Origin of the sequence: Pseudoxanthomonas gei, assembly GCF_010119615.1 — a bacterium.
Classification (GTDB): Bacteria; Pseudomonadota; Gammaproteobacteria; order Xanthomonadales; family Xanthomonadaceae; genus Pseudoxanthomonas_A; species Pseudoxanthomonas_A gei.
Genome location: NZ_QOVG01000003.1, coordinates 281,609 through 338,351, shown reverse-complemented (window position 1 = coordinate 338,351; position 56,743 = coordinate 281,609). Strand labels below are relative to the sequence as shown.

53 protein-coding genes (2 of these 53 cut by a window edge) are annotated in these 56,743 nt (G+C 65.8%); 33 read left to right on the top strand and 20 right to left on the bottom strand.

All coding sequences use genetic code 11. The annotated features are described in order from the left end of the window. A protein-coding gene (locus tag DT603_RS06630; protein WP_162349066.1) for a DUF1993 domain-containing protein crosses the window boundary here: on the top strand, positions 1-435 show its 3' portion. Its footprint begins 81 nt before the window's first position; 435 of the gene's 516 nt are visible here — the last part of the coding sequence; its start codon lies beyond the left edge, outside the window; the stop codon is at positions 433-435. 61 nt (positions 436-496) lie between these two features. Here the strand turns inward: DT603_RS06630 and DT603_RS06625 are convergent, their stop codons facing one another. Then, positions 497-1,030, bottom strand: coding sequence for an adenine phosphoribosyltransferase (locus tag DT603_RS06625; protein ID WP_162349065.1), 534 nt, complete (start codon positions 1,028-1,030; stop codon positions 497-499). Positions 1,031-1,195: 165 nt separating this feature from the next. Here DT603_RS06625 and DT603_RS06620 point away from each other — a divergent pair, with 165 nt between their 5' ends. The 8 genes from DT603_RS06620 (at position 1,196) to DT603_RS06585 (ending at position 8,371) form a co-directional block, all read left to right on the top strand. Continuing rightward, positions 1,196-2,563 carry a PQQ-dependent sugar dehydrogenase gene (locus tag DT603_RS06620; RefSeq protein WP_162349064.1) on the top strand — a complete coding sequence of 456 codons (1,368 nt, stop codon included), beginning with the start codon at positions 1,196-1,198 and terminating at the stop codon, positions 2,561-2,563. Positions 2,564-2,662: 99 nt separating this feature from the next. After that, complete coding sequence (locus DT603_RS06615) at positions 2,663-2,875, top strand: hypothetical protein (protein ID WP_162349063.1); 213 nt, start codon at positions 2,663-2,665, stop codon at positions 2,873-2,875. 99 nt (positions 2,876-2,974) lie between these two features. Further along, positions 2,975-3,187, top strand: coding sequence for a hypothetical protein (locus DT603_RS06610; RefSeq protein ID WP_162349062.1), 213 nt, complete (start codon positions 2,975-2,977; stop codon positions 3,185-3,187). Positions 3,188-3,416: 229 nt separating this feature from the next. Continuing rightward, the gene (gene gnd / locus DT603_RS06605) at positions 3,417-4,325 is read left to right on the top strand and encodes a phosphogluconate dehydrogenase (NAD(+)-dependent, decarboxylating) (RefSeq protein WP_162349061.1); all 909 of its coding nucleotides are present in this window, start codon (positions 3,417-3,419) and stop codon (positions 4,323-4,325) included. 192 nt (positions 4,326-4,517) lie between these two features. Then, a complete protein-coding gene (locus DT603_RS06600; RefSeq protein WP_162349060.1) occupies positions 4,518-5,768 on the top strand; it encodes a cation:proton antiporter in 1,251 nt (416 codons plus the stop codon). A 195-nt stretch (positions 5,769-5,963) separates the two neighbouring features. Next, positions 5,964-7,217, top strand: a complete 1,254-nt coding sequence (locus tag DT603_RS06595; protein WP_162349059.1) for a histidine kinase — start codon at positions 5,964-5,966, stop codon at positions 7,215-7,217. Then, complete coding sequence (locus tag DT603_RS06590) at positions 7,210-7,992, top strand: LytR/AlgR family response regulator transcription factor (RefSeq protein ID WP_162349058.1); 783 nt, start codon at positions 7,210-7,212, stop codon at positions 7,990-7,992. The genes DT603_RS06595 and DT603_RS06590 overlap by 8 nt, the downstream gene beginning before the upstream one ends. A 91-nt stretch (positions 7,993-8,083) precedes the next feature. After that, a complete protein-coding gene (locus tag DT603_RS06585; RefSeq protein WP_162349057.1) occupies positions 8,084-8,371 on the top strand; it encodes a DUF3247 family protein in 288 nt (95 codons plus the stop codon). 34 nt (positions 8,372-8,405) lie between these two features. Here the strand turns inward: DT603_RS06585 and DT603_RS06580 are convergent, their stop codons facing one another. After that, positions 8,406-9,452 carry an oxidoreductase gene (locus DT603_RS06580; RefSeq protein WP_162349056.1) on the bottom strand — a complete coding sequence of 349 codons (1,047 nt, stop codon included), beginning with the start codon at positions 9,450-9,452 and terminating at the stop codon, positions 8,406-8,408. Positions 9,453-9,558: 106 nt separating this feature from the next. Continuing rightward, positions 9,559-10,047, bottom strand: coding sequence for a hypothetical protein (locus tag DT603_RS06575; RefSeq protein WP_162349055.1), 489 nt, complete (start codon positions 10,045-10,047; stop codon positions 9,559-9,561). A gap of 166 nt (positions 10,048-10,213) precedes the next feature. Here DT603_RS06575 and DT603_RS06570 point away from each other — a divergent pair, with 166 nt between their 5' ends. Together DT603_RS06570 and DT603_RS06565 are read left to right on the top strand one after the other, a co-directional pair. After that, positions 10,214-10,831 carry a hypothetical protein gene (locus tag DT603_RS06570; RefSeq protein WP_162349054.1) on the top strand — a complete coding sequence of 206 codons (618 nt, stop codon included), beginning with the start codon at positions 10,214-10,216 and terminating at the stop codon, positions 10,829-10,831. Between the two features lie 106 nt (positions 10,832-10,937). After that, positions 10,938-11,750, top strand: coding sequence for a lytic transglycosylase domain-containing protein (locus DT603_RS06565; protein WP_162349053.1), 813 nt, complete (start codon positions 10,938-10,940; stop codon positions 11,748-11,750). An 81-nt stretch (positions 11,751-11,831) separates the two neighbouring features. Here the strand turns inward: DT603_RS06565 and DT603_RS06560 are convergent, their stop codons facing one another. Next, a complete protein-coding gene (locus DT603_RS06560) occupies positions 11,832-12,992 on the bottom strand; it encodes a PQQ-dependent sugar dehydrogenase (RefSeq protein ID WP_162349052.1) in 1,161 nt (386 codons plus the stop codon). A gap of 145 nt (positions 12,993-13,137) precedes the next feature. On the opposite strand from DT603_RS06560, the gene DT603_RS06555 reads away from it, so the two are divergent. Continuing rightward, complete coding sequence (locus DT603_RS06555; RefSeq protein WP_162349051.1) at positions 13,138-13,665, top strand: CcdC protein domain-containing protein; 528 nt, start codon at positions 13,138-13,140, stop codon at positions 13,663-13,665. A 50-nt stretch (positions 13,666-13,715) separates the two neighbouring features. Here DT603_RS06555 and DT603_RS06550 read toward each other — a convergent pair whose 3' ends face one another. Then, entirely contained in the window at positions 13,716-14,213 is a 498-nt protein-coding gene (locus tag DT603_RS06550; RefSeq protein WP_162349050.1) for a hypothetical protein, read from the bottom strand. A gap of 77 nt (positions 14,214-14,290) precedes the next feature. On the opposite strand from DT603_RS06550, the gene DT603_RS06545 reads away from it, so the two are divergent. Continuing rightward, the gene (locus tag DT603_RS06545; RefSeq protein ID WP_246191613.1) at positions 14,291-14,515 is read left to right on the top strand and encodes a CPXCG motif-containing cysteine-rich protein; all 225 of its coding nucleotides are present in this window, start codon (positions 14,291-14,293) and stop codon (positions 14,513-14,515) included. Positions 14,516-14,621: 106 nt separating this feature from the next. Here the strand turns inward: DT603_RS06545 and DT603_RS06540 are convergent, their stop codons facing one another. Further along, complete coding sequence (locus DT603_RS06540) at positions 14,622-15,272, bottom strand: Rossmann-fold NAD(P)-binding domain-containing protein (RefSeq protein ID WP_162349049.1); 651 nt, start codon at positions 15,270-15,272, stop codon at positions 14,622-14,624. A 157-nt stretch (positions 15,273-15,429) separates the two neighbouring features. Between DT603_RS06540 and DT603_RS06535 the strand changes: the two genes are divergently transcribed. The 4 genes from DT603_RS06535 to DT603_RS06520 all read left to right on the top strand — a co-directional run bounded on the left by DT603_RS06535 (position 15,430) and on the right by DT603_RS06520 (position 17,858). Continuing rightward, on the top strand, positions 15,430-15,804 hold the full coding sequence (locus tag DT603_RS06535) for a hypothetical protein (RefSeq protein ID WP_162349048.1): 375 nt from the start codon (positions 15,430-15,432) through the stop codon (positions 15,802-15,804). 228 nt (positions 15,805-16,032) lie between these two features. Next, the gene (locus DT603_RS06530; RefSeq protein WP_162349047.1) at positions 16,033-16,443 is read left to right on the top strand and encodes an EF-hand domain-containing protein; all 411 of its coding nucleotides are present in this window, start codon (positions 16,033-16,035) and stop codon (positions 16,441-16,443) included. A gap of 132 nt (positions 16,444-16,575) precedes the next feature. Next, on the top strand, positions 16,576-17,301 hold the full coding sequence (locus tag DT603_RS06525) for an HAD family hydrolase (RefSeq protein WP_162349046.1): 726 nt from the start codon (positions 16,576-16,578) through the stop codon (positions 17,299-17,301). Between the two features lie 68 nt (positions 17,302-17,369). Continuing rightward, complete coding sequence (locus tag DT603_RS06520) at positions 17,370-17,858, top strand: hypothetical protein (RefSeq protein WP_162349045.1); 489 nt, start codon at positions 17,370-17,372, stop codon at positions 17,856-17,858. 23 nt (positions 17,859-17,881) lie between these two features. Here DT603_RS06520 and DT603_RS06515 read toward each other — a convergent pair whose 3' ends face one another. The 8 genes from DT603_RS06515 to DT603_RS06480 form a co-directional block, all read right to left on the bottom strand. Further along, a complete protein-coding gene (locus DT603_RS06515; RefSeq protein ID WP_162349044.1) occupies positions 17,882-19,006 on the bottom strand; it encodes a cupin domain-containing protein in 1,125 nt (374 codons plus the stop codon). Positions 19,007-19,071: 65 nt separating this feature from the next. After that, entirely contained in the window at positions 19,072-19,830 is a 759-nt protein-coding gene (gene kduD, locus DT603_RS06510; RefSeq protein ID WP_162349043.1) for a 2-dehydro-3-deoxy-D-gluconate 5-dehydrogenase KduD, read from the bottom strand. Positions 19,831-19,838: 8 nt separating this feature from the next. Continuing rightward, positions 19,839-20,687, bottom strand: a complete 849-nt coding sequence (gene kduI / locus DT603_RS06505) for a 5-dehydro-4-deoxy-D-glucuronate isomerase (protein ID WP_162349042.1) — start codon at positions 20,685-20,687, stop codon at positions 19,839-19,841. A 115-nt stretch (positions 20,688-20,802) separates the two neighbouring features. Then, positions 20,803-21,861, bottom strand: coding sequence for a LacI family DNA-binding transcriptional regulator (locus DT603_RS06500; protein ID WP_162349041.1), 1,059 nt, complete (start codon positions 21,859-21,861; stop codon positions 20,803-20,805). Between the two features lie 96 nt (positions 21,862-21,957). Beyond that, complete coding sequence (locus tag DT603_RS06495) at positions 21,958-23,241, bottom strand: TRAP transporter large permease subunit (RefSeq protein WP_162349040.1); 1,284 nt, start codon at positions 23,239-23,241, stop codon at positions 21,958-21,960. 2 nt (positions 23,242-23,243) lie between these two features. Beyond that, positions 23,244-23,768 carry a TRAP transporter small permease gene (locus DT603_RS06490; protein ID WP_162349039.1) on the bottom strand — a complete coding sequence of 175 codons (525 nt, stop codon included), beginning with the start codon at positions 23,766-23,768 and terminating at the stop codon, positions 23,244-23,246. Between the two features lie 10 nt (positions 23,769-23,778). Beyond that, on the bottom strand, positions 23,779-24,771 hold the full coding sequence (locus DT603_RS06485) for a TRAP transporter substrate-binding protein DctP (protein ID WP_162349038.1): 993 nt from the start codon (positions 24,769-24,771) through the stop codon (positions 23,779-23,781). Beyond that, entirely contained in the window at positions 24,771-25,631 is an 861-nt protein-coding gene (locus DT603_RS06480; protein ID WP_425500940.1) for a 2-keto-4-pentenoate hydratase, read from the bottom strand. The genes DT603_RS06485 and DT603_RS06480 overlap by 1 nt, the downstream gene beginning before the upstream one ends. A 149-nt stretch (positions 25,632-25,780) precedes the next feature. Here DT603_RS06480 and DT603_RS06475 point away from each other — a divergent pair, with 149 nt between their 5' ends. Continuing rightward, entirely contained in the window at positions 25,781-27,133 is a 1,353-nt protein-coding gene (locus DT603_RS06475; RefSeq protein WP_211368310.1) for a pectate lyase family protein, read from the top strand. 24 nt (positions 27,134-27,157) lie between these two features. Beyond that, positions 27,158-28,780: a carboxylesterase/lipase family protein gene (locus DT603_RS06470; protein WP_162349037.1), complete on the top strand. Its 1,623-nt coding sequence runs from the start codon at positions 27,158-27,160 to the stop codon at positions 28,778-28,780. 109 nt (positions 28,781-28,889) lie between these two features. Here DT603_RS06470 and DT603_RS06465 read toward each other — a convergent pair whose 3' ends face one another. Continuing rightward, complete coding sequence (locus DT603_RS06465; protein WP_162349036.1) at positions 28,890-31,682, bottom strand: TonB-dependent receptor; 2,793 nt, start codon at positions 31,680-31,682, stop codon at positions 28,890-28,892. 242 nt (positions 31,683-31,924) lie between these two features. On the opposite strand from DT603_RS06465, the gene DT603_RS06460 reads away from it, so the two are divergent. From DT603_RS06460 to DT603_RS06410, 11 genes are all read left to right on the top strand, one after another. Then, positions 31,925-32,944, top strand: coding sequence for a sugar kinase (locus DT603_RS06460; RefSeq protein ID WP_162349130.1), 1,020 nt, complete (start codon positions 31,925-31,927; stop codon positions 32,942-32,944). Positions 32,945-33,055: 111 nt separating this feature from the next. Continuing rightward, positions 33,056-33,922 carry an HpcH/HpaI aldolase/citrate lyase family protein gene (locus DT603_RS06455; protein WP_162349035.1) on the top strand — a complete coding sequence of 289 codons (867 nt, stop codon included), beginning with the start codon at positions 33,056-33,058 and terminating at the stop codon, positions 33,920-33,922. Beyond that, positions 33,922-36,357 carry a sodium:solute symporter gene (locus tag DT603_RS06450; RefSeq protein ID WP_162349034.1) on the top strand — a complete coding sequence of 812 codons (2,436 nt, stop codon included), beginning with the start codon at positions 33,922-33,924 and terminating at the stop codon, positions 36,355-36,357. Before DT603_RS06455 ends, DT603_RS06450 begins: the two co-directional genes overlap by 1 nt. A 220-nt stretch (positions 36,358-36,577) precedes the next feature. Next, on the top strand, positions 36,578-37,459 hold the full coding sequence (locus DT603_RS06445) for a LysR substrate-binding domain-containing protein (protein WP_162349033.1): 882 nt from the start codon (positions 36,578-36,580) through the stop codon (positions 37,457-37,459). 320 nt (positions 37,460-37,779) lie between these two features. Further along, positions 37,780-40,011 carry a TonB-dependent receptor gene (locus DT603_RS06440; protein WP_162349032.1) on the top strand — a complete coding sequence of 744 codons (2,232 nt, stop codon included), beginning with the start codon at positions 37,780-37,782 and terminating at the stop codon, positions 40,009-40,011. 14 nt (positions 40,012-40,025) lie between these two features. Continuing rightward, positions 40,026-41,393, top strand: coding sequence for a serine hydrolase domain-containing protein (locus DT603_RS06435; RefSeq protein ID WP_162349031.1), 1,368 nt, complete (start codon positions 40,026-40,028; stop codon positions 41,391-41,393). Continuing rightward, positions 41,390-42,340: a ribokinase gene (locus DT603_RS06430; RefSeq protein WP_162349030.1), complete on the top strand. Its 951-nt coding sequence runs from the start codon at positions 41,390-41,392 to the stop codon at positions 42,338-42,340. Before DT603_RS06435 ends, DT603_RS06430 begins: the two co-directional genes overlap by 4 nt. Before the next feature lie 46 nt (positions 42,341-42,386). Further along, positions 42,387-44,579 carry a formylglycine-generating enzyme family protein gene (locus tag DT603_RS06425; protein ID WP_162349029.1) on the top strand — a complete coding sequence of 731 codons (2,193 nt, stop codon included), beginning with the start codon at positions 42,387-42,389 and terminating at the stop codon, positions 44,577-44,579. Further along, positions 44,576-46,438, top strand: coding sequence for a glycoside hydrolase family 127 protein (locus DT603_RS06420; protein WP_211368309.1), 1,863 nt, complete (start codon positions 44,576-44,578; stop codon positions 46,436-46,438). Before DT603_RS06425 ends, DT603_RS06420 begins: the two co-directional genes overlap by 4 nt. A gap of 439 nt (positions 46,439-46,877) precedes the next feature. Then, entirely contained in the window at positions 46,878-48,044 is a 1,167-nt protein-coding gene (locus tag DT603_RS06415) for a CaiB/BaiF CoA transferase family protein (protein ID WP_162349028.1), read from the top strand. Positions 48,045-48,411: 367 nt separating this feature from the next. Further along, positions 48,412-48,762 carry a VOC family protein gene (locus DT603_RS06410; RefSeq protein WP_162349027.1) on the top strand — a complete coding sequence of 117 codons (351 nt, stop codon included), beginning with the start codon at positions 48,412-48,414 and terminating at the stop codon, positions 48,760-48,762. A gap of 4 nt (positions 48,763-48,766) precedes the next feature. On the opposite strand, the gene DT603_RS06405 is transcribed toward DT603_RS06410, so the two are convergent. Then, a complete protein-coding gene (locus DT603_RS06405; RefSeq protein ID WP_162349026.1) occupies positions 48,767-48,958 on the bottom strand; it encodes a hypothetical protein in 192 nt (63 codons plus the stop codon). Positions 48,959-49,197: 239 nt separating this feature from the next. On the opposite strand from DT603_RS06405, the gene DT603_RS06400 reads away from it, so the two are divergent. Next, entirely contained in the window at positions 49,198-50,310 is a 1,113-nt protein-coding gene (locus tag DT603_RS06400) for a catalase family protein (protein ID WP_162349025.1), read from the top strand. Between the two features lie 56 nt (positions 50,311-50,366). Here DT603_RS06400 and DT603_RS06395 read toward each other — a convergent pair whose 3' ends face one another. Genes DT603_RS06395 through DT603_RS06385 form a run of 3 tightly spaced genes read right to left on the bottom strand, consistent with a single transcriptional unit; the run spans position 50,367 to position 53,919 of the window. Next, positions 50,367-51,995, bottom strand: a complete 1,629-nt coding sequence (locus DT603_RS06395; RefSeq protein WP_162349024.1) for a diguanylate cyclase domain-containing protein — start codon at positions 51,993-51,995, stop codon at positions 50,367-50,369. A 24-nt stretch (positions 51,996-52,019) separates the two neighbouring features. Next, positions 52,020-53,498, bottom strand: a complete 1,479-nt coding sequence (locus DT603_RS06390) for an ATPase domain-containing protein (RefSeq protein ID WP_162349023.1) — start codon at positions 53,496-53,498, stop codon at positions 52,020-52,022. Continuing rightward, positions 53,488-53,919 carry a hypothetical protein gene (locus tag DT603_RS06385; RefSeq protein ID WP_162349022.1) on the bottom strand — a complete coding sequence of 144 codons (432 nt, stop codon included), beginning with the start codon at positions 53,917-53,919 and terminating at the stop codon, positions 53,488-53,490. Before DT603_RS06385 ends, DT603_RS06390 begins: the two co-directional genes overlap by 11 nt. A gap of 296 nt (positions 53,920-54,215) precedes the next feature. Between DT603_RS06385 and dusA the strand changes: the two genes are divergently transcribed. Continuing rightward, positions 54,216-55,232 carry a tRNA dihydrouridine(20/20a) synthase DusA gene (gene dusA / locus DT603_RS06380; protein ID WP_246191640.1) on the top strand — a complete coding sequence of 339 codons (1,017 nt, stop codon included), beginning with the start codon at positions 54,216-54,218 and terminating at the stop codon, positions 55,230-55,232. Positions 55,233-55,839: 607 nt separating this feature from the next. On the opposite strand, the gene DT603_RS06375 is transcribed toward dusA, so the two are convergent. Continuing rightward, positions 55,840-56,256: a DUF1801 domain-containing protein gene (locus tag DT603_RS06375; protein ID WP_162349021.1), complete on the bottom strand. Its 417-nt coding sequence runs from the start codon at positions 56,254-56,256 to the stop codon at positions 55,840-55,842. A 296-nt stretch (positions 56,257-56,552) separates the two neighbouring features. Between DT603_RS06375 and DT603_RS06370 the strand changes: the two genes are divergently transcribed. Then, positions 56,553-56,743: the start of a nuclear transport factor 2 family protein gene (locus DT603_RS06370; protein WP_162349020.1), read on the top strand. It continues 205 nt past the right edge of the window; the window shows 191 of its 396 coding nt (coding positions 1-191); its start codon is at positions 56,553-56,555; its stop codon lies off the right edge, out of view.

Genomic DNA, 56,743 nt, shown 5'->3' with positions numbered 1-56,743 from the left:
AAAGCCGAGGCCCACGCCCAGGCGCAGTCCTATGAAGCCGGCGTACTGCTGCAGACGCGCCTTTACCCGGACATGCTGCCGCTGCTGCGCCAGGTGCAGATCGCCACCGACACGGCCAAGAATGCGGCAGCGCGGCTGGCCGGCGTGGAGGCACTGCGTTTCGAAGACGAAGAAACCAGCTTCGCGCAGTTGTACGCTCGCCTGGACCGCGCCATCGACTATCTGGATACGTTCACCCCGGAGCAGTTCGCCGGCAGCGAAGGCCGTGCGATTTCGGTGCCGCGCCGCGGCCGTGAGCCGCTGCAGTTCGACGGCCGCGCCTATCTGCTCGGCTTCGCTATTCCCAATTTGTATTTCCATGTCGCCACGACGTACGCGATTCTGCGTAGCGCGGGCGTACCGCTGGGCAAGTCGGATTTCCTGGCTGGGAGCTGATGGTTCCTTTTTTGCAGGAACACGCGTCGCTGCCGCGTTCCGTCACAGCCGCGGGCCGTCGCTAGAACACCGCCGCGGCCAGCAGCGGTGCGGGATCGTCCCAGCGTTCGCGCGCGCCCAGGAAGCCCAGTTCCAGCAGCACCGCCGCGCCCAGCACCTCGGCGCCCTGCTGGCGCACCAGCGCCAGTGCGGCCTTCAGGGTGCCGCCGGTGGCCAGCACGTCGTCGACCACCAGCACGCGCGCGCCCGGTGGCAGCGCGTCGGCATGGATCTGCAGGCGATCGCTGCCGTATTCCAGTGCGTAGTCCAGTGACAGGGTGGCGGCCGGCAGCTTGCCCGGCTTGCGCACCGGCACGAAGCCGGTGTGCAGGGCCAGGGCCAGCGCGGCACCGAGAATGAAGCCGCGCGATTCGATCCCCACCACCGCATCCACGCGCACGTCGCGCCAGGGTGCAGCCATCTCCGCGATCGCTTCAGCGAAGGCCTCGGCGTCGGCCAGCACCGGCGTGATGTCCTTGAACAGGATGCCGGGGCGGGGGAAGTCGGGTACGTCGCGAAGCAATTGCTGCCAATGGGTCATGCAGGAAGTCTCCATGGAGGGGCGGCAATGCTAACCCGTCACCCTGCGATGGTCCGGCAACCCTGCTCCGGAAGAACCTAAAAGCAGTGCCCCAGAAACCGTGATCCGGACACCGTGTCTGCCCCCGTGCTGCCCTTTTCGTTGCAGACTCCCTCATCCCCCGCATGGAACACACCCACGATGCGTCATTTCGCCTACCTGCCCGCATTGATACTTGCCTCGGCCTGCAGCCAGGGTCACACCGAAAATGCACTGGCCCAGGACACCGGTCCGGCGCCGACGCTGGCCCAGCCCACCCATTCGCTGCTGCCCACCGTGGACATTGCGCCGGCGGTGGGCTGGACCGCAGGCAAGACGCCGGTGGCCGCGCCGGGGTTCGCCGTCAGCGCCTTCGCGCGCGGGCTGGAACATCCGCGCACCGTCTACGTGCTGCCCAACGGCGATGTGCTGGTGGCCGAGACCAATGGGCCGCCGCGGCCCCAGGATTCGAAGGGATTCAAAGGCTTCATGGCCAACAAGGTCATGAAGAAGGCCGGGGCCGGCGTGCCCAGCGCCAACCGCATCACCCTGCTGCGTGATGCCGACGGCGACGGCGTGGCCGAAACCCGCAGCGTCTTCGCCCAGGGCCTGAATTCCCCCTTCGGTATGGCGCTGGTGGGCAATGCCTTCTACGTCGCCAACACCGACGCCGTGCTCCGTTTTTCCTACCACCCCGGTGACACCGTGCTGGCCGGAACACCGGTCAGGCTCGCCGATCTTCCGGCCGGCCCGCTCAACCACCACTGGACCAAGAGCCTGGTCGCCAGCGCCGACGGCAGGCACCTGTACGTGGGCGTGGGATCCAACAGCAACGTCGCCGAAAACGGCATCGGGCAGGAGACCGACCGCGCCGCGATCCTTGAGATCGACGTTGCCAGCGGCACGCGCCGCGTCTTCGCCAGCGGTCTGCGCAATCCCACCGCGCTGGCCTGGCAACCTCACGACCAGCGCCTGTGGGCGGTGGTCAACGAACGCGACGAGCTGGGCAACGACCTGGTCCCCGATTACCTGACCTCGGTGCGCGAAGGCGCGTTCTACGGGTTTCCCTACAGCTACTACGGCCAGCACGTGGATACGCGGGTCAAGCCGCAGGCGCCGGCGATGGTGGCCAGGGCCATCGCGCCTGACTATGCGCTGGGTTCGCACGTGGCGCCCCTGGGGTTGGCGTTCTACACCGGCAGCGCGTTGCCGCCGCGTTTCCAGGGCGGCGCGTTCGTCGGCCTGCACGGCTCCTGGAACCGCAAGCCGCTGAGCGGCTACAAGGTGGTGTATGTGCCGTTCGTCGACGGCAATCCCGCCGGGCCGATCGAAACCGTGCTCGACGGCTTCCTCGATGCGAAAGGCCAAGCCCAGGGCCGCCCGGTCGGCGTGGCCCAGGACGCGCGCGGCGCGCTGCTGGTGGCCGATGACGTGGGCAATACGATCTGGCGGCTGGCCGCGACCGCGGCCGGTGCAACGGGCTCGCCTGCGCTGCCCGCGCAGGCCGCAACGGTGGAGCCGCCCCGGTAGGGAACATGGAGGGCGTCGTGCCGACGCCCGACCGGACACGGCGTCGCAACAATCCGCTGGCAGGCTGACCGCCTTGTGGAGCTTCAGGAGGTTGCTGCCGTGGAGCGTGTGCTGTTCACCATCTCGCCCTGCTACAACGGCTGGCAGGTGCGCGACGAACTCAGGAACCGCGACTGGTTCGAGGAACTCGAGCAAGCGGTGGCCTCCGCCAGCACCCTGGCCCAGTTGCGCCATTCGCTGACCGGCCGGGCAACCGGCGTGCTGGTGCAGGTGGGCGAGGACGTAGCGGTGATGCGCGTGCGCCACGGCTGAGAAGACGAAGCCGTTCGAATGGCCTGGTAACGCAACTTTCACGGCGAGTTGAAGGCAGCCGGCGCTAGGGTGGGCGCCCCAACCGAACGGGAGTGCGCAATGAAGACTGGAACGTTCTTTGCCCAGGACCAGGCCGGCAACATGCAGCAGATCCGCATCATCCGTGACGTCAGCGCGCACGACGGCGATTCGGAGGAAACCCGGCACGCGGTCTCCTTCGTGCTGGAGGATGGCAGCCCATTGCGACGGATCGACAACGAGACCTTCCAGGTCATCGATACCGGCGCGTTCATCACGCTGGTGCGTCCATAAGGGCAAGCGGTAACGTTTCCGGCCGAGCTGGCTTTTGTAGGAGCGACGCAAGTCGCGAAGCCCTCAGCCCGTAGGCAATCCGCAATTTCCGGTATCGGCATTGGTGTCGGCTTCGCGACTTGCGTCTCTCCTACATTCTTTGCGCCCTGCGGCGGTTCCGCGTCGGCCTGCACAGCCGCCGAACCTGGCCGTGAGAAGCTGTCGCCTCTCAAGCAAAGCCGGGATGCGCATGGAACTTGGAATGATCGGGTTGGGCCGGATGGGCGCCAACATGGCCGAGCGGCTGGTGCGCGGCGGACATGTAGCTGTGGGATTCGATCCAACGCCCGCTGCGCGTGAGCTGGCTGCCAGCAAGGGCATCCTGCCGGTGTCTTCGCTGGCCGAACTCGTCGACCAGCTGCCGGCACCGCGCGTGCTGTGGTTGATGGTGCCGGCCGGCCAGATCGTCGAAGACACCCTGGCGCAACTGGTACCCCTGCTGTCGCGCGATGACGTGGTCATCGACGGTGGCAATTCCTTCTACAAGGACAGCATGCGGCGCGCCGACATGATGTCGCTGCACGGCATCCACTACATCGACAGCGGCACCAGCGGCGGCGTGTGGGGCCTGGCCGAAGGCTACAGCCTGATGCTCGGCGGCGACGCCGGTGCGGTCGAGCGCCTGCGCCCGATCCTTTCGACCCTGGCCCCGGCCAGCGACCGCGGATGGGGCCGGGTGGGACCCAGCGGCTCGGGCCACTTCACCAAGATGGTCCACAACGGCATCGAATACGGAATGATGCAGGCCTATGCCGAGGGCTTCGCGATCATGCAGGGCAAGCAGGATTTCGCGCTGGACCTGCATCAGGTCGCCGAGATCTGGCGCGAGGGCAGCGTGGTGCGTTCGTGGCTGCTGGACCTGACCTCCAACGCGCTGGGCGGGAATCCCTCGCTTGCCGGCATCGCACCCTACGTAGACGATTCCGGCGAGGGGCGCTGGACCGTGGCCGAGGCGATCGACCTGAATGTCTCCGCACCGGTGATCACACTGTCGCTGCTGGAACGGCTGCGTTCGCGCGAAGACGATTCATTCGCTGACAAGCTGTTGGCAGCGATGCGCAACGAGTTTGGCGGACACAGGACGAAGCAACAGCCCTGAGGGACAGGCGTTGGTGTCCAATCCCAGGGGGTCACCGGGGTGGGTCGACAGCGGCGCGCAGTCCGCGGCGCATGCCGCGGACTGCGCGCCGCTTGGCGACGCCGGTCTGGGCGGCATCGGGGGCAGGCATTGAGGCATCGGGGTTTCGCACCTCTGCCGCCACCGTCACGCCGCTTCCCGCACGCTCGCTTCATGGACACTTACAAACTGGTGCTGGCAATCGTCGGGCTGGCCCTGCTGGGGGCGGCGTGGCTTCCGCATCTGCTCAAGCGCAATCCGCTGACCTTTCCCATCCTCTACGTTGGTTTAGGCATGGCGCTGTACAGCCTGCCGTGGTCGCTGCCGGCGGCCGATCCGGTGCGCTATCCCGACATCGCCGAGCGGCTGACCGAACTGACCGTGCTTCTCGCACTGGTGGGCGCGGGACTGCGCATCGACACCCCTTTCGGCTGGCGACGTTGGCGGCTGACCTGGCGCCTGCTGGCCATCGCCATGCCGCTGACCATCCTGGCCGGGTTCCTGCTCGGGCAGGAGCTGCTCGGGTATGGCCTGGCCGGCGCCATGCTGCTGGGCGCGGTGCTCGCGCCTACCGACCCGGTGCTGGCTTCGGACGTGCAGGTCGCGCCACCCGGCGAGGGCGGCGAGGACGCCGTGCGCTTCGCGCTGACCTCCGAAGCCGGGCTCAACGATGGCCTGGCCTTCCCGTTCGTATGGCTGGCCGTGGCGCTGGCCCTGGCGACCGCAGGGACGCCGATGCACTGGGGGCAGTGGCTGGCAATGGACGTCGCCTGGCGCGTAGGCGGCGGCGTCGCCATCGGCTGGCTGATCGGCTATGGCCTGATGCATGTCATTTTCAGAGGCAAGCGCGAGCAATCACTGTCCGCCACCAGCGATGGGCTGACCGTGCTGGCAATCATGCTGCTGGTGTACGGCATTGCCGAGCTCTGCCATGCCTACGGGTTCCTGGCGGTATTCGTTGCCGCCGTCGTGGTGCGACAGAGCGAACGGCACCACGACTACCACGTCACCCTGAACCTGTTCGCCGAGCAGTGCGAGCGGCTGCTGGCGACCGTGGTGCTGATCCTGTTTGGCGGCGCGCTTGCATCGGGCATCCTGCGTGGCCTGCACTGGCGCGAATGCGTGGCTGCGCTGCTCCTGGTCCTGGTGGTGCGACCGTTGGCAGGGTGGCTGTCGCTGCTGGGCACGGGGGTGCGCCAGCGCGAGCGCTGGGCCATCGCCATCTTCGGTGTGCGCGGCGTGGGCTCCCTCTACTACCTCGCTTTCGCGTTCAATCACGCCGAGTTCCCCGAGCAGCAGGGGCTCTGGCGCATCATCTGCCTGGTGGTGCTGCTCTCGGTCCTGCTGCATGGCCTGAGCGCCAAACATGTGATGGGGTGGCTGGATCGACGGCGCAGTGGTGGTGGTCGTCGGCCCGCCTCCTGAAGGGAAGCTGGCGTCCACTCCGCGCGGGCAGTGGGTGCAAGGCAGTTGCGTGCAGCGCCTTGAAACCGCAGGCATGCAGATCGAGCGCCCGATCCGGTCGTTGGTCGCCGCAATCCGGGTTTCGTCGCTGCACCCGCGCGGCCGGTACTGCGCGTCGATAATCTGCACGCATCCCAGCACTGCCGGAACCCGCCCGTGAAAACCAGCTTCTTCTTCGTCTTCCGTATCGCCGCCGCCTGGAGCCTGGCCTACCTGGCCTTCCTGATCCTGTGGAGCGAGGTCTTCAACGGCAGGACGCCCGAGGGTCTGTTCTTCCTGCTGTTCGTGGTCACCGCGGGTTTCGTCATCGCCAGTGCGGTCTCCCATATCCGCCGCATCCGCCTGATCGCCGGCCATATCGATCCGGGCACCCTGGCCAATCGCCAGCGGCGGCAGATCGAGGTGCCGCTGGAAGCCGGCGAGGCCTTCGACCTGGTCGACGCCACCATCCGCGAACTGCCGCGTTCGGAAGAGCTGGAAAGCGCGCGCGACAGCCTGCAGGTCCGGACCAAGGTCACCCGCATCAATCCCTACAGCAACAAGACGCCGGGCCGTTTCAACCCGCTGTACTGGATCCACATCAAGCGCAACCAGATCCTGGCCACGGTCACGCCGGGCGACGGCACCAGCAGCGTCACCCTGGTCTGCGAGCCGGAGAGCGGTGCGTGGAGCGACTGGTTCATGGTCGACGACGGCACCAACCTGGAGAACGCCGAGGCCATCACCCGCGCCATCACCCGACGGGTCGCCGAGCACCGCCGCAACGAGCAGGCCGCCGCCCAGCAGACGGTCACCGAGAAGGAACTCACCGTCGCCAAGCTGAGCCTGCTGCATGCGCAGGTGGAGCCGCACTTCCTCTACAACACGCTGGCCAGCGCGCAGTACCTGACCCGCAGCGACCCGGCGCGCGCCGACGAGATGCTGGGCAATCTCATCACCTACCTGCGCCACTCGTTGCCGCGCACCGAGGACTCGCTGTCCACCTTGGGCGAGGAACTGGAACGCGCCCGCGCCTACCTGGAAATCCTCAAGATCCGCATGGGCGCGCGCCTGGCCCTGCAGATCGAGGTGCCGGAAGCGCTGAAGTCGATTCCGTTCCCGTCGATGATGCTGCAGACGCTGGTGGAGAACGCCATCAAGCATGGCCTGGAACCCAAGTCCGGCGGCGGCACCGTGTGGATCATCGCGCGGACCATCGACGGCTCGCTGGCGGTCACCGTGGCCGACGACGGCGAGGGATTCAATGCCGGCAGCAGCGGCACCGGCATCGGCCTGAAGAACGTGCGCGAACGCCTGCGCCTGGCCTATGGCGGCGCGGCTTCGTTCGCCATCGTCGCCAACTTCCCCAGCGGCGTGGCCGCCACCATCAACGTGCCGCTGCAGCCGGCCGAGGAGAGCACACATGGCTAACCCAACCACGGTCAGGTGCGTCATCGCCGAAGACGAGGAACTGCTGCGCAACGCGTTGTCGAAATTGCTGGCGCAGGCCTGGCCAGGGCTTGAGATCGTGGCCGAATGCGAGGATGGTGGCGCGGCGCTGGAGGCCATCGCCGAGCACCAGCCCGAGGTCGCCTTCCTTGATATCCGCATGCCCGGCCTGACCGGGCTGGAAGTGGCGACCGCCGCCGCCGAAGCCAGTCCGAAAACCCAGGTCGTGTTCGTCACCGCCTACGACCAGTACGCCATCGACGCTTTCGACAAGGGTGCGGTCGACTACCTGCTCAAGCCGATTTCGCCCGACCGCCTGGCCGCCACCGTTCAGCGGCTGCAGGCGCGCATTGCCCAGGGCAATCCCGATGCCGATGCGCTGGCCGCGCTCATCGCCAGCCTGGGTGCACGCCTGCTGCCGGCGGCCAGCGAACCCCTGGTCTGGATCACCGCCAGCGCCGGCAAGGACACGCGCCTGATCATGGTCGACGACGTGGCCTACTTCCAGGCCGACCACAAGTACACCGTGGTGATGACCGCCGAGGGCGAGTCGCTGCTGCGCAAGCCGATCCGCGAGCTGCTGGAAGTGCTGGATCCTGCGCTGTTCAAGCAGATCCACCGCTCCACCATCGTCAACCTCAAGGCCATCGCCTCGATCGCCCGCGACGACACCGGCAAGGGCATCGTCAAGCTGAAGTCGCGCCCGGAGACGCTGACCGTCAGCCAGCCGTTCATGACCCTGTTCCGCAACATGTAGGCGCCGCGGGCGTACGGTTCGAGGCCTGCGCTTCACGGAGCTTTACGCGCGGCGCTCCTAGCGTGGCGCGACGAGACCAGAGACCAAGCCAATGACCAGGATCGCCGAGCGCATCCACAACGACCAGGCCGAGATCGCGCGCATCGAAGCGCGCATCGTCGAACTGGATGACGAGGCCATCGTCGAGGTCACGCTTGACGATGGCAGTCGCCACCGCGGCACGGTGACCGCGCGGCCCAGCGTGCAGACCTTCCGTGATGCGCAGGGCAGGGAAGGGGTGAATTCGCTGCTGCGGCTGGATGACCTGGCAACACCCGGCACTTCGCATTATCTGTGGCTGGACCGCATCGTCGACGTGCGCCACCTTGGCAGCGCCTGAGCGGTTGTCCGGGTGAATGCAGGTCGGCATCGCTTCAGGGATCGACGCAATCGATCTCGCGACGTTGCGCGGCACTTTCCCGCGCGTTGTCTAGCAGGGCCATGACCTGCAACGCCTGCTGCGCAGTCACCGGTGGCGGTTGGCCCTGCGTGATCGCCGCATGCATGTCCTGGTAGTAGCGCAGGTAATTTCCAGCAATGCCGTCCACGCTGCCCACGGCCAGGCCGTCGCGACCGGCGATGTGCAATTCGCCGGGACGCGGATCCTCGCCCCAGCCGGGCTCGCCGGGGAGCCGGCCAAGGCGCAGCGCGCTTTCCTGCGCATCCATGCCGTGCTTGAGATAGCTGCCGCCGCTGCCATGGACGGCAAAGCGCAGGCCGTGGGCTGGCACCAGCGAGCCGCCATGCAGCATCACCCGTAGCCTGGGGTAGCGCAGCAACACGTTGAAATAGTCGTCGGCCTGGGCGGCCTGGCGCTGCCTGCCGATGTCGGCGAAGAGCGCGTCCGGCATGCCGAAAAGCTGCACGGCCTGGTCCAGCAGGTGCGGGCCGAGGTCGTACCAGAGCCCCGAGCCGGGCTGGTCGTTTTCTCGCCAGCGGTCGGCCACCTGCGGGCGATTGCGGTCGAAGTGCGAATGACATTCGCTGACCTCGCCCAGCGTGCCTGCATCGAGCAACGAACGCAGGGTCAGGAAATCTGCATCCCAGCGCCGGTTCTGGAACACGCTGACGATGCGATCGGCGCGCGCAGCCGCCGCGATGACCTCGCGTGCCTGCGCCAGGTCCAGGGTGAAAGGTTTGTCGACCACCACATGCTTGCCCTGCGCCAGCGCCGCCAGGGCCAGCGGCGCATGCACGGCGTTGGGTGCGGCGATGACCACCAGGTCGATGGCGGGGTCGGCGAAGGCGGCTTGCGCTTCGGCAACGACGCGCACCTGCGCATGGTCCGCAAGCACCTTGCCGGAATCGCCCGACACCACCGTGTGCAGGCGCAGTCCCGGCGTGGCCTGGATCAGCGGTGCATGGAAGATCTTGCCGACGAATCCGTAGCCGACCAGTGCCACGTTGAGTTCGGGTTTCACCGATGCCTCGTGCGTTGTGTGCCCGATGCAGTGTACCCATGCCACCGCGCGCGGCGCGTGGAGGGGGCGCCGCTCCTTCGATCATGCTCGACGCCGGGTCGGGCCTTCAGGTCCTGGCGCCGAGCGCACGCTGGCTGGCGGTGCGGTTGGCCAGGTCCTGTGCCCTGATCTGCGATTCGATCTGCCCCCGCGCCAACTCCGCGTAGTTGGCATGCGCGCCGGCATGGCTGCCGCTGATCTCACCCACGTAGCCGCGCTCATCCCAGACCCGTCCGACCCATTCGGCACCCACGTCGGAGAGGATCAGGGTGACCGTATAACGCAGCGACCGGTTGTCGCTGTTCTCCAGGCCATGCACCAGCGGGAACTGCGCGACGAACGCCGCATCCCGGCAACGCCGTTCCAGGTGCTTGCGCGCCTCGGCGAGCAAATGCGCCCTGTCGCCATCGTGGATCAGCTTCAGTTGCGAACGCACGAATTCGGAGCCGCTGAAAAACGGATCAATGCCGTCTACCGGGTTGTAACCCTGCGAGCGCAGCCACTCGATGAACGCAGCTTCCAGCTCCATGGAACCGGCCTTGAGCTTGACGCTCATCTCGAACCCCCATCGCAATTGAATTCCCCGCGGCGAGCTTAGCAAACCTGTCGCGCGCCGTGAGGGAAAGGCGTGGTGCTGGCCTGGGGGGTTTGCGGCTAACATCCAGGCGCGCCCGCATGGAGTTTTCCATGGGGTTCCGTGGTTACCGTCGCGAGGTCCGGCAATGAAAAAAACAATCCTGGGCTCCACACTGGCGGCATTGCTGGTCTGCGGCTGTGGCAAGCAGGAACCACCGGCCGCACTGCCGCCGGCAGCGGAGATCGCCGCACCGGCTGCCGTCCCCACCCCCGCGATTGCGCCTGCAACCAACGCGCCACCTGCAGCGTCCACCGCGGCCGGGTCGACGCCTGCAGCGGCAGACGCCAGCCTGGTCGAAGACAGCGGGGTCGACGTCAAGCTGGTCAATGCCAGCATCGACAAGGTGCTGGGCGACCACGGCAAGTACCAGGCCGTGATCGAGGCCTACCAGAAGGCCGTGGCCAGTGGCGACAAGGCGGCCGTGGCGGCCCTGGTGCGCTATCCACTCGAGGTGACGATCGAGGGCAGCAGGACAACCGTCCGGGATGCATCCACCTTCGTGCAGCAATACGACAGGATCATCACCCCGGCCATCGCGCGCGCGGTAACCACGCAGAAATACGCGGAGCTGCTGGTCAACCAGAAGGGCGTGATGTTCGGCAATGGCGAAACCTGGATCAATGGCATCTGCAAGCCGGGCAGCGCGGACTGCAGTGACTTCGAAGTGAGGATCATCGCCATCCAGGCGGGTCGCGCGGAGTAAGAAAGCCTTCACGCCACATTGACGCTCGCGCCGCCGGGAGCGTTGGCCGCTGAAATCGGATAGCCGGTTATGCGACGGTTGGCCCGCGAACCTTTACGATCCGCGCATGTTTATTCCCCGCATCCTGCCGCTCACAATATTTGCCGGCCTGTTCGCACTCACCAGTCTGTCCGTCGAGGCGCGCACGGTATACCGCTGCGTGCGCAGCGGCACCGTCAGCCTGTCGACGGCGCCCGAGCCCGGATCCAAGTGCGAGGCGAAGGAGATCAAGGACGATCCTGGCAAGGCGCCCAACCTGTGGGGATCGATGGGCATCTTCAGCGGCACGCTGTACCAGCGCGAACAGGATGGCGTACTGGTCTACGGCACGCGCAAGCTGCCGGGTTCCACCGTCTACCTCAAGTTCACCGTGGCGACACCGCCGGGCGAACCAGCGCATCCGGGGCTGGGCAAGGTCGGCAAACCGCGTCTTGACCGCTTCGCCAAACAGTTCAAGGCCGCCGCCAAGGCGACCGGCGTGGACGATGCCTGGTTGCGATCGATCGCCCATGCCGAAAGTGGCTTCGATGCGCAGGCCCTCTCACCCAAGGGCGCGCAAGGGGTGATGCAGTTGATGCCGGACGTCTCGAAGGAGTATGGCGTGATCGATCCCTACTCGTCGGCAGAGTCGATCAACGCCGGCGCGCGCCATCTGAAGGGTCTGCTGAAGCGCTACAAGAACGACCTGGTGCTGGTCGCGGCCGCCTACAACGCCGGCATCGGCGCGGTCACCCGCTACAAGGGCGTGCCACCGTATGCCGAAACGCAGGCCTACGTGGAAAAGGTGCAGGCCCTGCATCAACGCTACCGCGAGGCAATGGGCACTGGCCCATTGAAGCCTGCCGATTCGACCCAGCAAAAGCCCAGGCCGTCCCTGTAGGAGCGACGCGAGTCGCGAATCCCGGACACTTTCGGCTTCGCGACTCGCATCGCTCCTGCAGGGCCACTCAACGCCCGATCTTCAGCCTGCAGGGCTGAGCTTCAACAGCTTCCCGCCCGAGCCATCCTTCTGGTCCTGCAGCAGCCACAGGTTGCCATCCGGTCCCTGCTCCACTTCGCGGATGCGCTCACCCATGTCATAACGTGCCGCCTCGCGCGCCCGGGTGCCGTCGAACTCGATGCGCACCAGCGATTTCGACGACAACCCGCCGATGAAGGCGTCGCCCTGCCAGTCCGCGAAGGTCTTGCCCGAATAGATCACCAGGCCGGCCGGCGAGATCACCGGATTCCAGCTGGCCTTGGGCGCCTCGAATTCCGGCCGCGTGGAGTGGTCGGGAATATCGCGGCCATCGTAGTGGTCGCCATTGGAGACAACCGGATAACCGTAGTTCCGGCCGCGCTCGATCAGGTTCAGCTCGTCGCCGCCCTTGGGTCCCATTTCGTTTTCCCACAACCGGCCCTGGGCATCGAAGGCAATGCCCAGCGCGTTGCGGTGACCCAGCGACCACACCTGTGCGGCCACGCCGCCGTCCTTGGCGAAGGGATTGTCGGCCGGCACGCTGCCGTCGTCGTTGAGGCGGATGATCTTTCCCAGGTTGGACTGCATGTCCTGGGCCGGGGTGAATTTCTGGCGCTCGCTGGAAGTGATCCACAGCTTGCCGTCGGGGCCGAAGGCGATGCGGTGCCCATAGTGTCCTTCGCCCGATACCTTGGGCACCTGTCGCCAGATCACCGCCAGGTCGCGCAGCGCGCCGCCGCCCTTGTCGTCCAGCACCAGTTTCGCGCGCGCCACCGCGGCACCGCGCAGCCCGTCTTCGCCGGCTTCGGCATAACTGACATAGACCAGGCCATCGCGGGCGAACTGCGGGTGCGGGACCACGTCGCCGAAGCCACCCTGTCCGCCGTACGCCACCACCGGCAAGCCACTGACATCGCCCACCTTGTTGGCGGCCGGCGTGGCGCCAAGGGCTACCAGTTTCAGTGCCCCCTTCTTCTCGCTGACCAGCAGGCGGCCATCGGGCAGGAAGGTCATCGCCCAGGGTTCCTGGAACTGCCCCATTTCGGTGACCACGAACGGCAGCGCTTTCTTGTCCTGTGCACGCTCGTCCTGTGCACGACAGCCGCTGGAGAACACGGCAAGCAGGGCGGTCGCGCAGGCGACGGTGAGCAGATGGGGTTTCATGGGTGATCTCCTTGATGATGGCGATTTATGGCATGGCGTCCGTAAAGACGATGTTTGAGGGCGAGGCAAGGGGCAGCAAGTGACCTCTGGCACCTGAATTGCGCACAGGCAGGCGTAGGCTTTGCACATCCCTCCGAGACCTGCCATGCCCGCTGCCTTCCTGCCCGCATTGACTCCCTACCTGGCCACTGCCGGCATCGGCTGGCTTTACTACCGTCGCATCCGGCGCAGTTTCGGGCGCCAGCCATGGCAACCCCGACGCACGATCGCGCGCCTGGTCCTGGTTTGCCTGGTGGCCCTGGCGCTGGCCAGCGCGGCGATCTTCATGCCGCATACCAGCCTGGGTATCGCGGTCGGTGCAGTGGCGGGCGCCGCGCTGGGTGTGGTCTCGCTGCAACATACGCACGCCCAGGTCATTGCGGACAAGCGCTACTACACGCCCAATCAATGGATCGGAGGCGGCCTGAGCCTGCTGCTGCTCGGACGCCTGGCATGGCGCTGGAACCAAGGCATGTTTTCAAACGGTCCGGGGGAGGCCGCACAACAGACCAGCCCGTTGACGATGGGAATCGCGGCGACGCTGATCGCCTATTCGCTGGTTTACAGCAGCGGCCTGCTGCTGCGCATGCGGGCGCTGGCCATCCCGAACATGGAAGCCGGGCAGGGGCCGTAGTGCATTGCGATGGCATGGCCGGGATACGAGAACCTGCACCAGGGTGCCCCTTACCTCAGGGCAGTGCTCGCCTCATAAGGCAATGCGGTGCCACCGACCGCCTTGATCGCGGCCTCGGCTGCGGGTAGTTGCGGGTCCTCGGCATCCAGCACGACCAGGATGCGGCCGGCATGGATTTCACTCTCGAACTTGCGCCGCACCGGATCCTCGACGGTTGATCCAATCAGCGCCGAGGCCCAGGTGCCCACCGCGGCACCGCCCACGGTCAACAGCGCCGCGCCGGCCAGGGTGATGCCCAGCGGCGGGAATGCGATGGCGACCAGGCCGGCGACCAGGCCGGCCGCACCCCCGGTGGCCGCGCCGCGCAGCGCCGCCGGCATGAAGTCGGTGGATGCCTCCTTGTGCTGGTCGGAGATTGATTCAAGTTCGATATCCGAACGTGCGATCAGTGAGAGGTTGTCGTCGGTCAGGCCGGCTTCGCGGGCGGCGCTGATGGCGGCTTGGGCAGTGGCCAGGTCGGGCACGCTGAATACGTGACGGGTCTTCATGGGGGTGGCCTCCGGTTGCGAGATGCAACATTAACTGGCGCACGGGTTAGCCATGCGTGAGGGGTACACGGTCGCCGATGGGCGACACTGCAGGCACTTCCAGCCTGGACGCGGCGATGCCCTTTCAATCCATCCAATGCCCCTATTGTGGCGAATCCATCGACGTGTTCGTCGATGACTCCGTGGAGCACCAGCAATACGTCGAGGATTGCCAGGTGTGCTGTCGCCCGATCAACCTGACCGTCACGGCGGCCGAAGCGGATGGGGCGCGGGTTACCGCGCGCGCCGAGAACGACGCCTGACCCTTGTGCAGCCCGCGCACCGGGCGACTTGGGCCGCTGGTGACGCCGGACCTGCGTTCGGCTCACCGGTGCTGGTTGCCTGCAGCGCTACTTCGCCGGCCGGATTTCAGCTTGCCGGCGGATCTGCAAGGATCGCTTCTGATTCCACCACGTGCACGCCGGGCCTGGCTGACAGGGCAGCCTCCAGCAAAGTGCGGGCGACCGCGGTGGCGGGTACGACCCGGTAGCGTGCGGGAAGCACTGCATCCAGGGCGCCCAGCACCTGCATGCCGATGTGTTCCATTGGCCGCCGCTGCGCGCGCTCGCCGCCGAGCAACCCGGGCCGCACCAGGGTCAGCGAATCGAAGCCCACCTGCGCCAGCCCCTGCTCCACCTCGCCCTTGGTCCGGGCATAGAACAGGCGAGATGCGGGGTTGGCGCCACTGGCCGAGGTGAGCGCATAGCTGCGCGCGCCATGGCGATGGGCAAGCCGGGCCACCGCCAGCGGGTAGTCGTGGTCCACCTTGCGGAAGGCAGGCTGCGAACCGGCTTCCCTGATCGTCGTGCCCAGCGTGCAGATCACCGCATCCACCTGCCACCACGTCGCGGCCGCTGGCAGGCTCTCGAAATCCACCTGCGGATTGAGCAAATTGGCGTGCGCGGGAAGAGGCCGGCGCGTGGGTGCGATGACGCACTCCACGTCCGGGTGTTGCAGCGCCTGCTGCAGCAGCGCGCCGCCCACCAGTCCACTGGCACCCACCAGCAATATTCGCTTCATCTCTATTCCATTCCGGAACACCTGCGGGAGTGCAGCAGCGCGATTGTGCAGCAAGTGCATGCGCTAGAGTGGCGGCCAGCCGTCGGCCGCTCGCTGGCGAAAAAAGTGACAATCCCGTGCGCCCGCAACCACAACCTCCCTGCGCAGGCATCAGCGCGTGAACCTGCCGCTTCACCTGGGTCTGCTTGGCGCGTTCGAGGCCGGCCTGATCGCGGTACTGGTCGGGCTGATCTGCTACGGCCTGTGGCGTTGGATTCTTCGTTCCGCTACTCACCCGGTACCGCGCACCCTGGGCTGGGCCAGCTTGAGCGCAATGATTGTGGCCGCTGGCATCGATGCCTGGCATCTGTTCTATCTCGCGGTCATGAGGATGGAATCGCCGCTGTATGCGCGCATGGCCTTGCAGGGCATCCACGACGCCGATTCGCTTGCTACGCGCGTGGTGTTCGAGTTCCTGGGTGCTGCCCTTGGCGTGCTGCTGGGTTGGCAATGGTTCAGCGGCGGAATGGGCGGCAGGCAGGGTCCGGCGTAACGAAAAAATATCACTGCGGACCGGAAAGCGCCTATCGCGTCACACACCGAACAAATGAATTACATGCCGCTTACGCGTTGGTAACCAAGCTGCTAACGGCTTTGGAAATGAACGTGGTTAAAGACTCGTTGCATGGCGATTTACCCACGTTTTCCGATTCAGGCGGCCCATTGCATGGTGGCCCGGTGCGACGAGACACGCACTCCCAATCCAACGGAGCCAAGACTTATGAACAACCCCAACCGCAAGCCCCTGATCGCCCTGCTCGCCCTGTCCGCGGCGCTCGCGATGCCCATGGCATTTGCCCAGGACGATACCGAAGCGCAGGCGACCCAGGCCCAGGCCGAGCAGGCAACGCCGACCGACCCGGCCACGGCCACCCAGAGTGCCCAGGGCGCGTCGGTCCAGCAGGCCGAGCAGGCCAGCACCAGCGCTTCCAGCCAGGGCAAGCAGGGCTGGAACGACGTCGACAGCGACAAGGATGGCGCGATCAGCAAGAAGGAGGCGGCCTCCAACGCGGGTCTGTCGCAGGTGTTCGATCAGGCTGATGCCGACACCAACGGCAAGTTGACCGCAGAAGAGTACAAGGCCTTCGTAAGCAAGAACTACGGCGAGCCGAAGGCCCCGAAGACCAAGTAAGCGCAACAGGGTTTGACCGGCAGGAAGGGTGGCGCAAGCCACCCTTCCTTTTTTGTGCCCTGCGAACCCGGCCGGCATGGCCGGGCGACCTGCACTGTTATCCTCATGGCTGGCAGCCAGGAATGACACACCGTGCAGGCAATCAGCTGGGTTGGTTTCGACGGCGACGACACTCTGTGGAAGAGCGAGGATTTCTATCGCAAGGCCGAGCTCGATTTCGAAAGCATCATCGGCCAGTACATCGACCTGACCGACGCGCGGACGCTGGATCACCTGCTGGAAGTGGAGCGTCGCAACCTGCGGGTATTCGGGTATGGCGCCAAGGGCATGACCTTGTCCATGGTCGAATCGGCGGTGCAGCTGACTGGCGAGCGCATCAGTGCGCGCGATATCCACCGCATCATCGATATCGGCCGGGCCACCCTGGAGCATCCGGTGGAGGTGATCGAAGGCGTAGCCGATGCGGTGCGGTCCATCGCCGCCGAATGCGAGATCGTGCTGATCACCAAGGGGGACCTGTTCCACCAGGAGTCCAAGATCGAGAAGTCGGGGCTGTCCGAGCTGTTCCACCGCATCGAGGTCGTATCGGAGAAGGACATGGCCACCTATTCGCGCGTGCTGCGCGAGCTGGACGTGCCGGCCGAACGCTTCGTGATGATCGGCAACTCCATACGCTCGGACATCGAACCGGTGATCGCATTGGGTGGCTGGGGTATCCACGTGCCCTACCACATCACCTGGGCGCACGAGGCCGAGCACGCGCTCAGCCAAGGCGAGCCGCGAATGCTGCAGGTCGAATCTGCCCGGCAACTGCACCGGGCGGTCCTGCAGATCGCCGCAATGGCCGCCGCTGGGTGATGATGCAACCTCGTAGCCCGGCTGGCGTGCCGACAGATGGAACCCAAGCTACCCGTGCAATGGCAAAGATGAAGACTCGTGCGCTGCGTCAACAACTCCCTGCGCCCGCAGCCCGGCTAGCGGCACTGCTGGCCTGCGCGTGGCTGGCCTTCGCTCCCCTGGCATATGCGCAGCAGGCCGAACCGGCCTACCAGCCGCGCACCGGAGATGCCTGGCTGGATCGACACCTCGCCGACATCAACCTCTACGCGGCCCGTTACCCGCAAAGCTTTGCCGACGAGATTTCGCGCTACTACTCGGTGCCGCGCGATTACGTCGAAGCCATGCAACAGCAGCCGTCATGGGAAGCCGGAGACATCTTCATGGCCTGTGCGCTGGCCCAGGCTTTGGCGCAACCCTGCCGCGCCGTGGTGCGCGAGTGGTCCCACGACCATTCCGAAGGCTGGAAGGGCGTGAGCCGGCGCCTGCAATCCGGTCCCGGTCCCGTGCTCCAGCGCAAGTTGCGCAATGATGTGGAGCAGAGTTATTCGCGCTGGGCGAGGCCCCTGAAGAAGTAGGCGAACCCGCGCGGCGGGGCGCGCTATTCGGCGCCCTGCTTGCGGTAGGTGATCAGCAACACGAGGTCTTCATCACCGGCCTGGCGAATGGCGTGGGTGCTGCCAGGACGCGTAAGCATGGCGTTGCCTGGCCCCGCCTCGTGTTCCTTTCCATCCAGCGTATAGATGCCGCGACCGCTGATGACGTAATAGATCTCGTCCTTGTCATGCTGGTGGAAGCCGATGCCCGCGCCCGCGTGCAGCACGCGCTTGCGGAATTCGAACGACATGCCCGGCTCGTCCTTGAAGAACGGATAGGCCGTGCTGTCGCCCTGTCCCCCGTGGGGCCCGGGTTGAGGAGTGGCAATGCCGCGTTCCTGCACGATGCGGGAGGGGTGGGTTTGCGCTGCCAGGTCGGCGAGCGCCGTGCCGCGTGCACCGCAATCGGTATCGCGCACGACGTGCTGCTGCAGCGCCGGGTCAAGCTGCGTCCAGCCCGCCACCACCAGGCAGGCGACGGCAAGCGCGCCGCGCTTTTGCAGGTGGGTGTCGTCCGTCTGCGCCTGTTCCGGGACGTGCATGAAGTAGGCCTTCGACGGCCCATCCCCCAGCGCCCGCAGCCAGTCCATGCTGGCGCGGTTCAAGTCGATCAGGCCGACCTGTTCGCGCGCGGCCAGCGTGCGTACGGCCTGGGTATAGAGGCCATGGGTGTCCAGCAGCTGGCCGTGGTCGAACTTGCGCCGTGCCAGCGGCGTCACCAGTATCGGGGTGGCGCCGCGTTCCCGGGCCAGGCCGACGTAGCGCATCAGCCATTGCGGAAAGGCCTGCGCCGGTTCGTTGTAGCGCGTGGGATCCTCGATCTTCTCGTCGTTGTGACCAAACTGGATCAACAGCACGTCGCCCTTGCGCAGGTCGCGTGCCATCCCGGCAAACCAGCCTTCCTCCACGAAGCTGCGTGCGCTGCGTCCGCTCTGCGCGTGATTGCGCACCTCCCAGGTACTGTCCAGGTACGTATCCAGCACCTGTCCCCAGCCAGTGCGCGGCGCGCGTTCGGGCCCGTAGGCGCTGGCGGTGGAATCGCCTGCGATGACGACCCGCCGCACCGGCCCGGCTGCCAAGGCCTGAAAAGCCACGAGGGAGAGAATCAGGACGCAGGTCCGCTTCAACATGTTCGAAGTCCCGTGTTGGGCAGCGGCCGGGCAGGCGCGTCGCTCCTGCAGGACGGCCACTGCATTCAGCGTGCCAGCCAGCCGCCATCCACCGGCAAGACCGCGCCGTGCACGTAGTCGGCTGCTGCGGACGCCAGGAATACCGCCGCTCCGCCGATGTCCTCCGGCTTGCCCCAATGGCCCGCGGGAATGCGCTCGAGGATGCTCCTGTTGCGCGCTTCGTCATTGCGTAGCGCTTCGGTGTTGTTGGTGGAGAAATAGCCGGGCGCGATGGCGTTGACGTTGATGCCCTTGGCCGCCCACTCGTTGGCCAGCAGGCGGGTGATGCCCAGAACGCCGGATTTGCTGGCGGTGTAGGAGGGAACGCGGATCCCGCCCTGGAACGAGAGCATCGAGGCGATATTGATGATCTTGCCGCCACGCTGGTTGGCGACCCACCAGCGCGCAACTGCCTGCGAGAGGAAGAACACCGACTTCAGGTTCACGTCCATCACCGCGTCCCAGTCTTCCTCGCTGAAATCCAGGGAATCATTGCGGCGGATGGTGCCGGCGTTGTTGACCAGGATGTCGATGCCGCCGAACTCGGCCACCGCGCGCTCGACGATCCCGGACACCGGGACGATCGTCTCCAGGCTGGCTTCCACCCACAGCAGGCGGCGGCCGGCAACGGCCACGGCCGCTTCGGTATCGGCCGGCAGCGTGCGCCCGACGGCCACGATGTCCGCGCCGGCCTGGGCCAGGGCAATGGCAATGCCCTGACCCAGGCCGGTATTGGCGCCGGTGACAAGCGCCACGCGGCCGGTGAGATCGAATGGATTGGCCATATGCATGCTCACTTCAGCTGGCAGATGTCGAGGACGTTCATGTCGGTGTAGTCCAGGTTTTCTCCACCCATCGCCCAGATGAAGCAGTAGTTGCTGGTGCCCGAACCCATGTGGATCGACCACGGCGGCGACACCACGGCCTCACCGTCGGCGACGACGATATGGCGCTGGGCATCGGGCTCGCCCATGAAGTGGTAGATGCGGTCGTTGTCGCCCAGGTCGAAGTAGAAGTAGACCTCGCTGCGCCGGTCGTGCAGGTGCGGCGGCATGGTGTTCCACACGCTGCCGGTCTTGAGTACGGTCAGCCCCAGCAGCAACTGCGAGGACTGGCAGGTGGCCGGCACGATGTACTGGTAGATGGTGCGTTCGTTGCTGGTTTCCAGCGATCCGCGTTCCAGCGACACCGCGTTGGCGATGGCCAGCGGCTTGGTCTCGAAACGCGCATGCGCCGGTGTGGAGGTCAGGTAGTAGCGCGCCGGGTTGGCGGCATCGTCCGAGGCAAACGATACGTCCGAGCTGCCCATGGCAACGTACAGGCCATCCTTCGGCCCCAGCTCGTAGGTGGTGCCGTCCACCGTGACCTTGCCGCTGCCTGCGCCGACATTGATGACGCCCAGTTCGCGGCGTTCCAGGAACGGTTTGCCCGCTGCCGAAGCCGGTTCGGTCTGTGCGGGCAACACGACCGCCTGCGAGACGGGCGCGGCGCCACCGATCACGAAGCGCTCGTTGTGCGAATAATTCAACTGGACGCTGTCGGCCACGAACAGGCCACTGATCAGGTAGCGGTCGCGCAGTTGGTCATTGCTGGCACCGGCCATCATGTCGGGATGGGTGGCGTGGTAGGTCTTGCAGTACATGGTCGTCTCCGTGCGGGGCGGCGCGCCGGCAGGCGGCGGCTGGGGTAAGGCTGATTCTAGTCGCTCAGGTAACCGGTGTCATTGCGCGTTGCAAGATCATCGGATGCCCGTTGTTTCAGCTCCGTGGGGGCTGACAGGAGTCGCGGATGACGAGGTGCGGGCGAACGCTCGCCGACGAAATCACCGCCTGCGCATCGGCCTGGACCAGCATCGAGGCGGCCAGCCGACCGGTATCGCGGGTGGGGCGTCGTACGCTGGTCAGCGAGGGCCACAGGCGCGAGGCCAATGGGCTGTCATCGAAGCCCACCACCGAAAGCTGCTGCGGGATGCTTATTCCCGAGCGCATGGCCACCTTGTACACGCCGGCCGCCATTTCGTCGTTGCCGGTAAAGATTGCAGTAGGGCGCTGCTTGCCAGCGAGCAGTTTTTCCGCCGCCGCGACACCGGACTCGAAGGTGTATCCGGCTTCCAGGATGCGCGACGCGGGCAGCTCGATGCCCGAGCGTGCCAGCGCCTCTACGAAACCGGCGGTGCGCTCCAGCGCCGAGCGATAGTTGGTCGGCCCGGTGATCAGGGCGATGTCGCGGTGGCCCAGCATCTGCAGGTAGTCGGCCGCTTCGGCCGCGCCCTCGCGGTCATGGGTCACCACCATGCGCGACATGTCGTCCATGGCGACCGGCGCGATGCGCACGTAACGGCAGCCGATTTCCAGCAGCATGTCGGCCAGGGCCTGGTCCTCGGACACGCGTGGCACCAGCATCACCCCATGCAGCTTTTGCTGCTGCACGAAGCGTCGCACCCCATCGATGTAGTTCGGGCTGCGGCTGTCGCAGGGATGCACCACTAGTTCAAATCCCGAATCGCGCATCGCGTCCAGCGCGCCGTACTGCATGTTGACGATGTACTGGGCGGTCGGGTTGTCGTAGACCATGCCGACCAGGAACGATTTCCGGAATGCCAGGCCCCGTGCCATCGGGTCGGGCGAGTAGCCGACCTCGCGCATCAGCGCCTCGACCTTTTCGCGTGTGTCCTTCCGCACCAGCGGCGAGTGGTTGATGATGCGCGACACGGTCTTCTTGGATACCCCCGACAGCCGCGCAATGTCGTTGATCGTCGATGCCTTGCCCGGCACCTGGGCCGAGGCGGGTTTTTCGGGCTGCTTGCGCGCGGGCATGGACGTCAGTGTCGGTGGGGAAAAGGATGGGGTGATTCTAGCCCGCGCACCGCCGTTGCAGCGGTCGAGGCAAGGCGAACCTCGCCGGTCGCCGACTCAGGCCTTCAACAACGCGGGCAGCCACAAGGAAAGTCCGGGGAAGAATGCGACCACCAGCAGGACGAACAGGCCCGCCAGCCAGAACGGCCAGATGCTCTTCATGCTCTCGGCGACCGTGATCTTGCCGATGGCCGTGCCGATGAACAGCACCGACCCAACCGGCGGCGTGACCAGGCCGATGCCGCCGGTCAGCACCAGCACCAGGCCGAAGTGGATCGGATCGATACCGTAGGCCTTGGCCACCGGCAGGAAGATCGGCGTGCAGATCAGGATCATCGGCGCCAGGTCCATGAAGGTGCCCAGCAGCAGCAGGATCACCACAATGAGCAGCAGCACCATGTATTTGTTGTGGGCGACCGACTGCAGCGCATCCACGGCCGCCGCGGGCACCTGCAGGTAGGCCAGCAACCAGCCGAAGACCGCCGCGGCTGCGATCACGAACAGGATCACCCCCGTCGTACGGGCGGCATGGGTCACCGTGGCGAAGAATTCGCGGACCCCCAGTTGCCGATACAGCACGCTGGTCACCAGCAGCGCATACACCACGGCAATGGCGGCGCTCTCCACGGCGGTGAAAATGCCGGCGCGGATTCCCACGAAGATCAGCGCCACCAGGCCCAGGCCGGGCAATGCGGACACCAGTCGCTTCATTACCGCAGGAAATCCGGGAAACGGCTCCACGCCGTAACCACGATGACGGGCCACCATCCAGCCGGTGAACATCAGGACCACGGTCATCAGCAGCGCGGGCACGATGCCGGCGGCGAACAGGTCGGCAATGGACAACCCGCCACCGGCGGCGGCCGAAAAAAGGATCAGGTTGTGCGAAGGAGGCACCAGCAACGCCACCAGCGCCGCGGTGATGCTCACATTCACCGCGAAGTCGCGGTCATAGCCGCGCTTGATCATCTGCGGAATCATGGTGCCGCCAACGGCAGAGACGTCGGCAATGGCGGACCCGGACACCCCACCGAAGAACAGCGACGAGAGGATGCTCACCTGGCCCAGGCCGCCACGCAGGCGACCGACCAGCGACGCGGCCAGGCTGATCAGGCGTTCCGATATGCCGCCGCGCATCATGATCTCGCCAGCGAAGATGAAGAGCGGGATCGCGATCAACGATGCCGAACCCGTTCCAGAGGAAATCTGCTGGACCAGCACGATTGACGGCAGGTCCAGGTAGAGCAGCGTGGCCAGCGACGCAGCGGCCAGCGCATAGGCCACCGGCACGCCGATCAGCAGCAGGATGGCGAACAGGCTGAAAAGGATGGCAATACCCACGGTTATGGCGCTCCCGCCGGAACAGGCGCATGCAACGCCTCGACCAGCTGCAACAGTGCGAAGACAACCATCAGGCCCCCGCCAATCGAAAGCGGCAGGTAGTTGATGCTCTGCGGCAGGTTGGCGCCGGCCGTGGGAATGTCGAAGCCATCCACCAGCAGGATCCATCCCCACCAGGCGATGGTGGCGCCGATAGCGACGATCACCAGCGGCGGTATCGCCTGCAGCACGCGCTGCGCGTTGGCGCCAACCGAGTTGGCCAGCAGGTAGAAGCCAAAATGACGCTTGCTGTGCACGCCCGCCGCGGCGCCCATGCTCATCGCGGTGCTGAGCAGCAGCAGGGTGACCGGCTCGGTCCAGCTGGGCGAATCATTGAGCACGTAACGGGCGATAACCTGCCAGCCCTGCACGACCACCAGGCCGAGCAGGGCCGCGGCGGCAATACCGATGGCCAGGTCGGACAACAGGTCGACGGCACGCGCAACGACGCCGCGGGAAGGCGCACTTTCAGAGGTGGTTTCCAGCATCGCGACGGGCTCAGGCGAGGTCGCGGATGCGACGGTAGAGGGTGTCCAGTTCCGGCTTGCGCAGGTATTCCTGCAGCAGAGGCCGGGAGGCATGCTTGAACGATTCCAGGTCGACCTCGTTGGTGTGCACGCCATGGTCGACCACGGCCTTGCGGGCGGCGCTGTCCGACCTGTCCCACAGCGCGCGCATCACCGCGACCGATTGCCGGGCGGTGGCGATCATCAGCTCGCGGTCGGCGGCGGTCAGCGCGGCCAGGCTTCGCTTCGAAATCAGCAGCACGTCGGGCGCATAGGAATGATTGCTCTGCGACCAGTAGCGGGCAGCCTCGAAGTGGCGACTGGAGTGGAAGCTGCGCATGTTGTTCTCTGCGCCGTCGATCATGTGGGTTTCCATCCCGGAGAACACCTCGCCCAACGACAGCGGGGTGGGGTTGGCGCCGAACAGGCGCAGCATGCGGATGAAGATGTCGGAGGCGGGTACGCGGATCTTCAGGCCATGCAGGTCGGCCGGCGTCACGATCGCGCGACGCGCGTTGTAGAAGCAGCGTGCGCCCGAGTCGTAGATGGCCAGGCCGACCAGGTCGCGATGTTCGAAGCCGCGCAATACCGTGTCGCCCACGCCTTCGTCCATCGCCCGCCGCATGTGCGCCACCGAATCGAATACGTAGGGCAGGCAAAGGGACTGGGTGAGCGGGAAGGCATTGTTCAAGGCGCCGGAATACACCCGGGTCATGTCGATGGCGCCATAGCGGGCCATGTCGATGGCTTCGGATTCGCGCCCCAGCTGCCCCGAGTGGTACTGACGGATGCGCAGGCGTCCGCCGGTTTCGCGCTCCAGGGTTTGCCCTATCCAACGCACCGCCTCCACGGTCGGGTAGTCCTTCACGTGCACGTCGGTGGCGGTGAGCACGGTGCCGGACGCGGTGGCGGCCAGCAGCGGCGCGCCTGCGAACGGAACCGCGCACGCGGCGCCCACGCCGGCCAGGAATCGGCGACGGTCCACTAGGTCTTTTCCTTTCCGGAAACATCCCCGGCGACCTGCGCCGCGTCCAGCGCATGGCAGCTGATGTCGCCAAAGCCGGTGAAGCTGATGCACGCCGACTGGCCGGCGACGATGTCGTGGATGCCGGTGGCGTTGCCGGTGGCGATCAGGTCGCCGGCGCGCAAGCGGCGTCCGCGCCTGGCCGAGCGCGACAGTGCAAATGCGAATGCGGCGCGCAGGCCGCCGGGCAAGGTGGTCGCGCCGCCACTCCCCACCAGCTCGCCTTCGATGAAGGTCTGGCAGGTCAACTGGTCGTCGCTCATCGACTGCCAGTCCGGGATCTCCTCGCCCAGGATCAGGCCGTTGTTGTTGCCGAAATCCGAAACGACCACGCGCGGGCCCAGTACGTTGATGGTAGCCAGTGGGCTGCTGGCTATCTCGACCCCCATGTGCAACGTTGCCGGCAGCGCACCGGCTTGGTCACGTGTCCAGTCGGTCTTGTCGCGTGGCGCGTCAACCAGCAGGCGGAGCACGTATTCGGCTTCCACCGCCGCGAAACCACCGCCGAATACCGGGAAGCCGGTGCTGGTTCCCGCAGCATGCAGCAGGCCGCCCGCAAAAATCGGCCCCAGCAGGCGATCGTCGCCCGATTCATCGCGCTTGGCGGCGGCGATGAAACCCACCTTCCATCCGACAAGCTGGTCATGCCACTGCGCTATGGCCAGGTCCTGCACTCGATAGGCAGTCAGCAGGTCATCGGGAATGCGACCGGGGAAGTCGGGCAGGGAAACGCCTTGCGCACGCGCTGCGACGAAACTCCTCGCAATGTCGGCCAGTTCCGATGCCGGTACTGGTTCCAGATCGCTATTGCCGGTGCTCAATCGGCCTCTCCCAATTAGGTCGTGTTTGTTGCACTGCCGATGGACAGCAGGGGTCGATGGCTTGTATATGGTAAACCGGTGTCATTTACAATACGCACTGCCGCAAACCGCACGGTGTGCGTCAACATCCGTTCCTGGGAGGGAACCATATGCAAACCACCAGTGCTTCGCGCACCGTCCGGCGCCGACGGCCAATTCTTGCGATCCTCGTCGCCCTGTCATGCAGCCTGGGCACGGCGGTCGCAGGCGAAGCCAGCGCACCCCTGGCCTTTCCTGGCGCGCAGGGTTGGGCGGCGCACGCCATCGGCGGGCGTGGGGGCAAGGTCATCCGCGTCACCACCCTTGCGGCCGAGGGCCCGGGTTCGTTCGCAGAAGCGGTCCACAGCAAGGGGCCGCGCATCGTGGTCTTCGAGGTCGGCGGGGTCATCGACCTCGGCGTGAAAACGGTGAGCATCCGCGAGCCTTACCTGACCATCGCCGGGCAGACCGCGCCGCAGCCGGGCATCACCCTGATCCGCGGCGGCCTGGATATCTTCGCCCACGAGGTGATCATCCAGCACCTCCGTGTGCGGCCCGGCGACGCCGGCCTGGCGAAGATGAGCGGCAACGATTTCGACGCGATCAGCACGGTCGGCGCCCACGACGTGATCATCGACCACTGCTCGCTGACCTGGGCCACCGACGAGAACCTGTCGGCCTCGGGTACCCGCTTCGCAGGCGACACTCCGGAGCAATGGCGACAAGGCACCTCGCACCGGATCACCTTCAGCAACAACATCATCGCCGAGGGCCTGGCCCACGCGAACCATGTCAAGGGTGAGCATTCGAAAGGCTCGCTGATCCATGACAACGCACGCGACATCCTGATCGTCGGCAACCTGTACGCACAGAATTTCGAACGCAACCCGTTCTTCAAGGGCGGCACCCAGGGTTGGGTGGTCAACAACCTGATCTACAACCCGGGCCAGCGCGGCATCCAGTACAACCTGATCGCCGCCGAATGGGCAGGGCACCCCTACCAGGACGGTCGCATGGCAGTGGTCGGCAACGTGATGCGGGCCGGCCCCGATACGCCCGCCAAATCGGCCTTCTTCATGTTTGGAGGCTCGGGCAATCTTGATCTCTACATGCATGACAACATCGCGGTGGACCGCATCGGCGATCCGTTGCCGCTGCTGGGTCGCTACACCACCGCAGCGGTGGCGCCACGGCTGCTGAAGGAGGCGCCGCCATTGCCGTTCGGGGTCAAGCCCATTCCGGCCACGCAGGTGCAGGATGCGGTGATCGCCGATGTCGGCGCGCGCCCGTGGGATCGCGATGACATCGACCGGCGCATCCTCGAGAACACCATCGAGGGCCGCGGCCACATCATCGACAGCCAGGATGAAGTGCTGGGCTATCCAAAGCACGCGGAAACCCGCCAGGCGTTCGTGCCATCGGACTGGAACCTGGAGACGATGGAGCCGCTGCAGCCGCTCAGGCATCGCGATCCGCTGAAGTAGCCGCCCCGCAACCAGGCACAACCGATGTCAGAGCACCGCGACGCCCCATCAAGCACCCGCCGTGATTTTCTCAGGCGTGCCGGCTGGCTCGGCCTTTGTGCCGGCGCGCAGGCCTCGCCCTGGTTGCATGCGGCAACGTCGTCGCCATCGGCCGCGCCACTTGCGACTGTCCGCAGTGGCAGGATTCGCGGCTACCTGGACCGCGGTGTGCGCGTGTTCAAGGGAATTCCCTATGGCGGCGATACCTCCACTCGCAGGTTCATGCCGGCACTGCGGGAAGCGCCGTGGCGTGGCGTGCGCGAAGCCATCGCCCATGGCGCTTCTGCGCCGCAGTCGGGCGAAGACCAATCCACCAGCGAGGATTGCCTGTTCCTCAACGTCTTTACACCCGCGCTCCGCGACAATGGCAAGCGGCCGGTCCTGTTCTACATCCACGGCGGCGGTTACAACAACGGCTCGGGCAGCAGTCCACTCTACGATGGCGTTAACCTGTGCCGCCGCGGCGACGTGGTGGTGGTCACGCTCAACCACCGCCTCAATGCCTTCGGCTATCTGTACCTGGCGGAACTGGGTGGTACGGAGCTGCAGCAGTCGGGAAACGTGGGCCAGCTGGACCTGGTGCAGGCGCTGCACTGGGTTCGCGAACACGTCCACGAATTCGGCGGCGACGCCGGCAACGTCACCGTGTTCGGGCAGTCCGGCGGTGGCGCCAAGATCGCCACGCTGATGGCCATGCCCGCCGCGGCGGGCCTGTTCCATCGCGCCATGACCATGAGTGGCCAGCAGGTCACCGCGGCAGGCCCGCGCGCCGCTACCCAGCGCACCCGCCTGCTGCTCGCTGCACTGCAGCTGCGTGCCGACGAACTCGAGCGCCTGCGCACCTTGCCGGTCGCCCGCATCCTCGAAGCAGCGCGGACCCGTGATCCTTCGCGCATCGAGGAAACGTCGCTGTATTTCGGCCCGGTGCTGGACGACCGCAACCTGTATCGGCATCCGTTCTATCCCGACGCGCCGCCCCAGTCGGCCCACATCCCGATGATCATCGGCAACACCCGCGATGAAACGCGCGCCTTCCTCGGCAACGATCCCGAGAATTTCAATCTCAGTTGGGATCAGCTTCCCGCCCGGCTGCAGGCGCAGCAGTACACCGACCTGCTCCCTGAAACGGTGATTGCCGAATACCGCCGCCTTTACCCGGACTACACGCCCTCGCAGGTCTTCTTTGCCGCCACCACCGCGGGGCGGTCGTGGCGCGGGGCGGTGGATGAGGCAGAGGCGCGTGCGCGGCAGGGCGCGCCCACCTGGGTATACCAGCTTGACTGGGGATCGCCCCTGGACGGGGGCAAGTTCGGCGCCTTCCACACACTCGATATTCCACTGGTGTTCGACAACATCGCCCAGCCCGGCTCGCGCACCGGCACGGGCGCCGCTGCCCAGCGTGTTGCCGGACAGATGAGCGACATGCTGCTGGCCCTGGCGCGACACGGCGAACCCGGCCATGCCGCGATTCCGGATTGGCCGCCATATTCACTGCAGGGGCGCGAAACAATGCTGTTCGACGTGCCGTCGCGCGTCCAGAACGACCCGCGCGGCGGCGAGCGCAGGCTATACCAGCGCGCCCCGTTCGTGCAGCGCGGGACGATGTAGGCCGAGCCTCCGGCATCGCGAACGGCCCACAAAAAAGGCCCGGTTGATACCGGGCCTTTGCCTTCCTGCGGCAGCCACGACGGGAGGGGAGTCCCGTCGTAGCGGGCAGTCAGAACTTGTAACGCACGCCGAGCAGGAACTGGCGCCCGGTCTGGCTGTATTCCAGCGGCAACTGCACGTTGGGATTGGAAACCCAGGACTCCTGCGCCTCGTTGGTCAGGTTGTTGCCTTCCAGGCTCAGTTCGAACTGGTCGTTGATCTTCCAGCGGACCGACGCATCCAGCACGGTGGTGCCGCTCTGGCCATGCACGCCGTTGCCCGCGCTGTCGAAGCCCACTTCCGTGCCCGGTACCTGGATCAGGTAATCGGAACGGTTGGTGGCCGACACGCGGCCGGAGAAACGCTTGCCTTCATAGAACAGGGTGGCGTTCCACGAGGTCTTCGACAGGCCGGTCAGGTCTTCCTTCTGCGCCGCCACGCCGCTAGACAGCAGGTACTGGATCTGCGAGTCGACATAGGTGTAGTTCAACTGCGTACCGAAGTTGCTCCAAGGCCCTGGCAGGAAGGTGAACGATTGGGTGTAGTTGACCTCGAAGCCGGTCAGTTCGCCGCCCGGCGTATTGAGCGGCACGCTGAACACGAAGTCATCCGCGGCAGTGGCGCCGGTACCCACGAGCACGCTGTCATCCAGGCCGCTGGTCGAGAACGGCCGGGTTTCGCGGGTGGTCTGGATAAAGCTCTCGATATCCTTGTAGAACACCGCCACGCCGAGCATCGCGCCTTCGTTGAAATACCATTCGAAGCCCAGGTCGGCAGTCTTGGCACGCACCGGGTCGAGCAGGGGATTGCCGGCCGAGACCGTACGTGCCGAGCCACTGACGCTGACCGTCACGCCAGGCGTGAGGCTGCCGAGCGGTGGCCGCGACATCACCTTGGCGGCACCGAAGCGGATCAGGAAGTCAGGCGCGACCTCCGCGACCAGGTTCAGCGACGGCAGCACGTCGTCGTACTCGCGCAAGACCGTGACCGGCGTGAACACCGTGCTGGCACCCACGCGCGTGGTGGCGATGCCGCTGGCGCTCTGGCTGGTACGTACGTAACGCACACCCAGGTTGCCCGAGAACGGTACCGGGCCCAGGTCGGTGGAGAACTCGCCCATCAGGTAGGCGCCGCGGTCCTGTTCGCTGATCGCCTGGTCGCTGGCGACGAAATTGCTCAGCGCATAGGTGCCGCTGTCGCTGAGAATGCCGAAGGTCTCCGCAATGCGGGAGAAATTCAACACGACCCAATCGTTGGGCGAACCGCCCAACCCACTCAGGCGCGCCAGTTCGGTCATGTCGGCAGGCACTGCCGTGGTGCCGCCAGTGAAGGTCGGCACGATGGTTTCGGCCGCGGTCCGCCGGCGCTCGGACGACGTGAATCCGTAGTTCTTCGCCTGTATGCCGCCGCGCAGGGTCAGCGACGGATTAAGGCCCCACTCGAAATCGAGCTGGCCGGTGTCGAAGGTATTGGCAACCTGGTTCTGGCGGAGCCGGATCACGGCAAGGTTCCAGCCGGCTGGGCTGGTCGGGTCGAAACCGTAGTTCAACACCGGCAGGTTGGCATTGCCACGATAGTCGTAGCTGTAGCCATCGACGTCCAGCTTGTCCATCATCACCGTCGCCTGGACGGGATTGTCGTGGTCGGACTTGGAAGTGCCGATCTTGCCGGTGAGGCGGAAGTTGTCGCTGAAGCGGTGCTCACCATCCAGGCTGAGCTGCTTGAACGTGGTGGTCCATTCGTCGTGGCGGCTTTCCGAGCGGATGTCCACGTTGTCGAACAGGCCGTAGACCAGCGCACCGTTCTCGATCACGCCGTCCCTGACCAGGATCTGCGGCTTGCCAGTGGCCCCGGTCTTGCTCAGGCCATTGGCCTCGATGTACTTCTCATTGCGCTCGGCATCGATCTTCGAATACAGCGCATCCAGCGAGAACAAGGTTTTGGACGACGGCTTGAACTGCAGCGAGGCGGTGACGCCCAGGCGCTTCTGGTCGTGTTCCTGCAGGGTGTAGCGGGGAAAACGTGGTGCGTAGACGTTGGCGGCCAGGGCGGGCGTATAGGGCGAGGCGGGGTTGAAACCGCCGTTGGTCGTGCCACCCGACCAGCGCACCGTGCCGGTCCCTTCGTCCAGGGTCTGGCGTTCGGAATAAGCCACCGAAAGCAATGCGCCAAACATGCCGTCGGCCCAGCTGTTCGCGATCAGGCCGGCGAACCTTGGGCTGGTGGTGTCGGAGGCATCGTTGAAGCTGCCTTGCAGGTTGGCCGACGCGGTAAAGCCGTCATAGTCGAACGGGCGCGCGGTGCGCAGGTCGACGGTCGCGCCAAGCGAGCCTTCCTCGACATCGGCCGATGCGGTCTTGCGCACGATCAACTGGGAGAACAGGTCCGAGGCGAATACGTTGAAGTCGAAGCCGCGGCTGCGGTTGGCGCCGCCCTGGCCATCGCTGCTGCCAACCGAACTCATCGCTTCCAGGCCATTGAGGCGTACGCGGGTGAACTGCGGGCCGAGTCCGCGCACCGTGATGCTGCGGCCTTCGCCGGCGTCGCGGGCGATCACCACGCCAGGGATTCGCTGCAGCGATTCGGCCAGGTTCAGATCGGGGAACTTGCCGATGTCTTCTGCAACGATGGCGTCGACCATGCCCTTTTCGCTGCGCTTGATATCCAGCGCCTTCTCCAGGCTGGCCCGGTAGCCGGTGACGACCACCGTATCCAGGGTATCGACGGATTCTTCGTCGGGGCTGGCCTGGGCTGGAGTCGCGTCCTGCGCGAATGCCGACATCACATTCAACTGCAGTGCCAATCCAATTGACAAGGCAAGCACGGTTACCGGTGTTTTCCGGTGGCTGTAACGGCTTTGCATGGGTTCCCCTCCTCAAGGGCACATGATCGCTCTGACGGCGGTTTCTGGCGTTGGAAATATCGGGTTTTCGTCACCTTTCGGCATGGTCCAGAAGCAAAATGACACCGCTGGTCAAAAAAACCGTAACAGAGTGTGCAGTGCAACAACAACTATTGGTTCCGGGGCGTTATCGTGTGTCCCGGGACAACCAATGCCGCAGTCCAATGACCACGGCGCCGACGGCAAAAAAATGGAGTGATGGCATGCGGGGACACGTGGTCTGTTTCGGAGAGTTGCTACTGCGCCTGGCTGCGCCGGCACGCCAGTTATTGCTGCAATCCCCGCTGCTGGAGGTCTGCACGGGGGGTGCGGAAGCCAACGTGGCGGTGTCGCTGGCGCACCTTGGCCATCGCGCCGAGATGGTCGGGGCGGTTGCCGCCAACGGGCTGGGCGACTCGGCCACGGGCGAATTGCGACGCCATGGTGTCGGCACGTCCAGCATGCAAACCGCGCCGGGACGCATGGGTTTGTACTTTTTGACACCGGGAGCCATGCAACGCCCGAGCGAGGTTGTTTACGACCGTGCCGATTCCGCTTTCGCGCGCTCGGGGGGTGGCGTCCATGACTGGGCCGCATTGCTGGCGGGGGCCGACTGGCTGCACGTGTCCGGCGTCAGCCCTGCCCTGGGACAAGCAGCGGCTGACGGCACCCTGCGCGCCGTGCGGGCGGCACGACAGGCCGGCGTCAAAGTGTCTTTCGACGGCAATTTCCGTCCCAAGCTGTGGGAGGCGTGGCAGGGCGATGCCGCAGGAATCCTGCGTCAGGTCATGGCCGAAGCCGACCTCCTGTTCGCCAGCCACCGCGACATCGAGGTCGTGCTGGGCAAGCCTTTCCGCCAAGCCTCCTACGAAGAGCGCTTCCAGGCGGGTGCCCGCGCTGCGTTCGATGCCTTTCCGCATTTGCGAAGGATGGCGGCCACCCATCGCGTGCAGCGCAGCGTGGACCATCACCAGCTGTCCGCCCTCGATGCCTGGCGCGATGGCAGCAGCCAGGTAACGCCTGCCTACGAGCTGGCCGCGATCGTCGACCGCATCGGTACCGGTGATGCCTTCGCCGCCGGGGTCCTGCACGGCGAGATCGCCGGCATGGCCGCGGCCGATGGCCTGCATTTCGGTCTGGCCGCGGCCTGCCTCAAGCATTCGATCGCTGGTGACTTCAATCTGGTCGGAGTGGATGAAGTCGCCGCATTTCTGAGTGAAAAGAGCTTCGACGTACGTCGCTAAGCGCGCAAGCGAGGCATGCACTCAAAATTTAAAGTTGCTTCTGAATATGGCGCCAAGGACTTTTCTTTGCTTCCGTATCGCTCACACTGCGCGCCATGAAGAGCATGGTCCATGCGTAGCAAGCTGTTCGTCCCGGGGGTGCGTCCGGAACTGTTCGCCAAGGCCCTGGCGGGCGAAGCCGATGCGCTGAGCCTGGACCTGGAGGATTCGGTTCCCGAATCCCGCAAGCAGGAGGCACGCGAGCAGGTCGCGGCATTCGTGCAGACTGCTGCGGTGCGCGACAGCGCCAAGCTGATGGTGGTGCGGGTCAACGCCCTGGATACGCCGCACCTGCAGGCCGACCTGGACGCAGTGGCCCGCAGCGGAGTCGACCTGATCAACCTGCCCAAGGTCGAGTCTGCGCAGCAGGTCCTTGAAGCAGTGTCGATGCTGGAGCGCGCCGAAGCGGCCAACGGGCTCACCCGGCCCATCGGTCTGCTGCTCACCATCGAGACACCGCGTGGCTTGCGGCACGCTGCCGCGATCGCATCGGCGCACCCGCGCGTAGCCGGCCTGCAGGTGGGCCTGGCCGATCTTTTCGAACCTTTTGGCATCGATCGGCGCGATGCGGCCAACGTCCATTCGACCCTGTTTGCGGTGCGCATGGCAGCGGCCGAAGCCGGTGTGTTCGCCTGGGATGCGGCGTTCGCAGGCATCGGGGATGCAGCAGGTTTCCAGGCCGAGGCCGCAATGGCCAGGCGGCTGGGTTACGTGGGCAAGACCTGCATCCATCCAACCCAGGTGGCCCTGGCCAACGCCGCATTCCTGCCGGACGCCAACGAAATCGCGGCGGCGCGGCGCATCGTCGCCGCCGCAGGCCAGGCGGACAATGCGGGCCGCGGTGCCTTCCTCGTCGATGGCCGCATGGTCGACCTTCCTTTCCTGAAACGCGCGCAGGCCCTGCTGGCCAGCGTCGATTCCAGCCCGAGCCAGTCTTGATGATCCATTCCACGTTAACGGCCCGCGCCATGCTGGCCGTGTCGATGCTGTTGGCCTGCGCATGGTCGCAGCCGACGCGTGCCGAAAGCCTGTCCAGGGTGGAAACGAAGCCGCTGCCGGGAGTCGCAACCGCTGAGCCGCTGCTGGGCCTGGTCGCAGTGGAAGGCAAGCCGCTTGCCATCACCGCCGACCAGGCATGGATCCTGGAAGGTGGCCAGTGGACGCTGTCGCACTGGAGTCCCGCCGCGTCGACCGTTGCCTTGAAAGGCGTGTTCGGCAATGGCCAGCGGGCCTTCCTGCTGCGCGGAGCAGGGGCGGGCGACGCCGTCGCCTCGGTAGAGCGCCTGAGCCTTGCCAACGGCCAGCCCGTTGCCACCGCGCTGCCGGCGCCACCGCTGGCGCTGCAGCAGGTGCGCGCGGCAAACAATGCGGACAATGTTTATCTCGCCGGTATTGACCCGGCCGGAAAGGCTGCGCTGCTGTCGCTGGCGACCAGCGCCGACAAGCCCGCGTGGAAACAGTCGCCGGGATGGCCGGGCGACGCGCTGCCCACCTCGCTGGTCGCGCAGACCTCCGCCGTGTTCATCACCCTTCCGGCTGCCGGTGGCGAACATATCCTGCGCTGGGCCGCGGACACCGGCTGGCAGGATCGCGGCAGCGTGCCGGGCAGGATCATCCCGGGTTCGGCGCGGGCGATCGGCCAGGCGCATGTGATCTATCTGGTGGATCCCGGCACTGGCACGCCGCACATGATGACCTTCCAGACCATCACCGGCTCATGGGCGTCGCTGCCCGATTCCGATGCCAGTGGCGTGGCCATGACCGCGGCCTTCGACAACGGCCTGCTGTGGGCGCGCGCCGGCGCGGACGGCAAGGGCATCAGCTTCGAATCGACCCAGATCCAGTCCGGCAAGCTGCTGCTGCGCTGGCTGGACTGGATCGTGATCGTGGTCTACCTGGGCGCCATGCTCGGCATGGGCTTCTACTTCTACATCCGCGAGAAGCGCAATTCGACCTCGGACTTCTTCGTCGGTGGCCGCAGCATTCCGTTCTGGGCCGCGGGCGTCAGCCTGTACGCGGCCAACACCAGTTCGATCAGTTTCATCGCCATCCCGGCCAAGGCCTTCGAGACCAACTGGCAATACCTGACCAACAACCTGATCGCGGTGATCGGGCTGATGTTCGTGGCGGTGTGGATCGTGCCGCTGTTGCGCCGGCTCAACCTGATGTCGGTTTTCTCGTACCTGGAGACCCGGTTCCACCCCGCCATCCGCATGCTGGCCAGCGCGCTGTGCATCGTCATGCAGATCGGCAGCCGCATGAGCGTGGTGCTGTTCCTGCCCGCGCTGGCCATTGCCACCATCACCGGCCTGCGGGTGGAGTGGAGCATCCTGATGATGGGTGGCTTCACCATCATCTATACCGCTATGGGTGGCATGAAGGCGGTGATCTGGACCGATTTCGTGCAGGTGATCGTCAAGATGGGCGGGGCGATCTTCGCCATCGGCTTCATCATCTGGACGCTGAAGGGCGGCTTCGGCGAATTCCACCAGATCGCGGCGGCGGCCGACAAGACCAAGCTGTTCGACTTCAGCTTCGACCTGACCAAGGCCACGGTCTGGGGTTTCATCTTCCTGGTCCTGTTCGACGTGGTGCTGACCTTCCCCAAGGACCAGGTGCTGATGCAGCGCACGCTGTCGACCAAGTCCGACAAGGAAGCGGGGCGCTCGATCTGGGCCTTCGCCCTGATCATGATCCCGGGCGGCTTCATCTTCTATTCCATCGGCACGGCGCTGTTCGTCTACTACAAGAACAATCCCGAACGCATGAATCCGCTGCTGCCCATCGATGCGACCTTCCCGCTGTTCATCGCCGCCGAGCTGCCCATGGGCGTGACCGGGCTGATCATCGCCGGCATCTTCGCCGCGGCCATGGCCACCCTGTCCAGCATCATGAACAGCGTGGCCACGCTGGCCTCGGTGGATTTCTACGAGAAGCTCGCCAAGGACCCGACCCCGAAGAAAAGCGTGCTGTTCGCCGAGCTGGCCACCGTGGCCACCGGTTTGGCCGGCATCGGCGTGGCCTTGCTGCTGTCGCGCTTCGACATCCATTCGCTGTTCGATGTGTCCATTGAACTGGCCGGCCTGCTCGGCGGTGGTTTCGCGGGTGCCTACACCCTGGGCATGTTCACCCGGCGCGCCAATTCGGCCGGCGTGGCCATCGGCGTGGCCGCCAGCATCGCGCTGACCCTGATCGCCTGGTCGATGGATCTGGTGCACCCGTATTTCTACCTGGCCATCTCGATCATGCTGTGCATCGTGATCGGCTACCTGGCAAGCCTGCTGTTCCCGGCGCCGACCCGCGACCTGGATGGCCTGACCATCTATACGAAATCCGACAGCAACTACGTCAAGCCCGTCGCTGCCGACGCGTAACAGCAATGGGCAGCGGTTGATGTTGCAAGCCGAGTTTGCGCGGCTGCCCTGGCTTCTTGGCGAAAACCAGCCGGGCAAGCTCGGCTACAAGGAGAAATGGCCCGGCACGACGGGCTCTGCCGCGTGCGGCAGAGGGCGGTGCGCGGATTTGGGTATCCTTGCCGGTGCCTGCACGGTCGATCCGGCAAGCCATGACTGCCTGCTTTCCCAAGAGAACCGTGTGGATACCCAATTCCTCAAGACCTTCGTGGCGGTGGTTGACCGTGGCTCGATGGCCGCCGCGGCGCGCCTGCTAAACATCACTCCGGCCGCGGTGGCCCAGCAGATCCGCACGCTGGAACGCGAGATCGGCGCGCCGTTGATCGCGCGCGCGGGCCGCACCGTCAGCGTCACCGAGGAAGGCTCACGCATCCTGCAGCGCAGCCGCGACCTGCTGCGCGACGTGGCCGACCTGCGCAGCCTGGCCAATGACAACGCGGTCTCCGGCGAGTTGCGCCTGGGCGCCTGTCCCACCGCGCTGGCCGGCATGCTGCCGGACATCCTGGCGCGGATGGTGGAAAAATTCCCGGGCATCAATGTGTTCATCAAGCCGGGCTATTCGGCCGATCTGTACCGCGCCGTGGAAGGCGGCGAGCTGGACGCGGCGATCGTGCTGCACGCTCCCTACACGCTCCCCAAGACCTGCAACTGGCAGCTGCTGCGCGAAGAGCGGCTGGTGGTGCTGGCCCCGGCGGGCATGGCAGGGCGCGACCCGCATGAACTGCTCGCCACCCAGCCACTGATCCGCTACGACCGCAACCATTGGGGCGGACGCCAGGCCGAGGAATACCTGCAGCGCGTCGGCATTACCCCACAGGAGCGTTTCGAGCTCAACGCGCTGAATGCGATCGCGGTGATGGTCGATCGCGGCCTGGGTGTCTCCCTGGTGCCGGACTGGGCCAAGCCCTGGCCGGAAGGATTGAAGCTGGTGCGTCTGGCGCTTCCAGAGGAAAGCGTGCCGCGGCAGATCGGCATCGTCTGGTCGCGCTCGACCATCCGCATCCGCCTGGTGACCGTGTTTCTGGAAGAGAGCCGTGAGGCGATGAAACTCGTCAACGCATAGCGCCCCCTGGCGCGCCGGTGCCTGGCACCTGCAATCAGCCCGCCAATCGCCTCGATCAACGACGTTTGTTGCAGCGCGTCATAAGTCGTTGATCCGTAAGCAACAAAAACTAGACTCTGAACATAGTTCCCACCGGTTCTATTCGCCGGGGCCAGCACCTAGGCTGCGCTCCATTGCCGGGGTTGTACGTCGTGTCCGAGGGGATGGCCGGGATGCAGGTCGCATTGCATGCGAACTGCCGACGTGCAGAGGCAAACGGGGGAGCCGCGCTGTTTCGCGTCTCTGGAAAAAAACAAGAACTTCAAGAGAGACCAGACACCATGAAGCACGTACCGGCCACATTCGGCGTTTTCCTGCTGGCGGCTGCAGTCAGCGCCAGCGTCCATGCGCAGCAGGCAGCGTCAGCGGCCGACCCGATCCCGCAGGAAGAGAAGGCCAGGGCGGTCGACCTGGACGGCGTCGTGGTCACCGGCACGCGCAGTCCCAAGGCGATCGACAAGATCCCCGGCGCGATCACCCTGGTTTCCAAGGAAGAAATCGCCCACACCCTGCTGGTGACCGAGGATGCAACCGCCGTGCTGGCGCGCACCGTGCCCGGATATGCCGAATCCTCGCAGGCAATGAGCAACACCGGCGAGACCCTGCGCGGGCGCATCGCGCTGCGCCTGTTCGACGGTATTCCGCAGGGATCGCCGCTGCGCGAGGGTGGCCGCAACGCGACCTTCACCGACATGGGCATGGTCGGCCGCATTGAAGTGATCAACGGCCCATCCGCGTCCGAAGGCATCGGCGCCGCGGGCGGCATCATCAACTACCTGTCCACGGTGCCCAGCAAGCTGGGCAGCGAGGTCACCGTGACCTCGCGCTATTCGACCCAGTTCGGCAGCGACAGCGCGGGCTGGAAGCTGGGCGTCAACTACGCCTACCTGGCCGACGAGTTCGATTTCATCGGCGGCGTCTCCCGCATCGACCGTGGTATTTCCTACGACGGCAATGGCCGTCGCATCGGCATGAACACCAGCGGTTCGGTTTCAGACTCGGTGGCCGACAACATCTTCCTGAAGGGCGGTTTCAACTTCGGCGAGAACGGCGAACAGCGCCTGCAGGCTACCTACAGCCACTTCAAGATCGAAGGGCAGGGAAACTACAAGCAGGTCGAGGGCTGCCGTTTCGATCCCGTCTATTGCCCGGTGCCGACCACCAATACCTCCGAGCGCGGCCAGATCTTCGGCCAGAAGGCCGAGTTCAACGACTTCCTGCAGTACGCGCTGAAGTACAGCAACAGCGACCTGTTCGGTGGCAGCTTCGTCGCCGATGTCTACTTTGCGGACCAGGCGATGCGTTACCTGCCCGAGAACGGAGAGGACAAGCAGCTGGTCAAGCCGGCACCGCCGGAAGCCCAGCGCATATTCGACCAGTCCGAGATCGTGACCGAGAAGCGCGGCATCCGCACTTCATGGACGCGCGGCGACCTGTTCGGCGTTACCGGCCTGGAATTGCGTACCGGTGTCGACCTGGTGGAAGACGAGGCGCAGCAGCGCCTGGCGCTGACCAACCGCCTGTGGGTGCCGCCGATGGAGTACTCGAGCACGGCCCCGTACGCGCAGCTGACCTACGACCTGGGTCCGGTCACCCTGAGCGGCGGCTACCGCCATGAAGACGGTGAGCTGCACGTGGACAGCTACACCACCACGGCCTATCGCAATGCCGTGTTCGTGCAGGGCGGCGGCGTGCAGTACACCGAGGGCCTGGTGAACTTCGGCGCGATCTGGCGCATCACCGACGAATGGTCCGTATTCGGTTCGTATGGCGAAGGCTTCGGCCTGCCCAACATCGGTATCCCGCTGCGCAATATCCAGGTGCCTGGCCAGTCGGTGGACCGCATCGCCGACCTGCAGGCCATCGTGGTGGAGAACACCGAGTTCGGTTTCAACTGGCGCGGCGAGCATGGCTCGCTCAGCGGCTCGCATTACGATTCCAAGTCCCCGTTCGGCACCTCGCTGGCGGTGGACCCGGTCAATAACGACTTCATCCTTACCCGTGCCCCCGTCCGCATCAAGGGCATCGAACTGAGCGGCGACTGGCGCTTCAACGAGGAATGGAAAGTCAGCGCGCTGTACTCGCGCATCCGTGGCTTCACCTCGTTCTGGAATGCCGACCTGCTTGGCAGGTACCAAGCGGGCGGTTTGAACAAGCCGATGGGCGTGCTGGACATCAATCCGGACAAGTTCTCGGCGTCGGTGGCCTGGAAGTTCGTGCCCAACGGCGATATCACGCTGGGAGCGACCATGTTGATGGATCGCCACATCAGCGGTTCCGACGTGCGCGAATTCGACGGCAACACTTACAGCTACGACGAGAAGACCGAGGGCTACACCCTGCTCGACCTGGGCGTGAACTACCAGTCCGAGAAGTTCGGCCGCTTCTCGCTGGGCATCGAGAACCTGACCAACAAGCAGTACATCCTCAGCTGGTCGCAGCTGCCCGGCTTCCAGAACTACTGGGCAGGCCGTGGCCGCATGATCTCGTTCACCCACCAGATCAAGTTTTGATCGGCGAGTTGTCGATGGCGTACGCCTGCCTGCAGGTCGGGTTCAAGCTCGCCCTGCCGGATGACGGACGGCCGCCATCGACGACCCACCTGCACGCACGCCTGAAGTTCTTTCCCTTGTTGTGCGGCATCGTGCTCGGCCTGGCTTCGGTGGCCGTTGCCTCATCGCCGCCGCCCACCAGCGCTGCAGGCGCGGTGGCCGACTCTCCTCGGCTACCGGCGCAACGCCTGCAGACGCTGGATGGCTTCCTGCGCCAGTCGACCGACGCCCATGGCTACCTGGGCGCGGTCAGCCTGGTCTACCGCGATGGTGCCATCGTGCAGTCGCAGGCCTACGGCTTTGGTGACCTGGCGCGTCGCTCGCCGATGCGCGAGGACTCCATTTTCCGCATCTATTCCATGACCAAGACGGTGACCACGGTCGCCGTGCTGATGCTGGTGGAAGAGGGCAAGCTCTCGCTCGACGATCCGGTCGTGAACACGCTGCCCGAGTTCGCGGACATGCAGGTTCTGGTTGCAGGCACCGCCGACAGGCCAGTCCTGCGGCAGGCGCGTTCGAAGATCACCCTGCGCCAGTTGCTGACCCACACGGCCGGGTTTGCAACGGCCGGTGGCGAGGAGGCGACCCGACTGCTCGAACGCGCCGACCTGCATGGTTCGGCGGACCTGGCGGAGTTTTCAAGGCGCCTGGCGAAGCTGCCTCTTGCAGTGGAGCCCGGCACGCGCTTCCGCTATGACGGCACCCAGATCGAAGTGGCCGCGCGCATGGTGGAAGTGGCCAGCGGGCAGCGCTTCGACGACTTCGTGCAGCAACGCATCCTGGGTCCGCTGCGGATGCACGACACCGGTTTCAGCGTGCCCGCCGACCAGCGCGGGCGCATCGTCGATATCACCGTGATGGGCGCGGACGGCAAACTCGTCCTTGACGACGGCCCCAGTGCGCGTGAACCCGGTGCCATGCTCAATCCCTATCCCAGCGGGGCCGGAGGACTTTATTCCACCGCGCCCGACTTCCTGCGCTTCGGCCGGATGCTGCTTGCCGGCGGCTCACTCGATGGCGTGGCGATCCTCGGCCCGCAGAGCGTCGCCGCGATGATGACCAACCAGCTCGGCTTCCTCGCCCGGCCGGTCACCCAGTTCAGCGATGCCGAAGGCTTCGGCCTGGGCGGCTCGGTCCTGCTCGATCCTGCCGGCAAGGGCCGCCTCGGCGCGCCGGGCCAGTTCGGCTGGTCGGGCGCGGCCTCCACCTACTTTTCCATCGACCCGAAGAAACGGATGATCTCGATCCTGCTGCTGCAGCACCTGCCCAATGACGCGGCCAACGATCTGCCGCGCATCAGCACGACCTACTACAATCTGGTCCAGCAGGCACTGCCGCGATGAACGCGCGGGTCCGCGACACCCTGCTGGTGGCGGGGTCGGCAAACCTTGATTTCGTGGTGCGTGCCTCGCACGTACCCGCTCCCGGCGAGACCGTGCTGGGGCGCGAGTTCGCCACTTTCCCGGGCGGCAAGGGCGCCAACCAGGCGGTGGCCAGCGCGCGCGCCGGCGGCGTGGCCACGCGCATGCTGCTGGCCCTGGGCAACGATGGCTTCGCCAGGACCATCGAGCATTCGCTGGCCGATGCGGGCGTGGAGATGCAGGTGGTGCGCAGCGTGCAGCCCACCGGCACCGCCTTCATCTGCCTTTCCGATGACGCAGAGAACGCCATCACCGTGGCCCCGGGCGCCAACAGTGCCCTGCTGGGCAACGAGCTGTCCTCGCTGCAGGGCGTCAGCCATCTGTTGCTGCAGCTGGAAACTCCGCTGGAAGCGGTGACCGCCTACGCGCTGGCCGCGCGCGAAGCCGGCGTGCAGGTCGTGCTCAACGCGGCGCCGGCACGCGCCTTGCCGACCGAGCTGTTGCGTTCGGTGGATGTGCTGGTGGTCAACGAAGGCGAGCTGGCCGCGATCACCGGCCACCATGGCAGCGTGGCCGAATGCCTGGCGCTGCTGGATTGCCCTTGCGTGGTGGTGACCCTGGGCGCGCGCGGTTGCTGCGCACGCCAGCAGGCGCGGTTCTTCCTGCAGTCCGGATTCAAGGTGCAGGCCGTGGACACCACCGCCGCCGGCGATACCTTCTGTGGCGCGCTGGTGGCGACGCTGCATCTGGGTCAACCACTGCCGGCAGCCCTGCGCTACGCATGCGCCGCCTCGGCGCTGGCCTGCACGCGCCTGGGCGCGCAATCCAGCATTCCCCAGCGTGCCGAAGTGGAAGCGTTGCTGCGCTCCGACGATCGCCACGCGCACCCCGACGAGCATGTCCTCGCCGCCTATTGCGGCCTTGTGTGACACTCGCTTCCAGCCTGTCCAGCCTTCCCCCGGAATTCGAAAGACCATGACCGCGACCCCGCAATACAGCCCGTTTCCCTCCGACGATCGCAACCGCGACGCGGCAGCGGAAATCAGGACCGAATACAAGTTTTCCCACGTCACCACCCAGCGCTACCTGCCCACGCCGGGCAAGGCGCCGGGCTGGCCGTTCGCCGAGATCGGCCACTGGAAAATGGACGTCAACGGCACCGCCGACGATTGGGTGCGCGAACTGCGTGACTGGCGCCGCGAGCACCTGACCCGCATCGGCTACGACGATGCCAACTATCGCCGCCCCGAACTGCAGTGGTCGCAGCGCAACTTCGTGCATGCGCAGATGATGATCGAGGACCGCTACTTCTTCGATCCGGCCAGCGGCAAATACACGGTGGACCGCTACCTGGACGACCTCGAGGCGCGCTTCGGCGGCCTCGACAGCGTGCTGCTCTGGTACATCTATCCGAACATCGGCGTGGACGACCGCAACCAGTTCGACCTGATCCACGACCTGCCGGGCGGAGTGGAAGGCATCGCCGGCGTGGTCGCCGATTTCCATCGCCGCGGGGTCAAGGTGTTCCTGCCAACCATGCCCTGGGACAACGGCACCCGCGAACAGGGCGAACCGGACTGGCAGGCGATCGCGCGCCTGGTCAAGCAGACCGGCGCCGACGGCATCAATGGCGACACCTACAACGGCGTGCCGCGCGCGTTCTTCGATGCCTGCGATGCCCTGGGTTGCCCGGTGGTGGTGCAGCCCGAGTCCACCATCAGCGCCGAGGAACACCTGATCTGGAACGTGCAGAGCTGGGGCAAGAAGGTGCCGGCCGACGTGATTCCGTCGGTGGCCAAGTTCAAGTGGCTGGAACCGCGCCACATGATCAACTACGAGAACCGCTGGGGCCGCGACCGGACCAACGACCTGCAGTACATCTTCTTCAATGGCGTGGGTTACAACGCCTGGGAAAACATCTGGGGCATCTGGAACCAGTTCACCCCGCGCGATGCCGAAAGCCTGCGCCGCATTGCCGCGGTCGAGCGCCAGTTCGCACCGCTGATGGTCAGTCTGGAATGGCAGCCGTACGCCGCCACCCTGCAGGCCGGCGTGTTCGCCAGCCGTTTCCCAGGTGAAGGCCGCACGCTGTGGAGTATCGTCAATCGCAACGAGTACGAAGTGGCCGGCGAACAGATCGCCGTGCCGCATTCACAAGGCGCGCAGTATTTCGATGCCTGGAATGGGGTGGCATTGAAGCCGCGCATCGCCGGCGACCAGGCCGTCGTCACCCTGTCGCTGGAAGGCAGGGGCTACGGCGCGCTGCTGGTGCTGGAGGCGGACGTACGGGAGCCGGAACTAAGCGCGTTCCTGGAGCGCATGAGCGCACTCGCAGCCACTCCGCTGCAGTCGCTGTCGCAGCAATGGAAGTCGATTCCGCAGACCATCACCGCCATCGCGCGCACCGAACCCCTGCAGGATCCGCCTGAAGGCATGATCGCGATATCCGCCGGTGAGTTCGACTTCGTGGTGGGCGGCATCGAGATCGAAGGCCAGACCTGGGAGGGGGTCGACTTCCAGTACCCGTGGGAAAGCAGCGCCCGCCGCGGCCATCGCAAGCTGATGCAGATGCGCGCCTTCCACATCGACCGCTACCCGGTCAGCAACGCGCAGTTCAAGCGCTTCGTCGAAGAGAGCGGCTACCAGCCGGTCGATGCGCACAATTTCCTGCGCCACTGGGTGGACGGCGCGCCGGTGGCGGGTTGGGAACAGAAGCCGGTGACGTGGGTGTCCCTCGAGGACGCACGCGCTTATGCGCAGTGGGCCCGCAAGCGCCTGCCGCACGAGTGGGAATGGCAGTACGCGGCGCAGGGCAATGACGGCCGCGCCTATCCCTGGGGCAATGCCTGGAACGCCGACGCGGTGCCCGCGCAGGATCGCGAACGGCGCATGCGGCCACCGGCCGATGTCGATGCGCATCCCGATGGCGCCAGCCCGTTCGGGGTGATGGACCTGGTGGGCAATGTCTGGCAGTGGACCGACGAATACGCCGACGACCACACCCGCGCGGCGGTGCTGCGTGGCGGCAGCGCCTACAAGCCGCAGACCTCGCACTGGTATTTCCCGCAGGCCTACCGGCTTGACCAGCATGGCAAGCTGCTGCTGATGGCGCCCTGCAAGGATCGCTCCGGCGGCATCGGCTTCCGCTGCGTGGTGGACGCCGGATGATTCCGTTGCTGCCTTCGGTGAAGGTGGAACTCGGCGGCCTGCTGGGCGCCGCGCTCGCCGCCAACCAGTCCGGCCGCCTGTCGACCTTCATCGTCGATGAGAACAGCCCTGCCATCGGGATCTTCGACCCGGCGCGCGCAGCGAAGAACGACGAGGGCGACTGGTACGGCGAACACGCCGGCAAGTGGCTGGTGGCCACGGCCAAGTCCGCGGCGCGCACGGGTGATCCGCAACTGATCGCCAACCTGTTGCGCGTGACCGATTACCTGGTGGCCGTGCAGGACACCGATGGCTACCTGGGCACCTACGCAGCCGACCATCGCTTCATGCGCAGGCAGCCGCCCAAGCCGGGCACCTGGGACGGCGCGCCCAGCGTGCGCACCTGGGACATCTGGACGCACAGTTACCTGGTCCTGGGCCTGCTGGAAGTGCACCGGCATTTCCCCAAGGCCGCGTACCTGGAAGCGGCCCGCAGGATCGGCGACCTGTGCTGGCACACACTGGGCGAGGGCGGCATCGACATCTGCGAACTCGGCAACCACCACGGCATGTCGGCGACGGTACTGATGGACGCGGCGGTGGACCTGTATTTCGCGACGGGTGAGCCGCGTTACCTGGCCCTGTCGCAGCGGGTTCTGCAGCAGGCCGACGCCAATCCCGACCTGGCCCTGCTGCGGCGCGCGCTGGAAGGCGTGGACGCGTCGGAAATCGCCACCGGCAAGGCCTACCAGCTGGCCTGGAACCTGGTCGGCCTGGCCAAGCTGCACAAGGCCACCGGCGATGCCTCGTATCGCCAGGCAGTCGAAAACCTGTGGCAGAGCATCCGCGACCATCACCTGAGCCTGGGCGGCGGACCCTGGGGCGGGGTGGGGCATCGTTCCCGCGAAGTATTCAATCCGGCCGGCGTATTCAGTCCGCAGGCCTATGTGGAAACCTGTTCGGTGCTGGCCTGGATCCAGCTCAATCGCGAACTGCTGGCCATCAGCGGCGAGGCGCGTTATGCCGAGGAAATCGAGCGCACTGCCTACAACGACCTGCTGGGTGCGATGGCGCCCAACGGCGAGGACTGGTGCTACTACTCGTTCCCCAATGGCCGCCGCGTGCACACCACGTACTGGCGTTGCTGCAAGTCCAGCGGTGCAATGGCCATCGAGGAACTGCCGGCGATCGCCTACACGCAATCGGCGCAGGGACACATCGCGGTCAACCTGCTGGGCCCCGGCAGCGCCGCTTTCGACCATCCCGCTGCCGGCAGCCTGAAGCTGACGCAAGCCACGCGCTTTCCCTTCGACGGCGCCATCACCCTGGCCGTGCAAGCAGAACGCAGAGCGCGCTTCGTCCTGTCGGTGCGCGTCCCGCAATGGGCGCAGGGCGCCACGTTGGCAATCAACGGCGTTGCCCACCACGGCGCGGTGACAGCAGGCCAGTACGCGGTCATCGAGCGCGAATGGAGCCATGGCGACCAGGTCACGCTTGACCTGCCGATGGTCCCCGTTGCCCACGTCCAGGTGCAGCAGAACACCCAGGAATCACGCGCGCCCGATGGTTCACCAGTGCGCCAGCAGGTGATGCATTACGAATACGTGGCGGTCACCCGCGGCCCCTTGGTCTACGCCAGTGGGCTGGTCGACGGCTACAAGACCGGCGAGACCCTGCGCCTGTCCGCTGGCCCGTCAACGGAATGGCTGCAGGTGGCGCCGCAGGACCAGGGCGAAGGCCCGGCGATCCATCTGCACAGCCTCGGCCGTACCCCCCTAACGCTGGAGCCCTATTACCGCACCGGCGGCCGCGTCGACGGCGCCTGGCGCCTGACCTGGATGTCGCTGGCACCGGTTGAAGCGCGTGATGCGGTGGGATGAAGTGCGGTGGCGTGAAAGGCATCCCGTTGGATGTTCCGGTGCGCGATGACAGTGGCAGACCCCATGGTGCCGGCCCCGAGCGCCCCTCTCCCCTTGCGGGAGAGGGTGCCGAAGGCGGGAGAGGGAAGGCCGGAGCCGCGACATTGTCCGGCGCCTCAATTTGTCGAATGTAGCCATCGTGCAGGCGCCCCACGCTCGACAAGCAGCGAGTATGGACAGGAAGACGGCGCCGGCTTCCCCTCTCCCGGCCTGTCGGCCACCCTCTCCCGCAAGGGGAGAGGGGGTGATCGGAATCCGTCCACGCCGTATTGCGAATGCCCCGCACCACACCCCTCAAGCAAGAAATTGTGCCGTCAGAAGCTAGCGGACCATCCTGTTCAAGCCCCTGACCATGGGCCAGACTTTTCGTCGATGTTGTTACCGGGGTAAGGAAGACCTTATGGCGACCGATTCCGCTTTCACGTTCGCAGGCCGTACCGGCGCAGCCGGGCCGCTGAGCGGCGTGCGCGTGCTCGATCTCAGCGCATATATCGCAGGCCCTTACGGCTGCACGCTGCTGGCCGACCAGGGCGCGGACGTGCTCAAGATCGAGCCGCCCGACGGCGACAACCTGCGCAAGTACCCGTCCACCCTGCAGGCCGAGAGCCGCGCCTTCATCGGCGTCAACCGCAGCAAGCTGGGCATCACCCTGGACCTGAAGCAGCCGCAGGGACTGGCCGCACTGCTCAGGCTGGTGCGCGAGGCCGACGTGCTGGTGCACAACTTCCGTCCCAGCGTGCCGGCGCGGCTGGGCATCGACCACGAGCGACTGAACCTGATCAATCCGCGCCTGATCTATTGCGCGATCACCGGCTATGGCGAAACCGGGCCGATGAAGGACAAGGCCGGCTACGACCAGGTCCTGCAGACCATGACCGGCATGTGCGCGCTGCAGGGCAAGCGTGGCGGCGCGCCGGAAATCATCTACGGTTCGGTGGTCGACTACTACGCCGCGGCGCTGCTGGCCGCTGGCGTGTCCTCGGCCCTGTACGAACGCGAACGCAGCGGCCTGGGCCAGTTCGTCGGCGTGTCGCTGTTGCGCAGCGCACTGACCATGCAGTCGGCGCGGATGATCTGGGCCCAGGGCGAATCGCTGGATATCGGCCGCGACATGCGTTCGGGCGGGGTCACCGGCATCCATCCGGCGCGCGAAGGCCATATCTACATCTCGGCCAACACGCCGCGCTTCTGGAAGGCGCTGTGCGGGAAAACCGGGCTGCAGGTGCTGCATGACGACGAACGCTACGACAGCGTGCGCAAGCGCGCCCACCACGCCGCTGAAATCGTCCCGCACCTGCATGCCGCGCTGCTGCGCCACACCGCGCTGGAGTGGGAGCAGCTGTTCGGCGACGAAGTGCCGTGCGCGGCGGCGCTGAAAGTCGAGGACATGTTCGACCATCCACAGGTGCTGGCCGAGCAGATGGTCGGCGACATCGAGCATCCGGTGATCGGGCGCTACCGCGGCGTCACCCGACCCATCAAGTTCGGCCGCACGCCGGGCCCCGATCCCTTTGCCGCGCCGGTATTCACCCCCGACGCCACCGCCGCGCTGGTCCCTGACGCCTGAAGCCGGTTTTTGCACGCTTGGCCTGCGCCGGGATGACGGCCGGGAGGGGAGACCTGCGCCGGGATGATTGCCGTGGCGCAAAGTTCCTTTGTAGGAGCGACGCGAGTCGCGAAGCCAGGAAATCACGGGCCCGCACCCGGTTGGCAATCAGGCGATGCCTGCTTCGCGACTCGCGTCGCTCCTGCCAACGCCAGTGCGCGCGTTCGCCCGCGCGACCCATGTGCATGGTCTGCGCGACGCGATATCCGCGCCCCGTTCCAACCCGCCGTGTCCGCCACCGTCCACGTCGTCCGTTGCTTACTTCACCATCGTGTAACCGTCGATTCGGTATCCCTTCCCGCCAAGCCCCAGCAATCGAAGGTGTCCCATGTCCATCGTCAACGCACTGGCCGGAATCGCGGTCAAGGATATCGATGCCGCGGTGCTCTGGTACGAGCAGATCCTCGGACCCGCGTCACGGCCGATGGAAGAAGTGGCCGAGTGGCAATTGCCCAACGGCGGTTGCGTGCAGGTGTTCGAGGATGGCAACCGCGCTGGCTTGTCGTCGGTGACTCTGGTGGTGGAAGACCTGGACCGCGAGATAGCGGGACTGGAATCCAAGGGCATCCACATCGACGAGACCTCGCGTTCGGACCTGGTCGACGTGGCCATCGTGCAGGACCAGGACGGCAACCAGGTCGTCTTCGCCCATTCCAAGAGCGATCGCCTGCTCAGCTGAAGCCTCAGCCGTTGACCGAAGCCTGCAGCGCAGCGGCCAGGCCCGCGTCGCCATTGACCAGTTCGGCCCACTTGAACGACACCCCGTTGCGCTTGCCTTTCTCGGTCAGCTTCAGGCCGTCCGGGTCGATGGACAGGGTGTAGGGTTTTTCTTCGATCAGCACTTCGCGGCGGATCTGCTTGTCCAGAGGGGTCATGGCCGGGGGTTCCTGAAAGGGCATGGCAGGGTATCGGCACGCAGGTAAACGCCGTGTAGCCGCACTGCAAAGTCGGCCCGCGCACTTCATCGACGTCGCCGGCGTGCACGCTCCCTGCACGCCCTGTTTACGGCTGCGCGGGCATACAACACGCCATCCCTCTGCATTTGCAGCACGCATCGGTTCGCATGCGGCATGCAGGCAGCTGCGCCATTCAAAACCCTCTTCAGGAATCCCCCATGACGCCACCCCTGCAACCTCCCCTCTCGCCCCAGCGTTATGAAGCCTCTCTGGACCCGGTCGAAGACGACGAAGCCCAGACTGCGCAGGACATCGCCGAGACCATGCTGCGCATCGCCGGCAAGACCTTTGCCGATGGCGGCCATGCCATCCGCAGCGTGCATGCCAAGAGCCACGGCCTGCTGAAGGCCGAACTCGAGGTGCTGGCCGACCTGCCTGCGGTATTGGCCCAGGGCCTGTTCGCCAGGCCCGGCCGCTATCCCACGCTGATGCGGTTCTCCACCATTCCCGGCGACATCCTCGATGACAAGGTGTCCACGCCGCGCGGCCTGGCCCTCAAGGTGCTGGGGGTGGAAGGCGAGCGCCTGGAAGGTGCCGAAGGCGCGAGCACACAGGATTTCGTCATGGTCAACGGACCGCGCTTCAATTCAAAGACCGGCAAGGCCTTCCTGCGCGGGTTGAAGCTGGTGGCCGCCACCACCGACAAGGCCGAAGGTGCCAAGGAAGCCCTGTCGGCGGTGCTGCGCGGCACCGAGAAGCTGGTCGAGGCCTTCGGAGGCAAGAGCGGCACGCTGCGCTCGCTCGGCGGCGAACCGCCCACCCACGTGCTGGGCGAAACCTATTTCGCCCAGTTGCCGCTGCGCCACGGCGAACACATCGCCAAGTACCAGCTGGTGCCGGTGTCGGCGGAACTGACCGCGCTGACCGGCCAGCTGGTCGACCTGCACGACACCGGGAATGCCTTGCGCGAGGCGCTGGTCGAGCATTTCCGCAGCCACGGCGGGCGCTGGGAACTGCGCGCGCAGCTGTGCACCAACGTCTACGACATGCCCCTCGACGACCCGACCGCCGAGTGGAGCGAGGAAGAGAGCCCCTACCTCACTGTTGCCGTGGTCACGGCGCCGCCACAGACCGGATGGAGCGCGGCGCGCTCGGCCGCAGTGGACGATGGAATGGGTTTCAGCCCTTGGCATGGCCTGCAGGCGCACCGCCCACTGGGCGCGATCATGCGCTTGCGCAAGCTGGCCTATGCCACCTCGCAGCGCTTCCGCTCGCAACGCAACGCCATTGCGGTGCAGGAACCCGACAAACTGGATGCACTCGACGACTGAGTGCCGGGCTGGTGCATTGCGCTGGCCGCACACAGCGGACCGCCGAGCAGGCTACGTCAGCCGGTTTCGTTGCCGCCGTCAGCGGCGGCCGATGGCGGCGTGCCAAGGCAAGGGAGCACCACGGTGAACCGGCTGCCCTGGTTCCGCCCCGCGCTTCTGGCGCTGACCGTGCCGTGATGGGCGGCCACCAGTTCGTGTACCAGGGCCAGGCCTATGCCCAGGCCGCCGCCATGCAGGGACAGGGCGCCGGCTTCCTGCACGAACAGGTCGAAGATATGCGGCAGGGCGTGGGCAGGAATGCCAATGCCGTTGTCGGCCACCACCACCGTCACCTCATTGTCCGTCAGGGTCATGCCCAGTTCGATATGGCCGCCCACCGGCGTGTATTTGGAGGCGTTGTCGAGCAGGTTGCTGAAGATCTGCTTCAGCCGCACCTTGCTGCCACGCACGACTACCGGTTCTTCGGTAAGGGTGGCTTCGATGGTCTGGTCCCGCTCGGTGATGTTGGACATTTTTGCGTGGACCGCCTGCGCAAGCACGGCGCCCAAGTCCACGTCGGCCTGCTCCATGCGCAGCTTGCCGGTGCTGATCCTCGACGCATCCAGCAGGTCCTCGATCAGGTAGACCAGGTGCTCGACCTCCTCGCCGATGATTGCCTGCAACTTCTTGAGTTTTGTCTCGTTGGCATAGTTGAGGCTCAACATGTCCGCAGCCAGCTGGATGGGCGTCAACGGGCTGCGCAGTTCATGCGCCACCATGGCCATGAACTTGATCTCCTTGCCGCGTGCCTCGTCGGCCAGGTCCTTGAGCTCATGGGCAGCCAGGGCCGCCACGACCAGTTGCTCGTTGGCCAGCCGCAGCTGGGCCATGCCAGCGCGGTCGGCCACTGCGCGGCGTGGAGGGCCGGACATATCCTGGGTCCGAACGTTGCCCGCAATCTCATTGGCCGGGTCAAAGGCAAATTGGCTGCCGCCCAGGCGCTTGACCACGTACATGGCGCTGTCGGCTATCTCGATCAGGTGCGGCCCGGTCGCAGCATCCAGTGGAAAGATCGAGATGCCGATGCTGGCGGTCAGGCTCAGCACATGTCCACCGATACAGGTCGGAATGGCCAGCGCTTCCAGCATCTGTAACGCAAGCTCGGCCGCGTCGCTCGGCCGCTTGAGTTCGCTGAGCACCACTACAAACTCGTCACCGCCATGGCGGCTGACCGTGTCGGTGCTGCGGACTATGGACTCCAGCCGGCGCGCAGTCAGTTGCAGCGCGGCGTCACCGGCGCTGTGGCCCAAGGAGTCGTTGATCAGCTTGAGATGGTCCAGATCCAGGAACAGCACCGCCATCAAGGTGTCGTGGCGCCGCGCCAAGCCGATCGCGTGTTCAAGCCTTTCGAGGGTCAGTGCGCGATTGGGCGTATTGGTCAGTTCATCGCGCTGGCTGGAGGCAACCAGCCCGGCCAGCCCCTGCTTCGCCTTGTCGGCGACAGCAGCGGCCTCAAGGGCAGCGATGACCAGCTTCTCGTTCGCCGCCTGCAGGCCCGGCGCGTGGCATTCGTGCTCTTCCCGGTGCAGGGCAGCCAGGTCCCTGCCCAGCCTGGCCAACTCGGCACGCACGGCATCGGCCTGCGAGGTCAGCAGCACCAGCCGCTGTTTGGCGCGCTCGTTCTCGCCGGGCAATGAGTTATTCACGGCGATCCGGACAGCAGCACGCGGTCAGTCCCTGATCCGGGTACCGGCGTCACCCTGATCGGCGCGCTCGGGGCGGCCGCCCAGCAATCCGCGGTATTCAGGCATCGGTTCCCCGATGCAGATGCCCTGGTCATTGATCACGAACTGTCGAAGTTCGTTCGAATGGGCCGCCGCACGCACCTTGACCACCGCCATCACCCGCAACAACCGGCTGTCTACCTCGATATAACGCTGGACGATGATGGCGTCGGTCAGGAACGCGGCACCGTAGGGACTGAAGCGCAGGTCGGTGTAGCGGTCCTCCAGTTCCGAGGTCATCAGCACGCTGACGCCCGTGCTGACCACCGCGCCCACCATGCGGGCCAGGGACTGGCGGTAGGTATCGGCAAACTCGGGCGCCACCATCAGCTCGAAGCCGGTCAGCGAATCCAGGACCACGCGGGTGGCTCCCAGCCGCCTGATTTCCATCAGCAGCAACGCGGTCACTTCGTCAACCGACAGGTCGCATTGCTGCGCGCGTATCAGGCCGACATCGCCACTGTCGATGAGGTCGGCGACGATCCGGTTGCGTGACAACCTGGGGCGCTGTTCGAACGAGGCGATCACCGATTTCTCGCCGCAGCGCGCACCTTCGGCAAGGAACTGGCTGGCCAGGATGCTCTTGCCCGAGCCCGACGGGCCCGCGACCAGCAGCGAGTAGCCACGTGGCAGGCCTCCGCCCATCATCTCGTCCAGGCCCGGCACGCCCATGCCCAGCGGCGGGCCCTCGGGCGGCCCCGGCAGCTCGGCGCCCTGCACCGAGACCTGGGCCGGCGGGAATATCTGCAGGCCCGCGCTGCCGATGCGAAACGTGTGCTGGCCGGGAAGCGAGGCCTGGCCGCGCATCTTGATGATCTCGATCTTGCGCACGATCGAGTTGCGGTCCAGGTTCTGCCGCAGCCAGATCAGGCCGTCGCTGACCGTGAATACCGGATTGGGCTCGTTCTCGCTGAAGTACTCGCCGATCAGGAAGGTGGTGGCCTGCCAGTTGGTCATCAACATGCCCAGTTCCTGCACGAACTGCTGCAGGCCCATGGAGGTGGGCGCGTCGGTGCGGCTGGCAATGACCACCGCGCGGAAGGAGTCGACGAAGACCAGTCCGGGGCCGTGTGTTTCCACCACTTCCACGATGCGCGCCAGCACGGCGCGCAGATCGCCCGACTGCATCTGCTCGGAAAGGTTGATGAAATGCACCGAGCGGCCGATGGCGCCCTTGTCGAAGAACGCGAACTGCTGCTGGTAACGCAGCATCTTCAGGGGCGGCTCGCCCAGCACGGTGAAGAAGATCGCCGGCTTCTCCTCCGTTGCCAGCGCGAACATCATCTGGTGGGCCAGGGTGGTCTTGCCGCTGCCCGGTGGCCCGGCAATGATGTTGAAGGAGAACTCCGGCAAGCCGCCCCCGAGAATTTCGTTCAATCCCGGCACGCCCGTGTCCAGGCGCTTGATGATCGCGTTATTGCTCATTGGGGAGTTCCTGCACGGCATGGCCGTTGGATGAGGTGTCGAACATCGGCTGCAGCAGGCGCCCGGTCAGCGCCTCGCCGATCAGGCTGGCCAGGATGATGTAGAGGTGGCGGAACAGGGCCTGGCCAAGAGTGGCCGCATCGGCGCCCGATTGCTGCGCCAGCGCCGATTGCAGGGTGGCGTAGTCATCGCTGGCGTCGGCCGTGCGGTGGAACCCTTCGGCACCGGCCACTTCCCTGGCGGCAAGAAGCAGGCTCCGCCGGTACAGGGCCGACACACCGCGGTCGCCGATGATCGGCGCCAGGGCCAGGTGGACGGCATGCATGTTCTCGGCGACGAAGGCGGCAATGCGATCAGCTCCGGCCCCATCATTCGACAGTTGCGATAAAACAGACGCGATGGTCTCTGATCTGGCGTCCATTTCGCATCGTCCCATAGTCGACATGACCCGGCCCTCACACCGCAACGCGTGTCAGCGACGGCGCTAATGCGTGGTTCCGGTACTCGTTCCTGTTCAGGCGCGCGCCGGTGGTGGGCGTGGCCGGGAGGCTGGACGTGCCCGCACAGTAACGCCGCACGTATACCCTGTACAAGCGCATCGAGAGGCGTTCACCCGGCCACGTGCTCACCGGCCACCCAATTGGGGCGGGTGGCGACCCCTGGCGCTGCAGGGGCAGAGTCAGGCGCAAGCCGGGGTTCGTTACAATCCGCCCCATGATGACGGGTACCCAAGCAGTGGATGGCACTGACGTAATGCTGTCGGTCGCGCCGATGATGGACTGGACCGACAGCCACTGCCGCGTGTTCCACCGGCTGCTGGCACCGCATGCGCGGCTGTACACCGAGATGGTCCACGCCAACGCCGTGTTGCAGGGCGACCGCGCGCGCCTGCTGGCGCGTGACCCGGTGGAGAACCCGGTGGCCCTGCAACTGGGCGGCAGCGAGCCGTCCCTGCTGGCGCAGGCCGCCTGCGTGGGCCAGGGCCATGGATTCGACGAGGTCAACCTCAACGTCGGCTGCCCGTCGGACCGGGTCCAGGCCGGGCGCTTCGGCGCCTGCCTGATGAAGGAGCCGGCGCTGGTGGCCGATTGCATCGGGGCGATGGTCGAGGCGGTGGGCAAGCTGGATCGCCCGATTCCGGTCACGGTCAAATGCCGCCTGGGCGTGGACGAGGAAAACGACTACGGCCGGTTCCTGTCCTTCATCGACACGGTGGCGGCCGCCGGCTGCCACACCTTCTTCGTGCATGCGCGCAATGCCTGGCTGCAGGGGCTCTCGCCCAAGGAAAACCGCGAGGTGCCACCACTGCGTTACGACTGGGCCTACCGGCTGAAGCAGGAGCGCCCGGCGCTGACCATCGCGGTCAACGGCGGCATCGCCACCCAGGCCGCGGCGCTGGAGCACCTGCAGAAGGTCGACGGGGTGATGCTGGGCCGCGCGGCCTACCACGACCCTTATGTCTTGCATGGACTGGACGTGGCGCTGTTCGGCGGCACCCTGCAGTCACGCGCGCAGCTGCTGCGCCGCCTGCAGCCGTATGTGGAAGCGCGCCTGCAGCAGGGCGTGGCCCTGAAGCACATCACCCGCCACCTGCTGGGCCTGTACCACGGCCAGCCCGGCGGCCGTGCCTTCCGCCAGGTCCTCAGCGAAGGCGCGCACCTGCCCGGCGCGGACTGGTCGCTGATCGAGCAGGCAATCGGGATGACCGAGATGCGGGTGCGTTCCGCGGCCTGAGGGCCCAAACATGCAGCGGTGAGAATGTGGGCGTGCACAGGAGCATGTAGGTGGTTCCTGTGGGAGGGGCTTCAGCCCCGACGGGCGCAAGCGTCGGGGCTGAAGCCCCTCCCACAAGAGCCGCGCATGCCCACCGCCATGCCGCTGCCCCTGCAGGAGCGACGCAAGTCGCGAAGCCCTCAGCGTTCCAGTCCCCACTGTTTCGCGACTCGCGTCGCTCCTACAACACCCCAGGTCGCCGGCGCTCGACCCGCCATGCAGCGGCCCTTGCAGGAGCGACGCAAGTCGCGAAGCCCCCACCGTTCCAGCCCCCACTGCTTCGCGACTCGCGTCGCTCCTACAACACCCCAGGTCGCCGGCGCTCGACCCGCCATGCAGCGGCCCTTGTAGGAGCGACGCAAGTCGCGAAGCCCTCAGCGTTCCAGCCCCCACTGCTTCGCGACTCGCGTCGCTCCTACAACACCCCAGGTCGCCGGCGCTCGACCCGCCATGCAGCTGCCCTGTAGGAGCGACGCAAGTCGCGAAGCCCTCACTGTTTCAGCCCCCACTGCTTCGCGACTCGCGTCGCCCCTGCCAAACGGCGACCGCACGATGCCGTGCGGGCAACTCAACCATGCCGGCGCCTGACCTCGGCAACCGACCCGGCGACCAGTTGCTCAAGCACGTCCATGTCCACGTCCGCCAGCTTGCGGATGGACAGGCAGGCCTTGCCCATTTTGTGTCGTCCCAGTCGCGCCAGCAGCGCCTCCTGGTCGGGTGCGCCGGTAGACAGATACACGCTTATGTCGCTCTTCCTGGACGAGAAGCCGGTTACCGGCGCATCACCTTCGCGGCCGCTTTCGTAGCGGTAGTGGTAGCTGTCGAAGCCAACGATGCTGGTGCCCCACATTCTTGCCGGCGCCTGGGTGATCCTTGCCATCATCTCGGCGATCGTTGCGCAATCCCTTTTGCGTTCTTCATCGGCAATGGCGGACAGATAGGCGGTGACGCTTGCGTCGGTGGCCCGGGTCTTGTTCTCAGCCATCACATTTTCCGTCCTTCAAACAGCTGCAAAAAAAGCGGGGCCTGGCCGTAGAGGCCGTGCCGGTGGCGATACGGAAACCATAACCGCAATCCCGTCTCCCGGAAAATTCCATGCCCCGATAATTTCGAGCCACCACGCAGCGGCGAGCGGGCAGGAACGATCGGCCTTTCGTCAGCTGAATCCATGCGACACAGTTACAGAATCAATTGTTAGCCCACGTTTCCCCGCTTTGTCACCACCCCCTAACGGGGCCGGATCTATTCCTGCGCCCACCACAACAACATGGGAGCCATGCCATGAATATCACCCGGCAAAAGAATGAAATCGAAGGCCTGGAAAAGGCATTCTGGGATTCCATCGTGCAAGGAAAACCCGAGGTGGCGACCCGCATGCTGGCCGAACCTGCGGTGATGGTAAGCCCGCAGGGAACCAACAAATTCGACCACGCCGCCTACCGGAAAATGGCCAAGGACGATCGCTACAGACT

Bases quoted from the DNA above. Each gene is read 5' to 3' on its own strand.
- DT603_RS06625 (WP_162349065.1), bottom strand. From the start codon at position 1,030: ATGGAGACTTCCTGCATGACCCATTGGCAGCAATTGCTTCGCGACGTA.
- DT603_RS06620 (WP_162349064.1), top strand. From the start codon at position 1,196: ATGCGTCATTTCGCCTACCTGCCCGCATTGATACTTGCCTCGGCCTGC.
- DT603_RS06610 (WP_162349062.1), top strand. From the start codon at position 2,975: ATGAAGACTGGAACGTTCTTTGCCCAGGACCAGGCCGGCAACATGCAG.
- gnd (WP_162349061.1), top strand. From the start codon at position 3,417: ATGGAACTTGGAATGATCGGGTTGGGCCGGATGGGCGCCAACATGGCC.
- DT603_RS06600 (WP_162349060.1), top strand. From the start codon at position 4,518: ATGGACACTTACAAACTGGTGCTGGCAATCGTCGGGCTGGCCCTGCTG.
- DT603_RS06590 (WP_162349058.1), top strand. From the start codon at position 7,210: ATGGCTAACCCAACCACGGTCAGGTGCGTCATCGCCGAAGACGAGGAA.
- DT603_RS06585 (WP_162349057.1), top strand. From the start codon at position 8,084: ATGACCAGGATCGCCGAGCGCATCCACAACGACCAGGCCGAGATCGCG.
- DT603_RS06575 (WP_162349055.1), bottom strand. From the start codon at position 10,047: ATGAGCGTCAAGCTCAAGGCCGGTTCCATGGAGCTGGAAGCTGCGTTC.
- DT603_RS06570 (WP_162349054.1), top strand. From the start codon at position 10,214: ATGAAAAAAACAATCCTGGGCTCCACACTGGCGGCATTGCTGGTCTGC.
- DT603_RS06565 (WP_162349053.1), top strand. From the start codon at position 10,938: ATGTTTATTCCCCGCATCCTGCCGCTCACAATATTTGCCGGCCTGTTC.
- DT603_RS06560 (WP_162349052.1), bottom strand. From the start codon at position 12,992: ATGAAACCCCATCTGCTCACCGTCGCCTGCGCGACCGCCCTGCTTGCC.
- DT603_RS06555 (WP_162349051.1), top strand. From the start codon at position 13,138: ATGCCCGCTGCCTTCCTGCCCGCATTGACTCCCTACCTGGCCACTGCC.
- DT603_RS06550 (WP_162349050.1), bottom strand. From the start codon at position 14,213: ATGAAGACCCGTCACGTATTCAGCGTGCCCGACCTGGCCACTGCCCAA.
- DT603_RS06545 (WP_246191613.1), top strand. From the start codon at position 14,291: ATGGGCGACACTGCAGGCACTTCCAGCCTGGACGCGGCGATGCCCTTT.
- DT603_RS06540 (WP_162349049.1), bottom strand. From the start codon at position 15,272: ATGAAGCGAATATTGCTGGTGGGTGCCAGTGGACTGGTGGGCGGCGCG.
- DT603_RS06530 (WP_162349047.1), top strand. From the start codon at position 16,033: ATGAACAACCCCAACCGCAAGCCCCTGATCGCCCTGCTCGCCCTGTCC.
- DT603_RS06520 (WP_162349045.1), top strand. From the start codon at position 17,370: ATGAAGACTCGTGCGCTGCGTCAACAACTCCCTGCGCCCGCAGCCCGG.
- DT603_RS06515 (WP_162349044.1), bottom strand. From the start codon at position 19,006: ATGTTGAAGCGGACCTGCGTCCTGATTCTCTCCCTCGTGGCTTTTCAG.
- kduD (WP_162349043.1), bottom strand. From the start codon at position 19,830: ATGGCCAATCCATTCGATCTCACCGGCCGCGTGGCGCTTGTCACCGGC.
- kduI (WP_162349042.1), bottom strand. From the start codon at position 20,687: ATGTACTGCAAGACCTACCACGCCACCCATCCCGACATGATGGCCGGT.
- DT603_RS06500 (WP_162349041.1), bottom strand. From the start codon at position 21,861: ATGCCCGCGCGCAAGCAGCCCGAAAAACCCGCCTCGGCCCAGGTGCCG.
- DT603_RS06490 (WP_162349039.1), bottom strand. From the start codon at position 23,768: ATGCTGGAAACCACCTCTGAAAGTGCGCCTTCCCGCGGCGTCGTTGCG.
- DT603_RS06475 (WP_211368310.1), top strand. From the start codon at position 25,781: ATGCAAACCACCAGTGCTTCGCGCACCGTCCGGCGCCGACGGCCAATT.
- DT603_RS06470 (WP_162349037.1), top strand. From the start codon at position 27,158: ATGTCAGAGCACCGCGACGCCCCATCAAGCACCCGCCGTGATTTTCTC.
- DT603_RS06465 (WP_162349036.1), bottom strand. From the start codon at position 31,682: ATGCAAAGCCGTTACAGCCACCGGAAAACACCGGTAACCGTGCTTGCC.
- DT603_RS06460 (WP_162349130.1), top strand. From the start codon at position 31,925: ATGCGGGGACACGTGGTCTGTTTCGGAGAGTTGCTACTGCGCCTGGCT.
- DT603_RS06455 (WP_162349035.1), top strand. From the start codon at position 33,056: ATGCGTAGCAAGCTGTTCGTCCCGGGGGTGCGTCCGGAACTGTTCGCC.
- DT603_RS06450 (WP_162349034.1), top strand. From the start codon at position 33,922: ATGATCCATTCCACGTTAACGGCCCGCGCCATGCTGGCCGTGTCGATG.
- DT603_RS06440 (WP_162349032.1), top strand. From the start codon at position 37,780: ATGAAGCACGTACCGGCCACATTCGGCGTTTTCCTGCTGGCGGCTGCA.
- DT603_RS06435 (WP_162349031.1), top strand. From the start codon at position 40,026: ATGGCGTACGCCTGCCTGCAGGTCGGGTTCAAGCTCGCCCTGCCGGAT.
- DT603_RS06430 (WP_162349030.1), top strand. From the start codon at position 41,390: ATGAACGCGCGGGTCCGCGACACCCTGCTGGTGGCGGGGTCGGCAAAC.
- DT603_RS06425 (WP_162349029.1), top strand. From the start codon at position 42,387: ATGACCGCGACCCCGCAATACAGCCCGTTTCCCTCCGACGATCGCAAC.
- DT603_RS06420 (WP_211368309.1), top strand. From the start codon at position 44,576: ATGATTCCGTTGCTGCCTTCGGTGAAGGTGGAACTCGGCGGCCTGCTG.
- DT603_RS06415 (WP_162349028.1), top strand. From the start codon at position 46,878: ATGGCGACCGATTCCGCTTTCACGTTCGCAGGCCGTACCGGCGCAGCC.
- DT603_RS06410 (WP_162349027.1), top strand. From the start codon at position 48,412: ATGTCCATCGTCAACGCACTGGCCGGAATCGCGGTCAAGGATATCGAT.
- DT603_RS06405 (WP_162349026.1), bottom strand. From the start codon at position 48,958: ATGACCCCTCTGGACAAGCAGATCCGCCGCGAAGTGCTGATCGAAGAA.
- DT603_RS06400 (WP_162349025.1), top strand. From the start codon at position 49,198: ATGACGCCACCCCTGCAACCTCCCCTCTCGCCCCAGCGTTATGAAGCC.
- DT603_RS06390 (WP_162349023.1), bottom strand. From the start codon at position 53,498: ATGAGCAATAACGCGATCATCAAGCGCCTGGACACGGGCGTGCCGGGA.
- DT603_RS06385 (WP_162349022.1), bottom strand. From the start codon at position 53,919: ATGGACGCCAGATCAGAGACCATCGCGTCTGTTTTATCGCAACTGTCG.
- dusA (WP_246191640.1), top strand. From the start codon at position 54,216: ATGACGGGTACCCAAGCAGTGGATGGCACTGACGTAATGCTGTCGGTC.
- DT603_RS06375 (WP_162349021.1), bottom strand. From the start codon at position 56,256: ATGGCTGAGAACAAGACCCGGGCCACCGACGCAAGCGTCACCGCCTAT.